Annotated in this window: 56 protein-coding genes, 2 tRNA genes and 1 riboswitch (1 of these 59 running past the window's edge); of the genes, 11 read left to right on the top strand and 47 right to left on the bottom strand. The window is 63.3% G+C overall.

The window, feature by feature from the left end; genetic code table 11:
• The 3 genes from J3485_RS02185 to J3485_RS02175 all read right to left on the bottom strand — a co-directional run.
• On the bottom strand, positions 1 to 700 hold the 5' end (the start) of the coding sequence (locus tag J3485_RS02185) for an AIDA repeat-containing protein (RefSeq protein ID WP_206950960.1). Its footprint begins 4,715 nt before the window's first position; the window shows 700 of its 5,415 coding nt (coding positions 1–700); its start codon is at positions 698 to 700; its stop codon lies off the left edge, out of view.
• A gap of 122 nt (positions 701 to 822) precedes the next feature.
• Entirely contained in the window at positions 823 to 2,067 is a 1,245-nt protein-coding gene (locus tag J3485_RS02180; RefSeq protein ID WP_206950959.1) for an autotransporter strand-loop-strand O-heptosyltransferase, read from the bottom strand.
• Positions 2,068 to 2,668: 601 nt separating this feature from the next.
• Positions 2,669 to 2,763 (bottom strand) — tRNA-Thr (locus tag J3485_RS02175).
• 136 nt (positions 2,764 to 2,899) lie between these two features.
• On the opposite strand from J3485_RS02175, the gene J3485_RS02170 reads away from it, so the two are divergent.
• The 3 genes from J3485_RS02170 to J3485_RS02160 are packed head-to-tail and all read left to right on the top strand — an operon-like array spanning position 2,900 to position 5,093.
• Positions 2,900 to 4,300, top strand: coding sequence for a tyrosine-type recombinase/integrase (locus J3485_RS02170; protein ID WP_206950958.1), 1,401 nt, complete (start codon positions 2,900 to 2,902; stop codon positions 4,298 to 4,300).
• Between the two features lie 45 nt (positions 4,301 to 4,345).
• Positions 4,346 to 4,747 (top strand): type II toxin-antitoxin system RelE/ParE family toxin, encoded by a 402-nt coding sequence (locus tag J3485_RS02165; protein ID WP_206950957.1) that lies wholly within the window; start codon positions 4,346 to 4,348, stop codon positions 4,745 to 4,747.
• Entirely contained in the window at positions 4,728 to 5,093 is a 366-nt protein-coding gene (locus tag J3485_RS02160; protein WP_206950956.1) for a helix-turn-helix domain-containing protein, read from the top strand. The genes J3485_RS02165 and J3485_RS02160 overlap by 20 nt, the downstream gene beginning before the upstream one ends.
• 129 nt (positions 5,094 to 5,222) lie before the next feature.
• Here the strand turns inward: J3485_RS02160 and J3485_RS02155 are convergent, their stop codons facing one another.
• The 3 genes from J3485_RS02155 to J3485_RS02145 are packed head-to-tail and all read right to left on the bottom strand — an operon-like array spanning position 5,223 to position 11,237.
• Entirely contained in the window at positions 5,223 to 8,354 is a 3,132-nt protein-coding gene (locus J3485_RS02155) for a type I restriction endonuclease subunit R (protein WP_206950955.1), read from the bottom strand.
• Positions 8,351 to 9,661 (bottom strand): restriction endonuclease subunit S, encoded by a 1,311-nt coding sequence (locus J3485_RS02150; protein ID WP_206950954.1) that lies wholly within the window; start codon positions 9,659 to 9,661, stop codon positions 8,351 to 8,353. The genes J3485_RS02155 and J3485_RS02150 overlap by 4 nt, the downstream gene beginning before the upstream one ends.
• On the bottom strand, positions 9,651 to 11,237 hold the full coding sequence (locus J3485_RS02145) for a class I SAM-dependent DNA methyltransferase (RefSeq protein ID WP_206950953.1): 1,587 nt from the start codon (positions 11,235 to 11,237) through the stop codon (positions 9,651 to 9,653). The genes J3485_RS02150 and J3485_RS02145 overlap by 11 nt, the downstream gene beginning before the upstream one ends.
• Before the next feature lie 246 nt (positions 11,238 to 11,483).
• On the opposite strand from J3485_RS02145, the gene J3485_RS28770 reads away from it, so the two are divergent.
• From J3485_RS28770 to J3485_RS02130, 4 genes are all read left to right on the top strand, one after another.
• Positions 11,484 to 11,990, top strand: coding sequence for a hypothetical protein (locus tag J3485_RS28770; protein ID WP_242538451.1), 507 nt, complete (start codon positions 11,484 to 11,486; stop codon positions 11,988 to 11,990).
• A 55-nt stretch (positions 11,991 to 12,045) separates the two neighbouring features.
• Complete coding sequence (locus tag J3485_RS28765) at positions 12,046 to 12,459, top strand: hypothetical protein (RefSeq protein ID WP_242538450.1); 414 nt, start codon at positions 12,046 to 12,048, stop codon at positions 12,457 to 12,459.
• A gap of 119 nt (positions 12,460 to 12,578) precedes the next feature.
• Complete coding sequence (locus J3485_RS02135) at positions 12,579 to 12,779, top strand: hypothetical protein (protein WP_060373689.1); 201 nt, start codon at positions 12,579 to 12,581, stop codon at positions 12,777 to 12,779.
• Entirely contained in the window at positions 12,776 to 13,903 is a 1,128-nt protein-coding gene (locus tag J3485_RS02130) for an AAA family ATPase (RefSeq protein ID WP_206950952.1), read from the top strand. Before J3485_RS02135 ends, J3485_RS02130 begins: the two co-directional genes overlap by 4 nt.
• Before the next feature lie 317 nt (positions 13,904 to 14,220).
• Here J3485_RS02130 and J3485_RS02125 read toward each other — a convergent pair whose 3' ends face one another.
• A complete protein-coding gene (locus tag J3485_RS02125; protein ID WP_206950951.1) occupies positions 14,221 to 15,015 on the bottom strand; it encodes a hypothetical protein in 795 nt (264 codons plus the stop codon).
• A 918-nt stretch (positions 15,016 to 15,933) separates the two neighbouring features.
• Here J3485_RS02125 and J3485_RS02120 point away from each other — a divergent pair.
• Positions 15,934 to 16,353 (top strand): DUF6573 family protein, encoded by a 420-nt coding sequence (locus J3485_RS02120; RefSeq protein ID WP_176041816.1) that lies wholly within the window; start codon positions 15,934 to 15,936, stop codon positions 16,351 to 16,353.
• 61 nt (positions 16,354 to 16,414) lie between these two features.
• Positions 16,415 to 16,555: a peptidase gene (locus J3485_RS02115; RefSeq protein ID WP_206950950.1), complete on the top strand. Its 141-nt coding sequence runs from the start codon at positions 16,415 to 16,417 to the stop codon at positions 16,553 to 16,555.
• Positions 16,556 to 16,664: 109 nt separating this feature from the next.
• Here J3485_RS02115 and J3485_RS02110 read toward each other — a convergent pair.
• The 7 genes from J3485_RS02110 to J3485_RS02080 form a co-directional block, all read right to left on the bottom strand.
• A tRNA-Thr gene (locus J3485_RS02110) sits at positions 16,665 to 16,740 on the bottom strand.
• 19 nt (positions 16,741 to 16,759) lie between these two features.
• A complete protein-coding gene (locus J3485_RS02105) occupies positions 16,760 to 17,272 on the bottom strand; it encodes a ClpXP protease specificity-enhancing factor (protein ID WP_206950949.1) in 513 nt (170 codons plus the stop codon).
• 65 nt (positions 17,273 to 17,337) lie between these two features.
• Complete coding sequence (locus J3485_RS02100; protein ID WP_006052302.1) at positions 17,338 to 17,949, bottom strand: glutathione S-transferase N-terminal domain-containing protein; 612 nt, start codon at positions 17,947 to 17,949, stop codon at positions 17,338 to 17,340.
• Between the two features lie 101 nt (positions 17,950 to 18,050).
• A complete protein-coding gene (locus J3485_RS02095; protein WP_206950948.1) occupies positions 18,051 to 18,818 on the bottom strand; it encodes a cytochrome c1 in 768 nt (255 codons plus the stop codon).
• A gap of 22 nt (positions 18,819 to 18,840) precedes the next feature.
• A complete protein-coding gene (locus J3485_RS02090; protein WP_206950947.1) occupies positions 18,841 to 20,223 on the bottom strand; it encodes a cytochrome b in 1,383 nt (460 codons plus the stop codon).
• Positions 20,224 to 20,844, bottom strand: a complete 621-nt coding sequence (gene petA, locus J3485_RS02085) for a ubiquinol-cytochrome c reductase iron-sulfur subunit (RefSeq protein WP_206950946.1) — start codon at positions 20,842 to 20,844, stop codon at positions 20,224 to 20,226.
• A 273-nt stretch (positions 20,845 to 21,117) separates the two neighbouring features.
• Positions 21,118 to 21,864 (bottom strand): Nif3-like dinuclear metal center hexameric protein, encoded by a 747-nt coding sequence (locus J3485_RS02080; RefSeq protein ID WP_206950945.1) that lies wholly within the window; start codon positions 21,862 to 21,864, stop codon positions 21,118 to 21,120.
• Positions 21,865 to 21,883: 19 nt separating this feature from the next.
• Between J3485_RS02080 and J3485_RS02075 the strand changes: the two genes are divergently transcribed.
• Positions 21,884 to 23,116 (top strand): Do family serine endopeptidase, encoded by a 1,233-nt coding sequence (locus J3485_RS02075; RefSeq protein ID WP_206950944.1) that lies wholly within the window; start codon positions 21,884 to 21,886, stop codon positions 23,114 to 23,116.
• Between the two features lie 63 nt (positions 23,117 to 23,179).
• Here the strand turns inward: J3485_RS02075 and tatC are convergent, their stop codons facing one another.
• The 29 genes from tatC to J3485_RS01930 form a co-directional block, all read right to left on the bottom strand.
• Positions 23,180 to 23,959: a twin-arginine translocase subunit TatC gene (gene tatC, locus J3485_RS02070; protein WP_206950943.1), complete on the bottom strand. Its 780-nt coding sequence runs from the start codon at positions 23,957 to 23,959 to the stop codon at positions 23,180 to 23,182.
• A 94-nt stretch (positions 23,960 to 24,053) separates the two neighbouring features.
• Entirely contained in the window at positions 24,054 to 24,587 is a 534-nt protein-coding gene (gene tatB, locus J3485_RS02065; RefSeq protein WP_206950942.1) for a Sec-independent protein translocase protein TatB, read from the bottom strand.
• A 101-nt stretch (positions 24,588 to 24,688) separates the two neighbouring features.
• Positions 24,689 to 24,940, bottom strand: a complete 252-nt coding sequence (gene tatA, locus J3485_RS02060; RefSeq protein WP_206950941.1) for a Sec-independent protein translocase subunit TatA — start codon at positions 24,938 to 24,940, stop codon at positions 24,689 to 24,691.
• Between the two features lie 117 nt (positions 24,941 to 25,057).
• Positions 25,058 to 25,420, bottom strand: a complete 363-nt coding sequence (locus tag J3485_RS02055) for a histidine triad nucleotide-binding protein (protein WP_206950940.1) — start codon at positions 25,418 to 25,420, stop codon at positions 25,058 to 25,060.
• Positions 25,421 to 25,453: 33 nt separating this feature from the next.
• Positions 25,454 to 25,831: a DUF4870 family protein gene (locus tag J3485_RS02050; protein WP_206950939.1), complete on the bottom strand. Its 378-nt coding sequence runs from the start codon at positions 25,829 to 25,831 to the stop codon at positions 25,454 to 25,456.
• Between the two features lie 47 nt (positions 25,832 to 25,878).
• Positions 25,879 to 26,283, bottom strand: coding sequence for a phosphoribosyl-ATP diphosphatase (locus J3485_RS02045; RefSeq protein WP_206950938.1), 405 nt, complete (start codon positions 26,281 to 26,283; stop codon positions 25,879 to 25,881).
• Positions 26,280 to 26,690, bottom strand: coding sequence for a phosphoribosyl-AMP cyclohydrolase (hisI, locus tag J3485_RS02040; protein ID WP_206950937.1), 411 nt, complete (start codon positions 26,688 to 26,690; stop codon positions 26,280 to 26,282). The genes J3485_RS02045 and hisI overlap by 4 nt, the downstream gene beginning before the upstream one ends.
• Positions 26,687 to 27,463, bottom strand: coding sequence for an imidazole glycerol phosphate synthase subunit HisF (gene hisF / locus J3485_RS02035; RefSeq protein ID WP_206950936.1), 777 nt, complete (start codon positions 27,461 to 27,463; stop codon positions 26,687 to 26,689). The genes hisI and hisF overlap by 4 nt, the downstream gene beginning before the upstream one ends.
• A 202-nt stretch (positions 27,464 to 27,665) precedes the next feature.
• Complete coding sequence (gene hisA / locus J3485_RS02030) at positions 27,666 to 28,418, bottom strand: 1-(5-phosphoribosyl)-5-[(5-phosphoribosylamino)methylideneamino]imidazole-4-carboxamide isomerase (protein WP_206950935.1); 753 nt, start codon at positions 28,416 to 28,418, stop codon at positions 27,666 to 27,668.
• Between the two features lie 168 nt (positions 28,419 to 28,586).
• Complete coding sequence (gene hisH / locus J3485_RS02025; protein WP_206950934.1) at positions 28,587 to 29,225, bottom strand: imidazole glycerol phosphate synthase subunit HisH; 639 nt, start codon at positions 29,223 to 29,225, stop codon at positions 28,587 to 28,589.
• Positions 29,226 to 29,241: 16 nt separating this feature from the next.
• A complete protein-coding gene (locus J3485_RS02020; RefSeq protein WP_206950933.1) occupies positions 29,242 to 29,862 on the bottom strand; it encodes a MarC family protein in 621 nt (206 codons plus the stop codon).
• 36 nt (positions 29,863 to 29,898) lie between these two features.
• Entirely contained in the window at positions 29,899 to 30,486 is a 588-nt protein-coding gene (gene hisB / locus J3485_RS02015) for an imidazoleglycerol-phosphate dehydratase HisB (protein WP_206950932.1), read from the bottom strand.
• A gap of 20 nt (positions 30,487 to 30,506) precedes the next feature.
• The gene (gene hisC, locus J3485_RS02010; protein ID WP_309477029.1) at positions 30,507 to 31,544 is read right to left on the bottom strand and encodes a histidinol-phosphate transaminase; all 1,038 of its coding nucleotides are present in this window, start codon (positions 31,542 to 31,544) and stop codon (positions 30,507 to 30,509) included.
• Positions 31,545 to 31,644: 100 nt separating this feature from the next.
• Positions 31,645 to 32,967 carry a histidinol dehydrogenase gene (hisD, locus tag J3485_RS02005; protein WP_206950930.1) on the bottom strand — a complete coding sequence of 441 codons (1,323 nt, stop codon included), beginning with the start codon at positions 32,965 to 32,967 and terminating at the stop codon, positions 31,645 to 31,647.
• A 67-nt stretch (positions 32,968 to 33,034) separates the two neighbouring features.
• The gene (gene hisG, locus J3485_RS02000; RefSeq protein WP_206950929.1) at positions 33,035 to 33,709 is read right to left on the bottom strand and encodes an ATP phosphoribosyltransferase; all 675 of its coding nucleotides are present in this window, start codon (positions 33,707 to 33,709) and stop codon (positions 33,035 to 33,037) included.
• Positions 33,706 to 34,989: a UDP-N-acetylglucosamine 1-carboxyvinyltransferase gene (gene murA / locus J3485_RS01995; protein ID WP_206955596.1), complete on the bottom strand. Its 1,284-nt coding sequence runs from the start codon at positions 34,987 to 34,989 to the stop codon at positions 33,706 to 33,708. Before murA ends, hisG begins: the two co-directional genes overlap by 4 nt.
• Positions 34,990 to 35,074: 85 nt before the next feature.
• Positions 35,075 to 35,314, bottom strand: a complete 240-nt coding sequence (locus tag J3485_RS01990; RefSeq protein WP_206950928.1) for a BolA family protein — start codon at positions 35,312 to 35,314, stop codon at positions 35,075 to 35,077.
• Between the two features lie 20 nt (positions 35,315 to 35,334).
• Positions 35,335 to 36,090, bottom strand: a complete 756-nt coding sequence (locus tag J3485_RS01985) for an ABC transporter permease (protein ID WP_206950927.1) — start codon at positions 36,088 to 36,090, stop codon at positions 35,335 to 35,337.
• Positions 36,087 to 37,013: an ABC transporter ATP-binding protein gene (locus J3485_RS01980; RefSeq protein WP_206950926.1), complete on the bottom strand. Its 927-nt coding sequence runs from the start codon at positions 37,011 to 37,013 to the stop codon at positions 36,087 to 36,089. The genes J3485_RS01985 and J3485_RS01980 overlap by 4 nt, the downstream gene beginning before the upstream one ends.
• A 205-nt stretch (positions 37,014 to 37,218) precedes the next feature.
• Complete coding sequence (locus J3485_RS01975) at positions 37,219 to 37,527, bottom strand: STAS domain-containing protein (RefSeq protein WP_206950925.1); 309 nt, start codon at positions 37,525 to 37,527, stop codon at positions 37,219 to 37,221.
• Positions 37,524 to 38,156, bottom strand: a complete 633-nt coding sequence (locus J3485_RS01970) for an MlaC/ttg2D family ABC transporter substrate-binding protein (protein WP_206950924.1) — start codon at positions 38,154 to 38,156, stop codon at positions 37,524 to 37,526. The genes J3485_RS01975 and J3485_RS01970 overlap by 4 nt, the downstream gene beginning before the upstream one ends.
• Before the next feature lie 124 nt (positions 38,157 to 38,280).
• On the bottom strand, positions 38,281 to 39,273 hold the full coding sequence (locus tag J3485_RS01965) for an MlaA family lipoprotein (protein ID WP_206950923.1): 993 nt from the start codon (positions 39,271 to 39,273) through the stop codon (positions 38,281 to 38,283).
• Between the two features lie 37 nt (positions 39,274 to 39,310).
• Entirely contained in the window at positions 39,311 to 39,874 is a 564-nt protein-coding gene (gene mlaD, locus J3485_RS01960) for an outer membrane lipid asymmetry maintenance protein MlaD (RefSeq protein ID WP_206950922.1), read from the bottom strand.
• A 60-nt stretch (positions 39,875 to 39,934) separates the two neighbouring features.
• Positions 39,935 to 40,702 carry a lipid asymmetry maintenance ABC transporter permease subunit MlaE gene (mlaE, locus tag J3485_RS01955; RefSeq protein WP_206950921.1) on the bottom strand — a complete coding sequence of 256 codons (768 nt, stop codon included), beginning with the start codon at positions 40,700 to 40,702 and terminating at the stop codon, positions 39,935 to 39,937.
• Positions 40,699 to 41,523: an ABC transporter ATP-binding protein gene (locus tag J3485_RS01950; protein WP_206950920.1), complete on the bottom strand. Its 825-nt coding sequence runs from the start codon at positions 41,521 to 41,523 to the stop codon at positions 40,699 to 40,701. Before J3485_RS01950 ends, mlaE begins: the two co-directional genes overlap by 4 nt.
• 132 nt (positions 41,524 to 41,655) lie before the next feature.
• A complete protein-coding gene (thiE, locus tag J3485_RS01945; RefSeq protein WP_206950919.1) occupies positions 41,656 to 42,756 on the bottom strand; it encodes a thiamine phosphate synthase in 1,101 nt (366 codons plus the stop codon).
• 88 nt (positions 42,757 to 42,844) lie between these two features.
• On the bottom strand, positions 42,845 to 43,669 hold the full coding sequence (locus J3485_RS01940; protein WP_206950918.1) for a thiazole synthase: 825 nt from the start codon (positions 43,667 to 43,669) through the stop codon (positions 42,845 to 42,847).
• A 65-nt stretch (positions 43,670 to 43,734) separates the two neighbouring features.
• Positions 43,735 to 43,932 (bottom strand): sulfur carrier protein ThiS, encoded by a 198-nt coding sequence (thiS, locus tag J3485_RS01935; protein ID WP_206950917.1) that lies wholly within the window; start codon positions 43,930 to 43,932, stop codon positions 43,735 to 43,737.
• A 102-nt stretch (positions 43,933 to 44,034) separates the two neighbouring features.
• Positions 44,035 to 45,231, bottom strand: a complete 1,197-nt coding sequence (locus J3485_RS01930; RefSeq protein WP_206950916.1) for an FAD-dependent oxidoreductase — start codon at positions 45,229 to 45,231, stop codon at positions 44,035 to 44,037.
• 142 nt (positions 45,232 to 45,373) lie between these two features.
• Positions 45,374 to 45,505, bottom strand: a riboswitch (TPP riboswitch).
• Between the two features lie 355 nt (positions 45,506 to 45,860).
• Here J3485_RS01930 and J3485_RS01925 point away from each other — a divergent pair.
• A complete protein-coding gene (locus tag J3485_RS01925; RefSeq protein WP_206950915.1) occupies positions 45,861 to 47,624 on the top strand; it encodes an ABC transporter ATP-binding protein/permease in 1,764 nt (587 codons plus the stop codon).
• Between the two features lie 110 nt (positions 47,625 to 47,734).
• Here the strand turns inward: J3485_RS01925 and thpR are convergent, their stop codons facing one another.
• From thpR to J3485_RS01905, 4 genes are all read right to left on the bottom strand, one after another.
• Complete coding sequence (gene thpR / locus J3485_RS01920; protein ID WP_206950914.1) at positions 47,735 to 48,334, bottom strand: RNA 2',3'-cyclic phosphodiesterase; 600 nt, start codon at positions 48,332 to 48,334, stop codon at positions 47,735 to 47,737.
• Positions 48,335 to 48,338: 4 nt separating this feature from the next.
• Positions 48,339 to 49,805 (bottom strand): glutamate synthase subunit beta, encoded by a 1,467-nt coding sequence (locus tag J3485_RS01915; protein WP_206950913.1) that lies wholly within the window; start codon positions 49,803 to 49,805, stop codon positions 48,339 to 48,341.
• Positions 49,806 to 49,968: 163 nt separating this feature from the next.
• The gene (locus tag J3485_RS01910; RefSeq protein WP_206950912.1) at positions 49,969 to 54,669 is read right to left on the bottom strand and encodes a glutamate synthase-related protein; all 4,701 of its coding nucleotides are present in this window, start codon (positions 54,667 to 54,669) and stop codon (positions 49,969 to 49,971) included.
• Between the two features lie 388 nt (positions 54,670 to 55,057).
• Complete coding sequence (locus tag J3485_RS01905) at positions 55,058 to 55,771, bottom strand: transposase (protein ID WP_206950911.1); 714 nt, start codon at positions 55,769 to 55,771, stop codon at positions 55,058 to 55,060.
• Positions 55,772 to 55,890 lie beyond the last annotated feature (119 nt).

The raw sequence follows: 55,890 nt of genomic DNA, 5'->3' as shown, positions 1-55,890 counted from the left end.
TCCACACGTACATCTGCGCGGCCGTGCCGCTGACCAGCGTGTCCTGCGCATAGCCGCCCGCGCCGCCCGAGGCAACGATCATCTTGCCGCCGGCTTCAATGGTCGCGTCGTAAGCGCTGCCGACGCCATAACCGCCACCGGAGCCACCGACGTACAGGCTGCCGGCAGAATTCGCGGTATAGGCCGTTCCATTGACCGTGGCCGAACCGGCGCTGTAGACCGTCGTACCGGACACGACTGCGCCGGACACGACGTTCTGAAGCCCCCCTAGCACGACAGTGTCGTATGCAATGCCGCCTTTGCTGACGACCTGCTTGGCCGCCGCGCCACCCGATGCGACGACGTAGGTATCCACCGCCACGCTGTTCGTACCGGACACCGTTTGCACCGCACTTCCACCCGACGTTGCGAGCACCACAGCGTCGATGGTCCCTGCGCTTTGAGCGATGGCCGCCGACGTATTCGCGTACGTGCTCGTCGTCAGCGTAACGGTCACTGCGCTCGTGGTTCCGCTGTTGAGCGTACAGCTTGCGGTTCCCGAGGTTGCAGCGGCGCAATTCGTCGCTTGCGCGTGCGCCATCATCGGCGCGCCCGGTAGCGCTGCGAGACCGAGCAACAGCCTGACAAGCCGCGCCAATCCCGCGCGCCTGAATCCAAAACGACGCACGCAATACTTGCGACGATAGGTTATCCGTTTCATCCGACAGTCCCCGATGATTGTGCGAGGCACTCGCGCATGGCGTGCCTCGCCTTATATCCAAATCTCTTCGTTGCCCGACGACCGTATCCGTCCGAGGGCGCGACACCGCTTCTGCTTTTCGATTACGTTCCGAAAGCGGGAATGCGCCGGATCACCTGCTCGACCTGCTCAGTCGTGATGAGTCGCGTGCATTCGAACTGCCGCGGCGTACCGGCGTGGCGCGGACACCATAGAAAATCCTTGTGGTCGAACGACACGCGCACGTCGTTCCAGCAGCTATTGCACGTGTGGTAGTTGATCACGCGATACGGCGTGTGGAATTCGTTGGTGGGATGCGTGAAGCCGCTGATCATCACGACGGGCGTACCCATCGACCACGCAAGCCACGACAGGCCGCTGCTCAGGCCAATGAAAAAATCGGCATGCTTGAGCCAGCGCGCGCGCTCGGCGAGCGGCTTGTCGCCGGTCTCATCCTCCGCGCCGTACGGAATGTGATTCCATACCGTGCCCATACCGTGGGTGGCCTTCTGATCGATGCAGATCACGCGGTAGCCGTGGTCCTTAAGAAACTGCACGAGCTCGCGCCAGCCGGTCGGGTTGTTCCAGTACTTGCATTGGGTCGTGCTTTGCGCCGCAATGCAGACATATTTTTCGGGGATCGGGCGTGACTCGTCGGGCAGCTCGATCTGCGGCGGGATTTCCGCGGGATCGACGCCGAGGATATAACCGGCCGTGCGATGCAGGCCCACGTGACGAAAGTCGCAGGGCTGATGAACGCTCGCTTCGTCGGTGAAGAAAAGGCCGATGTTGTAGGTGGCGTAGAACTGGCCGGGATCGACCTCTTCGGGCGTCACGAACGTGATGTCTGGGTGGTTGCCCTCGAATAGCGCGATCAGCGGCGCGCCCATCGAGCACGTCACCACGCAGCCCTGATGTTGCAAGGCAAATTTCGCCGCATAAGGAAACCACGCGATCAGATCGCCCAGCGTGCCCACTGGAAATTGGATCAGCACACGCTTGCCGTTCAAATCGAGCCGGTGACGCATGACCTCGACATCGCCGCTGCGCACCTCGATCTCGAACGGCACGTAATACTTCTTGCTGCTCGCGACACATCCGGCCGTGAGCGTCGTTTCGAAGAGCGTGTTGTGAGTCTCGGCATCACGCAGGCGCACGAACCAATTCCCATTTCCCTCAGGCAACACCACCCGGCATCCGTCGTTGAAGTCGAAACGGATGCCCTGCGGCCCCTGCTGCGTAGGTGTCGTTGCGGGCGCAACAAAGTTGCCCTTCTCCGCTCGCTGCGCTGAAGCAGTCGCGGCAGACCCGGAATGGCCGGGAGTGGAGGCCTGCGTTTTCTTTTTCAATTTGTCTCGGTACTCACGATCGACGGGCCGCGACGATCGAAATCGTCGTCCTTATCGGGACGCCGCGATCTTCATACGCGCTCGCCCGGCAACTGCAGGACCGTAGGATCCATTTTGCTTTGTTGTAAAACAACTAGGTTAATTACCTAACCAATTTTTTAGTCATTTGACAACAAAGGCAGAGACCGTCGGAGGATGACGCAGCCGGTGGTTGGGGCGCTGCGAGCGTGCTGGCATGACGTCGGAGGCACACGAGTCGTCAATGCTTCGTGGCGTTCGGCTGCATCGGCAGGAAAATGCCGCCTGCGTCCGTGGTCAGCTCAGCTTGTACGGCTTGTGTTGGGATTTGGCGTTGCGGATAGCGAGGACGAGGCGATGACGATAGAAGCGGAAGGTCAAGAGCGCGATGACAAGGAGAGGATGGCTTACGGCGCGGCGTTTGGGGTGCGGTTGACGGCGGGATCCACAGCGACCTCACAAAGGAAACAGCCCGATCAACGTAAGCCGATCGGGCTGTTTCGGTGAAGCTTTATTAAACCCGGCAGAATCAAGGACTCTAGCGGGGTTTTCGGACGACTTTGGAGGTCGTCGGAGAAGCATATGGTGCCGGCTGCAGGACTCGAACCCGCCACCTGATGATTACAAATCATCGAAATCTCACAATTACCGACGTTGACTCGGATACCGAAAACCGCCCCGAACCCAGTAAATACAAGGGATACACGAAAACACAACTCTCATCGACGTTGACACAAATTACCCTAGAACCACAAAATCCGGTTACATAGCGGTTACATGAATTTCCATGTAGCTCTTCCAAAGGGTAACACTGGTGGCCAAGGTCAATTTCACGGTGGGGCGGGTCAACGGGCATAGCTGCCCGGCAGGTAAGCTCCAGGCTTTTTTGTGGGACAGCAACGCATCGGGCCTCGGCCTTCGCTCCACCGGGGCGGGCGCGCAGTCCTACATCTTTCAGGGCAAGCTAAACGGGGCGACGATGCGAATCACAATTGGTTCGCCAAAGAATTGGGACATTGACGATGCGCGGGACGAAGCGCGCCGCCTGCAACGCTTGATTGATGCAGGTAAGGACCCCCGAGAGGATGCCGCCGACCAGCGCGCCGCCCTAGCCGCACGAAAGGCCGAAGCCGAACGCCAGGACGTAACCTTCGCGGATGCGTGGGCGGCTTATGTGACCGACCTGGAAACGAAGCCATCTCCGAAAACGAAACGCCCTCGCAGCACGCAGTACATTGAAGACCATCGCAAGCTAGCAGCGCCCGGTGGCGAGAAGAAGAAGCGAGGAAAAGGGATGACTAGCCAGGGGCCCCTGTACGCGCTGATGCCACTGAAACTATCCGACATGACCGGCGACGCGATTGCGGCATGGATGGAAGGCGAAGTTGCCGACCGGCCGACCAGCGTTGCCTACGCATATCGCATGCTCAAAGCGTTCGCTGGCTGGTGCCATGGTCAAGCAAAATTCAAAGCCCTGCTGCCAGACGACTGCTATTCATCCCAAAAAGTCACAGCTTTACTGCCCAGCGTGAAAACGCCGGAAGGCGACTGCCTTGAGCGCGAGCAACTGCCCGCGTGGTTCAAGGCGGTGCGCGCTCAGCCCAACCCCGTTGCTGCCGCTTATCTGCAAGGCGTTCTCATCACTGGCCCGCGCCGAGAAGAACTGGCCGAACTGCGTTGGGAATGCGTCGATTTGAAATGGAACAAGATAAAGCTGCGCGACAAAGTAGAAGGCTCCCGTACCATTCCGCTGACGCCCTACTTCCGCTCTTTGCTCCTTGAACTGAAGCGATTCAACGAGACACCTCCGAGCCCCAAGCAGTTGCGGAAGATGGAAGCGAAGGGCGTGACGTGGCGACCGTCGCCGTGGGTGTTTTTCAGCAACGCATCTGAGAGCGGACACATCGAAGAACCACGCTTCGCACATGAAGCTGCTATTGAAGCCGCAAGCCTGCCACATATGACCCTCCAAGGGCTACGTCGCTCGTTCGGCACGCTCGCCGAATGGCTAGAAGTGCCCGCTGGGGTCGTGGCCCAAATTCAGGGGCACAAGCCCAGTGCTCTGACAGAAAAGCACTACCGCCGCCGCCCGCTCGACTTACTGCGCAAGTGGCACGCGCGCATCGAGGCCTGGATGCTCAAAGAGGCTGGTATCGACTTCGAGCCGGAGCAGGCTTCGAATTCATTTTCAGCATATGACCCTGACTACATATGATGTTCAGACCATATGACATTGAATACATATTGATTTTGATACATAATGGCTAACATGAACTGGACGGTGCTGTTTCACGACGCATTCGACGCAGAGTTCCAAGCACTGCCAGAGGGTTTGCAGGACGAACTGCTAGCCCACGCGAGGTTGCTTGGTGAGTTTGGCCCGAATCTTGGCCGACCGACCGTTGATAGCCTCAAAGGCTCTCAACACACCAACATGAAGGAGCTGCGCTTCGGTTGGGACAACGGCGTCTGGCGGGTTGCCTTCGCTTTCGACCCCAAACGACAAGTGATTTTATTGGTAGGTGGCGACAAGGGCGGCGCTGACCAGAAGCGATTTTACAAGCGGCTGATTGCCGTGGCCGATGGACGGTTCAATGAGCATCTAGCCTCGCTCGCAGCAGAGAAAGGAACGGAGAGCAAGCATGGCAAAAAAACTCGATGATGTGATGGCAGCACTGCCCGCAGCACGTCGCGCGAAAATCGAGCGACGTGCGCAGGAACTCGCCTCCTTGAAGGACTTGCGACAGGCGGTCGAGAAAACCCAGGTCGATTTGGCCCAGGCTTTAGGCGTCGGGCAGGACACCATTTCCCGCCTCGAACAACGTAGCGACATGCTCCTTTCGACCCTACGGCGCTACATCGAAGGCATGGGTGGAAAACTGGAACTGGTGGCGCAGTTTCCGAATCGTCCGCCGGTGGTCATTGACCATCTAGCCGAAGAAAAAGCGCCAGCCCGTTCTGCCACTCGGGCGCGGCGCTCGCCTCGAGCAACCAGGGCAACAGCGTAATCGCGGCACACTCGCCGGACGAGGACGCGCATGTTGTCCCAACTTGGCCATGTTTTCAGCATGGCCAAGTTGGCCAACCTAGACACCGTGACAAGCTTCGCTACGGTCCATAACTGTCATGCGGGTATATCAGGCGGCTACCCAATCCGCCGATAGCATTTCCGCCTGGGACAGCACCGTATCCGTCGCTTCCTCTTGCCGGTCGGGCGGATACTTGTAGCGCTTGAGTAGCGTTTTGACCATCACGCGCAGCTTCGCGCGCACGGTTTCTCGCTTCGCCCAATCGACCGTGACCGAGCCGCGCAGCCTCGCGACCAGCTCGACCGCGATTTTCTTGAGCGTGTCGTCGCCGAGTTCGCGCACCGCCGCCTCGTTGGTTGCGAGCGCATCGTAAAAGGCCATCTCGTCGCTGTTCAGTCCCAGGCGCTCGCCGCGCTCGGCGGCTTCCTGGAACTGTTTGGCCATGGCGATAAGCTCTTCGATGACCTGCGAAGTCTGCACCGCTCGATTGTTGTAACGCGTCAGACTCTGCTGCAACAGTTCCGAGAACTTCGCACTCTGCACTATGTTGGTTTTGAAGCGCGACTTGATTTGGTCTTTCAGCAGACGCTCAAGGAGTTCTACCGCGAGGTTGCGCTGCTTCATGTGCCGCACGTCATCCAAGAAGGCGTCGGACAGCACTCCAATGTCCGGCCGCTTCAACCCTGCCGCCGAGAAGATGTCGATGACCTCGTCGCTGACCACCACGCTGCTGATGATTTGCCGCAGCGCGTGTTCCTTCTGCTCGTCGGTCAGCGTTTTGTTGACGTTCTCGCTCTTGGCGATGGCGGCCTTGACCGCCTGAAGAAAGGCCAGCTCGTCCCGGTACTGGAGCGCTGCATCGAGCGTGCAGCAGAGCGCGAACGCCTGGCCCGCAGCCAGGACAGCATCCGCGAAGCGTTTCTTACCGTCCTTCTGCCCGAGCACGTGGTCAGCTACGGCCGGCAACAGTTGCCATGCCTGGGTGCGGAACGCCGCGTAATCGACGCCGTGCAGCAAGTCGTGCAACACGTCCATCTTTTCCATCAACACGGCCAGCGCTTCGCGCGCGTCGATGGTCGGCCGGCCGCGTCCGTTGGCCTGCGTGTAAGTCGCCAGCGCCGCTTTCAGCTCGTTCGCAATGCCGATGTAATCGACCACCAAGCCACCCGGCTTGTCTTTGAAGACCCGGTTGACGCGCGCGATGGCCTGCATCAGGTTATGGCCCTTCATCGGCTTGTCGATGTACATGGTGTGCATGCACGGCGCATCAAAGCCCGTGAGCCACATATCGCGCACGATAACAAGCTTGAACGGGTCGGACGTGTCCTTGTACCGGAGTTCGAGTTTTTTACGAATGTCCTTCGGGTAGATGTGCGGCTTGAGCAACGCCTTGTCGGACGCCGAGCCTGTCATCACGACTTTGATAACGCCCTGCATCGGGTCGTCGCTATGCCACTCGGGACGCAGCGCAACGATAGCGTTATACAGATGCACGCAGATGTCGCGACTCATCGCGACCACCATCGCCTTGCCGTCCAGCGCGGCCAAGCGATTCTCGAAGTGGGCCACAATATCAGCAGCGATTATTTGGACACGCGGCGGCGCACCGACAATCTTCTCCAGAGCGGCCCATCGGCGCAGCGTGGCGACCTTCGATTCGTCGTTGGCCTCGTCTTCGGTCAGTTCGTCCACCTGGTCGTCGAGGTCGTCGGTGTCGGCCTCTTTCAGCTCCAGCGCAGCCAAGCGGCTTTCGTAGTAAATCGGCACTGTCGCGCCATCCTTCACGGCCTGCTCGATGTCGTACACATGGACGTAATCGCCGAACACGGCGCGCGTATCGCGGTCGTCGAGCGAAACCGGCGTGCCAGTGAACGCCACGAAGGTGGCACCGGGCAGCGCATCGCGCAGGTACTGCGCATAGCCGTAGCGCACAGCCGAACTGGCCGATGACGCGCCGTCCTTGCCAGCGTCCGTCAGGCGCGCATCGAAACCGTACTGGCTGCGGTGCGCTTCGTCGCAGATAACGACGATATTGTGCCGTTCGGAGAGCACCGGAAATGTGTCCTCGTCCTCGCCGGGCGTGAACTTCTGAATGGTCGTGAAAATGATGCCACCGGACGGGCGATTGGCGAGCAGGCGGCGCAGTTCGGTACGCGTATCAGCCTGCACCGGCGTTTCACGAAGCAACTCGCTGGCTCCGGCGAACACACCGAAAAGCTGGTTGTCCAGGTCGTTGCGGTCAGTGACGACCAAGAGAGTCGGGTTCTGCATCTCCGCACTGGCCATTAGTGCACCGGCCAGGCAGGTCATTTCGATGCTCTTACCCGCGCCCTGCGTATGCCAGACGACGCCGCCCTTGCGCGAACCGCCGGGGGCCGAGGCGTGCAGCACGCTATCGACCACAGCGCGTACCGCGTGAAACTGGTGGTACGCGGCAATCTTTTTGACGAGCGCGCCTTCGTCCTCGAACAGGATGAAGTGGTGCAGGTAGTCGAGCAGGTAGTCGCGGCGGAACAGACCGCGCGTGAGTGTTTCGAGTTCGCGCATCGCGCCAAGCGGGTCGGTTTCTCGGCCGTCGATGGTACGCCAAGCTAGGAAGCGTTCCTTGCTCGACGTGAGCGAACCCATGCGGGCCGTGGTGCCGTCCGAGATAACCTGTATCGCATTGGTGTGGAACAGCTCGGGAATGTCTTCCTGGTAAGCCTGAAGCTGATTCCATGCGCCCCAGATGTCTGCATTCTGGTCGCCGGGGTTCTTCAGTTCGACCACGACAATCGGTAGACCGTTGAGGAACAGCACGACATCGGGACGGCGGGTTTTCTTCGCGCCCTGGATGCTGAACTGGTTGACGGCCAGCCAGTCGTTCGCGGCCGCGTCAGAGAAATCGGCGAGGCGTACGCGGTCGCCGCGCGTCTCGCCATCCTTCTGGAACTCGACCGGCACGCCATCGACCAGCCAGCGGTAGAGCTGGCGATTGGCATTGACGAGGCCGGGGACGTTCGGGTTCAGCACATGGCGCAGCGCGTCGTCGCGAGCGCCGGGCGGGATATGAGGGTTGAGCTTCGCAACGGCGGTAGCCAGGCGATGACGCAGGACGACATCGCGGTACGTGTCGCGTTCGGTGCCGGGCGTCTTACTGTCGGGCGGGGAAATGTCGGGGCCGTGGGCGGTTTGCCAGCCGAGGTCGACCAGCCAGCCGAGCATGGCCTGTTCGACTGCATCCTCGCTGATGACGCTCATGCAAGTGCCTCGTTCAATTGCGCCTCGGCTTGGGAGAGGCGGAGTTTGCCAGAAATTAGGCCGGGCAATAGCGCATCACGTAATGCCGCGAGCGTTTTTGCCTGATTGTCGTTTGCTGCGATACGAGTTTGTATATTGCCAAACACCGTCTCAGTGGCGACGGCAATACGCTCATCTGGGGGGGCGGCAAGCGGGAATTGCATCAGGCGCGACAGGTCTATACGTTGTCGGCCACTCGTTCCCGTCATCGCCTGAATGGCAAACTGCCGAAATGGTTCGTACCTAGCCAGCAAATATGCGCAGTATTTCGGAAACTTCGGTCGTGAATGCAACACGATAAATTCTGTTGAACCCCAACCCACTTCGTTTTCCCCAAGAAAATCGACAAATGCTGATTTTCCATTTTCCAGACATGGGGTAATTTTCGCCAGCAGCGCATCCCCGTTTCTAAATTTGCAACCAGAGCCGAACGGTCGCGTATCAACATGCTCCAATGGACGATGACCGGTCGTTGAAGCATTTGCCATTTCCAAATATGTGGCGTCTCCCCCTTTTTTCAGCGAGCGAGATGGGTTCAACTCGAATGCCTCGCCCAGAGTAATGGCTTGCCATCCCTTTGGAATTTCACCCAACGCCGAATCCTCGACCGAATCAGGAAATAGCGCAGCCGTATTGGCGTCCATGCCTTCCGGCTCGCGGCCTTCGGCCTTTGCTCGAACCGGGTCAAAGTCGATGAACCAGCTTTTGAACAGGGTTTGGGCGATTGATTCCAGAGTGGCGTTCGTTTGGCGCAGGAGGTCGATGCGGTCATCAAGAACACCCAGCAATTCACCGATTCCCTGCTGAACCCCAACAGGTGGAGTTGGAATTCTGAGCGCTTCGAGAACAGGGATACGTACATTGCTTACCGTTGACCCAGTCCCCTCGTTCCAGCCGATTTCGTGCTGAACTTGTGGAGATTGCAGCGCATAGAGTAAATAGCGTCCATCGACCATCGTCGGGTTTGGTCGGAGCAACACTTGTCGCTGACCAACGCAGCACTCCAGCCCCCGAGGAATCATGCACACCTCTCCCATCGGAGCTTCTCTGGTAAATACGATGTCGCCTTCCCGAGGTTTTGCTCGACGTATCCGGTGCGCAAAATGCAAGGCATCCGTGAATGATGGGGACGATAAGTCTAGTCGACCACCCTTAATATTCTGGTTTCGAATGACAATGTAGCCTGCATCAGTCCATACTGGTGTGCTATGTGGACAGTCAACAATCAGGCTACACAACTCACGCAGAGGGCGGGCATTAGACTGCATATCCCAGCCCCTCCAGTTTTTCGCGAATCACCGCATCCAGTTCCGCCCCTTTCGCCATCTGCTCGGCAAGCTGCACGGTCAAACGTTCCATCTTCTCGCCGAACGCCTCGTCGTCATCTTCTATTTCTTCAGCACCAACGTAGCGGCCCGGCGTGAGCACGTAGCCATGCTCCGCAATCTCGGCCACCTGCACCGACCGGCAGAATCCCGACACATCGGAATACGGCTCGTCGGCCCCATCCTCGCCATCCGCACGCCAGCGATGCACTGTTGACGCGATACGCGCGATGTCCTCGTCATCGAACACGCGCAACACGCGCGATTCCATCCGCCCGAGCTTGCGCGCGTCGATGAATAGCACCTCGCCGCGCCGGTCGCGGCTCGGCTTGCCACCAGGAACCGGCGTCCCGCTCTTGTCCTTTGCGAGGAACCACAGGCACGCCGGAATCTGCGTATTGAAGAAAAGCTGCGGCGGCAATGCGACCATCACATCGACCACGCCGGCCTCGACCATCGCGCGGCGAATCTCGCCTTCGCCGCTCTGCGCGCTGGACATGCTGCCGTTGGCCAGCACCACGCCCGCCTGCCCGCGCGGACTCAGGTGATGCAGGATATGTTGCAACCACGCATAATTCGCGTTGCCGGCCGGCGGCACGCCATAGGTCCAGCGCCGGTCGTCGGCCAGCCGCTCACCGCCCCAATCGCTGATATTGAACGGCGGATTGGCAAGCACGTAGTCGGCACGTAGGTCGGGATGCTGGTCACGATGGAAGGTATCGGCCGGTTCCTTGCCGAGGTCAGCCGCGAAGCCGCGAATCGCCAGGTTCATCGCCACCAGCCGCCAGGTGGTCGGGTTCGCTTCCTGGCCGTAGATGCTGATGTCGTCCGCCTTGCCGCCGTGCGACTCGATAAACTTCTCGGACTGCACGAACATGCCGCCCGAACCACAGCAGGGGTCATACACGCGTCCCTCGTGCGGGGCCAGCACCTCGACCAGCACGCGCACCACTGAGGCCGGCGTGTAGAACTGTCCGCCTTTCTTGCCTTCGGCCGTCGCGAACTGGCCGAGGAAGTATTCGTACACCTCGCCGAGCAAGTCTTTCGCGTGATGGCCCTCGCCGAAACCGACCGTCGAAATCAAGTCCACCAGTTCGCCAAGCTTGCCCGGCTCGAGCTGCGTGCGACCGAAACGCTTGTCGAGGATGCCTTTGAGCCGCTTGTTATCGGCCTCGATAGCTTCCAGTGCCGAATCAATCCGCACGCCGATGTCCGGCTGCTTGGCTTGCGCGCGGATGGATTCCCAACGCGCGGACGCCGGCACCCAGAACACGTTGGCCATCGTGTAGTAATCGCGCTCTTCCAGCGCTTCAGCATGGTCGGTCGCGTCGGGCAGATACAGGTCGTCCTCCTGGTTGCCAAACGCCGCCGCGAGCTGCGCGCGGCGCTCATCGAACGCATCGGAGATGTATTTGAGGAAAATCAGGCCGAGCACGATGTGCTTGTATTCGGCGGCATCCATCGATGAGCGCAGCTTGTCGGCGGCGGCCCAGAGGGTTTTCTTCAGGTCTTGGTTCACTGGTAGGACGGAATATGGGAATCGTCCAGGATGATAGTCTCATCGCATTGGACTCGTCATGCTGATACTGCATCGAGGCGCATGGCCCGGACCTCTGTCATGCCCGATGGCGGCGAGGCTTCACGAAATGCGGGTAGCTGCCGATATAGGACTTCTTGGCCATGTCGGCCAACTTGTCCAAGCTGCCGAAGCTGGTCATGCTGGCCAAGTTCAAACGGATTATACAAAGCAGGATGAGAGGAAAACGTGCGTGACGCGGAAAACCGGTCGAAAGACAGCGGGCAATTCATCAGTTTGTGGGAGCTATTCGGGCAAATCGGCCAGGCGGAAACGGCCATAGTGTACGAGGCGGCTGGTTATCTAGTTTCGGCCCTAGAAGCCGACTTGACTGGCATCAACGACATCCGCTCCCGTGACGCATCGGGCGTCATACTTCCCTTGGACATGGACGCACGCTTGAAGCTGCTCAGTCAGCTTCGTCTCTTTGCTGACCAGCGAACACTGTTCAATGCGGACGGCACGCCGAACGACGATGCGCAGCCCCTGTTCGAGCGCATCGGCTTCTACACGGCGGACATCTATCCCTTTCTATTGCGCCACGATGTCGCCGTCGTGCGGCCGGACGAGACGGATTCGGACTGGCGGCGGTTTCCAGACGGGCGGTATGTGCCGGAATGGATACGCGCTTACCGACGGCCAAGCGTGGATTTCGCCCTACCGGGCCGCCACCATTCTTATCGCCGGCACGAGTGATGCCGGGCTTCAGTCGCCTGCATACGACGACGTGTTCTGGAAATGGAAGGCTGCCGTGACCGATGGCGTCGAGCGCACGGAGATTGCGGCGACGATTTCCGGCAAGCAGATGCTCTCGCATGCCGATATTCGCTCTTGGTGCGCGCGGCACGGCTACGCGTGGCCGCTCGAAGCGCCCGCCGCCGAACTTGTCGCGGTCGCTGCGGGCGAGACTAGCGCAGGAGGTGCTCGGGCATCGGAGCCGGGCATTACGCCCCGCCCCTTGCAGCAACAAGCCTTCCAGGAACAGGAAATTCTGAGGGTTCTAGCGGAACTCGGACATGACCCACTGAGCTTGCGTAAATCCCCCGCCGGGCAGCCAGGTGTGAAGGCCGAGGTTCGCAAAACCCTGAACTGGCAAGGCTCCACGACGTTCGACAAGGCGTGGGAGCGATTGAGGCGCAACAAGGAAATCGCCGACGCCCGGTAGTGTCCCCCGTGCCCGTCTCCCCCAAGTTGGGGGAACGGGGACGCTTGTGGGGGACGGTATAGGGGTAAATCTAATGCGTATCACCCTAACGAAACGCCAAACGGCGAAAGGTGATACAGATGAATCTCCAGCATACCCTCCGCCCGTTCCTCACGACCGAGGAACTCGCCTCGATGATGGCCGTGCGTCCGCAGTCCATCCGCAAGCGCTACATGGAAACCGGCAGCTATCACGGCGTGCGCCCGGTGAAACTCCCGAACCGCTTTCTCGCCTGGCCGAGTAATGCTCTGGAACAACTTATGGGCGGGGTGGCGGCATGAATCTCGTCACGTCCACCGCACAAACGCAAGCCGACGCAACTATCCTGCCGCTCGCCAAGCCGGTACCGACCAGCAAGCCCGAACCCGCGAGCGATGGCGTCATCGTCGTCAACGGTGCTTCGATGCACCCGCAACCCATGAACTGGCTCTGGGACGGCTATTTCGCCCGCGGCAAGATGACCCTGCTGGCCGGCGAGCCGGGCACCGGCAAAACGACGATTGCCATGTCCATCGGTGCCACGGTCACGCAAGGCGGCATCTGGCCTGACGGTACCGTGGCCGAGGCGGGCAATATCGTCATCTGGTCTGGCGAAGACGACCCGCGCGATACGCTGACGCCGCGCCTGATGGCCGCCGGTGCCGACATGAACCGCGTGTACTTCGTTACGGGCACGCGCATTGAAGGAAAAGTGAAGTGCTTCGACCCAGCTCGCGATATGCCCGCACTCAAGGAGACGTGCGAGAAAATCGGCAATGTCCGGTTGCTCATCATCGCCCCCATCGTGTCCGCCGTGTCGGGCGACAGCCACAAGAACACGGAAACCCGTCGCGCGCTGCAACCGCTCGTGGACCTGGCTGCCAATGTCGGCGCAGCGCTGCTCGGCATCACGCACTTCAACAAAGGTAAGGCGGGCAGCAACCCGGCGCAGTGGGTCAACGGTTCGGTCGCGTTCACGGCCGTGGCGCGCGTCGTGCTGATTGCGGCGAAGGTGAAGCGCGACAGCGACGAAGACATCCGCATATTCGCTCGCGCCAAGTCGAACATCGGGCCGGACGATGGCGGTTTCGAGTACCAAATCGAACAGTGCGAACCGGCCGCCGGCGTCCCGTCTTCATGCATCGCATGGGGTGATGAAGTCTCGGGTTCCGCACACGAACTACTCGGCAACCAGGAAAAAAACGAAGGGCGCGGCAGCAGTGCAGTCGATTCGGCTCGGGAGTTTTTGGCCGAACTGCTGAGCGCTGGCGACATCCCGGCCAAAGCCATCGAGGCCGACGCCGAACAGGCCGGTATCGCGCTGCGCACCCTGCGCCGTGCGTCGGATGCCCTGCGCGTGGAAAAGTACAAGGGCAAGGACAGCAAGTGGTACTGGAGCCTGCCGGAGTTGGCCAACAGGGAATAGCTGGCCAAGATGGCCAATATGCCGCGCGATTAATCATAAGCAACCGCCCAGTCGGCAATTGACCAACTGGACGGTTGTCGCGGCAACATCGCCGCCGTGGCCTCGATACGTCTGGCCCTCGCGTGTTTCTGAACCTCAGCACTGCAACTGCTGACCCCTGATGCTTGTTTACGTGCGATAGCCGGAAGCGCGAGCGCGCGCGCATCGCACGGCCTGCTTGAATGGCGGGCAGAAAAGGTCATCCACTACACGCACAGACCGGCTCGGCTGGCGTGGGTGGCCTGTACCCAGGCCGCCGGTTTGTGGCGGCCTGGTTTTTACTTGAACGCGATGTCCTCGAAACTGTATAGCGCATCGACGTGGGATGTGAGCCGGTTTATTGTGGCTTCGCTCCATCCGGCGGCTTTCAGTTCGCGCACCAGTCGCACGTGGAATGCTGGCGTGCAGATGAAGATGACCTTTGCCCAACGCAGCCCGCCGAGCAGCGCCGGCCCGTCTGTCCGGTGTGCATCGTCATGGACGGCTTTCAGGAAGGCATGGAGCTTCGCCCAGTCGCTGGCCCGGCGACGCGATTTCTCGACCTCAATCCACCAGGCCCGTCCATCCCCTTGCAGTAGCACGTCGGGCTTCTTGCCCGCGATGCCTTGCTCGCCGCCGAGCCACTTGTCCTGCGCGATTTCGCGCTCGGTCGAAACGCGGAATCCGGCCACGATGCCGGCAATCGCAATGTCGTTCGCGATGCTGCGGTGGCGGAACTGCGCCGAGCTGAAGCGCCTCACCAAATCCTTGCCCGATACGGCCGGCACGCCGAGCTGCGCGAGCCGACGTACACCCGCTTCGGCGAGCGCGTAAATCAGGCTGCCGTCTGGTGCACGCGCCCGCAGCACCTGGCGAGCCAAATACAGTCGGCGCAGCGTGCGTTGCGCCATCAGCCGGGCCGATGCGGTCGGCATCCGCGGCTGCATGTCCGGCTCGCCGGCCGGCTTTCGCAGCCAAGGCTGCCAAAGCAGCGCCCCAAGCGATTTCGTAGGCAACCAGCCGAAGCGATTGAGCGCGCGCAATACGCGCACCTCGTTCTGGCTAGCCACAATCCGGCCGTCCTGCGCTGTCACGGTATGTCTCTCCTTGGTTTCGACATTTCCGTATAGCGCGTGACCACCCATATGTGCCCCTGTATGCCCAGAGTCATACAGGGGGAACGAAGCCGCTTGCGCGGCAAGGCCACCATCCCCTTACGCGGCCTGTAGGCCGCACGGGGATTCGTCGGGCTGGACGCCCGCCGTGTCCTTAAAACCAGCGCCCCGCACTGCGTGCGGGCAAGGTAGTCATCCGTCCGCGCTGGATGCGCCGCCGGCTCCGGCCTGTGGGCCTACGGTCTACGCTGTGCTGCGACCTGACTACCTTGCCCGCACGCAGCGCAAGCGCTGCGCTTCGGGGCGGAGCTCCGCCCCCGGCCCTCTGCCGGTCGCTGGGGCGACCTCTGTCAGCTTGGGCTGTCAGCGATGACCGGCTCCCCCACGCAGACCGGCAACCGTCCTGGGGGCCGGTGCGCCAGTCTGTGCTGCGCGCTGAACGCGCTTGCCCCACGTCGCTACGCGACGCGGCCCCCTTCGCCGTCGCGCTGATGCGCGCCGGCTGCGCGCCACTGGCTTGCGAGTCACGCACGCTACGCGTGCATGGGTCGCGCTCGCACGTGGCCCACCGGCCCCGCTCTCCCGCGACGCCGGTTTCGTCGCAATGGCGGCCTGCCGCCGTCCTTCCCGCCGCTTAGCCCAAACGGATGACTGTACGCCAGGCGTGCCGCCATACAAGGTTGAACGCTGCGCGCACGTTCCTCACCCGTTTCCTTCGGACTGCGGCTTCCGGACGTGACCTTGCACGTCGCCCCTGTTGCCTGGTCGTCGCAGTACATCAGGGCGAAGCAGAGGGAAGAACGGCGGCAAACACAGCGCCACCCCATGCCGGCACCGGCAAGCGGTGTAAGGGGGCTCTGCATCAGGAACCCGGTCAGCTTCAAAGGAGCGAACACCATGCAGGACAACACACACAATCCAGACGACGTTTTCGGTAAGACGATTTCGAGCTATACCCGCGCGCAAGCGATTGCCGATGGCGTACTGGTCAACGTGAGCGGTCTGGCGCGAGAAGCCGGCTTTCGTATTCCGGTCGCGGTGACATCAGCGGTATGGGCGGATTGCGTTGCGTGGACCGACGCGGACAGCAAGAAGCAGGTTGCACAAGACGAAAACGGCCGGCTTTGGGACGTGCTCTGGATGGGCGCACTGGCAGCAAAGCGCGCACGTGGCGCGCAGCGTATCGCGTTTGAACTGCACCGCGTGCCGCGCGGCGGTCGTGCTACGCAGCCTCGACCTGTCGTGCTGAATCTGCATATCGGCCCAGGCGACAACGCCGAACCCGTTATCACGATTCTGATGACCGACGAGGACTGAGTTTCACCCGCCTCGTCGATGACAGCGGAGCGTCTTCCAACCGCTCAACAAGGAGGGCACTATGACTTACCCCATCAATCCGGCGACCGGCTTGCCGATGACCAGCGAGGATTACTCTGGCGTCGATGTCGGCGGCAACCCATACGGCACGCAACTCGACTCGCGCCAGCCTTGGTCAGCGCCCTTTGGGGATGTCATGTAACCGAAACGACGTTGACCGGGATTGAGGAAATCCGGTTACACAGCGGTTACATGAGCCGCAGAAATGAACAAGGGGTTACAAGAAAAATCTCGTAACCCCTTGATTTATATGGTGCCGGCTGCAGGACTCGAACCCGCCACCTGATGATTACAAATCAACTGCTCTACCAGATGAGCTAAGCCGGCGTGAGTCCGCGATTCTACTTCATTTCACGACCTTGAGGTGGCCTTTACCGCCGCCGCCCTTGCCGCCGTCATCATCGGTGCGCGGGGGCCGACCGGCATCGCTCGGTGCCGCCGGTGCATCGGCCCCGCTCTCGGGGGGCGATGAAGCCTCAGGCTCCGAAACGTCCGCATCCAACACCTCGCTGCTCGCCACGGGCCCGCTCTGCACGGCCCCCGTCGCGGGCTCGACGGGAAATGCCATTCCCTGCCCGTTCTCGCGCGCATAGATCGCCAGCACGTTCGCTATCTGCACTTCGATCTTATGCACCTTGCCCGAGAACCGCGCGCTGAACTCGATCCACTCGTTGCCCATCTGCAGTTGGCTCGTCGCCTCGAAGCTGATGTTCAGGACGATCTCGTCGTTGTGCACGAACTGACGCGGCACGCGCGTCTGGTTGTCCACGCGAACGGCGATGTGCGGCGTATAGCCGTTGTCCGTGCACCATTCGTACAACGCACGCAGCAGATAAGGCTTAGTCGAAATTTCTTGCATCAACTGTCCTCATACGGAGCACGGCGCACCGCCCGTCCTGCGCAGGCGGCGCGGCCGAACTCGACTTACCGGCGCATCACCTTTTCCGAGGGCGTCAGCGCCTCGATGTAAGCCGGCCGGCTGAAGATACGCTCGGCGTACTTCATCAGCGGCGCGGCATTCTTCGACAACTCGATACCGTAGTGGTCGAGACGCCACAGCAGCGGCGCGATCGCCACGTCGAGCATCGAAAACTCTTCGCCGAGCATGTACTTGTTCTTCAAGAAGATCGGCGCCAGTTGCGTCAACCGATCGCGAATCGCCAGGCGCGCCTTCTCATGGTTCTTTTCAGCGGCCTTGCCCTTCTCGTTCTCGAGCGTGCCGACGTGAACGAACAATTCCTTCTCGAAGTTGAGCAGGAACAAACGCGCACGCGCACGCTGCACCGGATCGGCGGGCATCAACTGCGGATGCGGGAAGCGCTCGTCGATGTATTCGTTGATGATGTTCGATTCGTACAGGATCAAGTCGCGCTCGACCAGAATCGGCACCTGCCCGTACGGATTCATCACCGCGATGTCTTCCGGCTTGTTGAACAGGTCGACGTCGCGAATCTCGAAGTCCATGCCCTTTTCGAACAACACCAGCCGGCAACGCTGGGAAAACGGGCAAGTTGTGCCGGAATACAAAACCATCATGTCTAAAGTTTCCTCAAAAAGCTGAAGGGCCAGCGCGCCGGAGCACCCGCTCGCCGAGCGAACGCTCCCTTGTGCCGGCCCCACACCGTGTCACGGCGTGTTTATTTGACGTCCTTCCAGTACGCTGCGTTGAGCCGCCAGGCGAAAAACGTCAGTATGCCCAGGAAGATCAGCACCCATACGCCAAGCTGTCTGCGGGTCTGCTGGGTCGGCTCGGACATCCAAGTCAAGTACGCGACCAGATCGGCCACGGCAGAATCATAATCTACCCGCGACATCGTCCCCGGTTTTACGACCTGGAAGCCGACGAACTCGTGCGTCTTCTCACCCGTCTCCAGGTCGGTCACGTCCTCGAATTTGGCCGTACGCTCGCCCTGCAATTGCCACAGCACATTCGGCATGCCGACGTTGTTGAACACCATGTTGTTCCAGCCTGTCGGCCGCGTGTCATCGCGGTAGAAGCTGCGCAAATAGGTGTACAGCCAGTCGCTGCCGCGCGCGCGCGCCTCCACCGACAAATCGGGTGGCGTCACGCCGAACCACGCTTTCGCATCGTCGGGACGCATCGCCACTGTCATCGGATTACCCACTTTGTCGGTGGTAAACAGCAGGTTCTGCTCGATCTCCTTCTGGGAAATGCCGATTTGCTCGAGCGCGCTGTACCGCATCAGGTTCGCGCTATGGCAATTCAAGCAGTAGTTTACAAACAATTGCGCCCCATGTTGCAACGAAGCGATGTCGTGCGTGTTATTGGGCGCACGATCGAGCGGTATTCCCTCGTCCGCATGGGCCGGCCCCATCGCCACCGCTACCGACAGCGCAACGCTCACCCCACCGATGCGCGCGAGCTTACTCAGCCAAGTCTTCATATCGTGTTGTCCTCGCTCGCGGTTAATGGGGCTTGTACCGAACACGCTCGGGCGGCTGCTTGAAGGTGCCGAGCCGAGTCCAAAACGGCATGCCCAGGAAGAACGCGAAGTAGATCAGCGCGCAGATCTGGGCGATCAGCGTCGCCGCCGGCGAAGGCGGCTTCGTCCCCAAAAACGCCAACGTCAGGAACGCCAGCACGAAGATCCCGTAAAACACCTTGTGGAAGAACGGCCGGTAGCGGATCGACTTCACGGGGCTGCGATCGAGCCACGGCAAGAAGAACAGTGAAATCACCGCCGAGCCCATCACCACGACGCCCCAGAACTTCGCCTCGGTGGACGCCATGAATACGATCAAGAGCGCCGCCAACACGGGCAAACCGATGCGCCACTTGCCGCGTGCCCGCGCAAGCGCCAGCAAGCCGAGCAGGCCGACTACGACCATCAGCACGATCTTGAACGGGTCGGTCGTCGCGCGCAGCATCGCGTAGAACGCGGTGAAGTACCAAACCGGCGCGATTTCAGGCGGCGTCTGCAGCGGGTTGGCCGGGATGAAGTTGTTCGATTCGAGGAAGTATCCGCCCATCTCCGGTGCGAAGAAGAGGATGGCCGCAAACACCATCAAGAACACGCACACGCCGAAGAAGTCGTGCACCGAATAGAACGGGTGGAACGGAATGCCGTCGAGCGGCTTGCCGTGCGGATCCTTCTTCGCCTTGATCTCGATCCCGTCCGGATTGTTCGACCCCACTTCGTGCAGTGCGACGATATGCACGAACACGAGCCCGATCAGCACGAGCGGAATGGCGATCACGTGGAACGCGAAGAAGCGGTTCAGCGTGATGTCGGACACCACGTAGTCGCCGCGAATCCAGAGCGACAGGTCGGGACCGACGAAGGGAATCGCCGAGAACAGGTTGACGATCACCTGCGCGCCCCAGAACGACATCTGCCCCCACGGGAGCAAGTAGCCGAAGAAGGCTTCGGCCATGAGGCACAGGAAGATCGCGCAGCCGAAGATCCACACGAGTTCGCGCGGCTTGCGATACGAGCCGTACATGAGCCCGCGGAACATGTGCAGATAGACGACGACGAAGAACATCGATGCGCCCGTCGAATGCATGTACCGGATCAGCCAGCCCCACGGCACCTCGCGCATGATGTACTCGACCGACGCGAACGCGAGCTGCGAATCGGGCTTGTAGTTCATCGTCAGGAAGATGCCCGTGACGATTTGATTCACGAGCACGAGCAGCGCGAGCGAGCCGAAGAAGTACCAGAAGTTGAAGTTCTTCGGCGCGTAATACTCCGATAGATGCGCCTTCCACGTCGACGTCATCGGGAAGCGCCGGTCGATCCAGCCGGCCAAGCCCGTCGTTTCCACCTGCTTTTCCGTTGTCGCCATTTACGCCTCTCCTTCTTCGTCTTTGCCGATCACGATCGTCGTCGGCGACAGAAACATGTAGGGGGGAATGTCGAGGTTCTGCGGCGCGGGCTTGTTCTTGAAGACGCGGCCGTCCAGATCGTAGGTGGAGCCGTGGCAAGGGCACAGGAAGCCGCCAGGCCAGTTGTCGGGGAGATTGGCCTGAGGGCCGGGTGTGAAGCGGGGTGTCGGCGTGCAGCCCAGGTGCGTGCACACCGCCACGACGATGAGGATGTTCTTGTGATCCGCGCGCGACCGGTATTCATTCTGGCAGTACTTCGGCATCGGCATCGAGAACGGGTTTTTCGAATTCGGATCGACCACTTCGCCGTCTGCCTCCTTGACCTCGGCGAGCATCTTGTCGGTGCGATTCAGAATCCAGACCGGCTTGCCGCGCCAGGCCACGGTCATCAACTGCCCCGGCTGCAATCCGGCAATATCGACTTCGATCGGCGCGCCGGCCGCCTTGGCCTTCGCCGATGGCTCTAAGGAGTCCACGAAAGGTACTACGGCGGCAACGCCTCCAACACCGCCCATTACGGTCGTCGCAATCAGCCAGGTACGGCGGCTGCCGTCGACGCGTTCCTCTTCTTTATCTCGCATCACACGCCCCACTTCTAAGTTGGATTTTTCCGTCACCGCTTTTTGCCACCGCCGCTAGTTTGCGCGAATGGAGTCGGCATTTACAAGAGCCGTCCGACAAAAACCGTGCGAAGCGTTGATTCTTAAGGGTTTCCCCGCATTCGAGAGGTACCTTTTCCTGTTAACTTCTCGTTAAGTATTTCCTTTATCGGCATGCTTATTGCGTTGCCAATGATACGCGTCATTCAAAACGCAAAAAAATCGCCGCTCAATTCGGAAAATTGCGGCACTGCGTCACACCGGATTATCAACATCGATAAATAAATGTTCCACGTCGAAGCGCTCCGACAGATGAGCGCCGAGCGCCTGCACGCCGTAACGCTCGGTCGCATGGTGCCCCGCAGCAACGAAAGCCACCCCGCTTTCGACCGCGATGTGCGTCGTTTGCTCGGAGATCTCACCCGTCAAGTAGACGTCCGCGCCGGCGTCGATGGCCGCTTCGAAGTAGCTCTGCGCCCCGCCCGTGCACCAGGCGATGCAGCGCAATTCGGCGTCGAGATCGCCGAGCACGAGCGGCGTGCGCGCAAGCGTCTGCTCGATCTGGGCGCCGAAGTGCGCGAGCGTGATCGGCATCGGCAGCGTGGTCATCCAGCCCAGCGAATCGGCGCCGAAACGGGCGTCGCCGATCAGGCCGAGCCGGGCCCCGAGCTGCGCATTGTTGCCCACCTCGGGGTGGTCGTCGAGCGGCAGGTGGTAGGCGAACAGGCTGATCTCGTTGTCGATCAGTTGCTTGAGCCGCCGGTACTTGCGGCCCGTGACCTGCGGCGCTTCGTTGCGCCAGAAGTAGCCGTGATGAACGAGGACGGCATCGGCGCCCCACTCGGTCGCCGCTTCCAGAAACGCGAGCGAGGCCGTGACGCCCGTCGCGATCTTGTCGATGCGGCGCCGGCCTTCCACTTGCAAGCCGTTGGGGCTGTAGTCCTTGAAACGACCGATGTCGAGCAAGTCGTTCAAGTACAATTCAAGTTCGATCCGATCCATAGAAACCTCGATTCTTCAAATGCTTAGACGCTTCTGGCTGCTCTTCGCCCAAGCGGTGACCGTGGTGCTCGCGCTGCTGTTCATCGTGGTGACGCTCAAGCCCCAATGGCTGCAGCATCAAGGGCTGTTCGGCAAACAGCTCGCCTCGCCGATCGTCGCGCTGCGCGAGGTTGCACCGGGGTCGGGCTCCGGGCCGGCCATGGCCTCGTATGCCGACGCAGCGCAAAAAGCGATGCCGGCCGTCGTCAACGTGTTTTCGGGCAAGGGCGGATCGACGCCGCCGAATCCGCACGCGAAAGACCCGCTGTTTCGCTACTTCTTCGGCAATCCCAAAAATCAAAATCAGCAGCAACAGCAGCAGCCCGAAGACGAGACCGCGACGAACCTCGGCTCGGGTGTGATCGTCAGCCCGGAAGGCTACATTCTAACGAACGAACATGTCGTGGACGGGGCAGACGAGATCGAGGTCGCCCTGGCCGACGGCCGCCGCACGACCGCCAAGGTGATCGGCGTCGATCCCGAAACGGATCTCGCCGTGCTCAAGATCAACATGACCAATCTGCCGACGATCACGCTCGGCCGGATGGATCAAGTGCGCGTCGGCGACGTCGTGCTCGCGATCGGCAACCCGTTCGGGGTCGGCCAAACGGTCACGATGGGCATCATCAGCGCGCTCGGGCGCAATCACCTCGGCATCAATACGTTCGAGAACTTCATTCAAACGGACGCACCGATCAACCCCGGCAACTCAGGCGGTGCGCTCGTCGACATCCACGGCAATCTGCTCGGAATCAACACGGCAATCTACTCGCGCTCGGGCGGCTCGCTCGGCATCGGCTTCGCGATCCCCGTCTCCACCGCGCGCAGCGTGCTCGAAAGCATCATCACGACGGGTTCGGTCACGCGCGGGTGGATTGGTGTCGAGCCGCAGGACGTCACACCGGCGATCGCCGAATCGTTCGGGCTCGAGCAGCGCGGCACGATCGTCGCGGGCGTCCTGCAGGGCGGCCCGGCCGACAAAGCCGGCATCAAGCCCGGCGACGTCCTGCTCGAGGTCAACGGCGAGGAAATCACCGATACGACACGGCTTCTGAACGTGATTGCGCAGATCAAGCCGGGCACTCAGGCCAAGGTGAAGCTGACGCGCAAGAAGAAGGAGATGGAGGTCGTCGTCACGATCGGCAAACGCCCGCCGCCACCGAAACAAACCGACAATAGCGACAACGACGACGGTGACTCGCAGGGAGAATGACGCATCGCGAGCCGACTCGCACGCATGCTCGCCAGCAGTGCGAGCTGCATGCGCCAATGCGCGCTAACCCGCCGCGCCCTCTTCCTCGACGACAGGCCGGTCCTTGCCGACGATCAAGCGCGCCGCGATGATCCCCGCTTCATAGAGGATGATGAGCGGCAGCGCGAGGATCAGTTGCGAAAAGACGTCGGGCGGCGTGACAACCGCCGCGACGATGAACGCGCCGACGACCACGTAAGGCCGGATGCTGCGCAGCTTCTTGAGCGTCAGCACGCCCATGCGCACGAGCAGCACGACGATGATCGGCACCTCGAACGTAACCCCGAACGCTAAGAACATCGACAACACGAAGCTCAGGTAATTGTCGATATCGGTCGACATCTGCACGTTGAGCGGCGCATTGTAGTGCGCCATGACGCGGAAGATCGTCGGAAACACGACGAAATACGCGAACGACATTCCAGACAGAAACAGCGCATAGCTGCTGCCGACGAGCGGCAGGACGAGCTTCTTCTCGTGCTGATAGAGCCCCGGCGCCACGAATGCCCAAATCTGGTAAAGCACGAACGGCAGCGCGATCACGAGCGCCACGAGCATCGTCACCTTGATGGGCACGAAAAACGACCCGGTGACGTCGGTCACGATCATCCGCCCGCCCTTCGGCAGGTTTTCCATCAGCGGACGCGCAAGCAGCCTAAAGATGTCCGTGGCCCAATAAACGAGCCCGAGAAAGACGATGATGACGGCCGAGCCCGCCTTGATGATGCGGTCGCGCAGCTCGACGAGATGCGAGATGAACGACTCTTCTGTGCCTTCGTCCTGCGTGTGCTGGGGGTCGCTCACACCGGCCCTCTTAAGAAGATCGACGCGCGGCGCGTCGAAAGATCGGAAATCGGAAGCCAGCCGTCGATGACGTGCATGGTGTCAAGGCATGGGGTCAAAGAAAGCGTCGCTGCTTGCGCAGGCTCGCAGGCGTATGCCGCGCCACGCGCGCGGCCCCCGATTGTACGTGCGGGCGCCGGCTTGTGGCGCGCTTGTACCAGACGGGCGCGGCCGAGCGCTTGGTGCGCCAACTGACGCGCTTGATCGCGGGCGGTGTGGTGGTGCGCCAGGACGATGCGCCGGCATCGCCCGTCGCATCCTCCAACGCCGCCCCGCCGCCAGCATTGCCGGGCGAGAGCGAGGTGCCGGCCCGGAACGCCTCGTTCAACTCGGTTTCGTGCTTGCGCAGATTGTCGTGGATGCTGTTTTCGACGTTGCGCGCGGCCGACTCGAACTCGCTCTTCATCTGACGCAGCGCGTCGAGTTCGATCTCGCGCGTCACCTCGGCCTTCACGTCGTTGATGTAGCGCTGCGCGCGCCCGAACAGCGCACCTGCCGTGCGCGCGACGCGCGGCAGACGCTCAGGCCCGAGCACGACGAGCGCGACCACGCCGATCAACGCCATCTTCGTCAGTCCGAGATCGAGCATGTGAGTGGCCTAGTCGTCCGTGGTCCGTTATACGTTTTGCCTTCGTGCGGTCGCGCCGGCTCGCTCGCGTGCCGAGGCCCGCAGGGCGGCGCGGCATGCGCTCAACGGTAGTCGTTCGAGCGCGTCTTTTCCTTCGCTTCGACGTCGATCGTGTTCGAGCGCGGCAACTCGCGCCGCTCGGGTTCGGCCGGCGTGGAAGCGGGCGGCGGTGCGTCGGCATCTTTGATGCCTTCCTTGAAGCCTTTCACCGCGCTGCCCAAATCACTGCCGATGCTGCGCAGGCGCTTCGTGCCGAAGACGAGTGCCACGATCAAAAGCACGATCAACCAGTGCCAAATGCTGAATGAACCCATGAGAACCTCCCGAGCTTGCCGCCGCGCGTTGCGACGGCAATGAATACCGGCCTTGCGACCGTAACCGGAGCGCGTACGCGCCCTGTCGACCGATGCGGCAGCAGGGTGTGCCGCCCGTTACCCCATCCGCTTCCACGGACGCGGACCGGCGAGTATGTGCGCATGCAAGTGATAGACCTCCTGCCCACCGCCCGGCCCCGTATTGATGACCGTGCGAAACCCCGTATCGCCGCCGGTGTACGCGCAACCGAGCTGCTCGGCCAACCGCGCCACCAGTATCAACATTTTACCAAGTAGCGGCGCATCGCTTTCGTTGCAATTGGACAAGGTTTCGACATGTTTTCGAGGAATCACGAGGACGTGCGTGTCCGCCGCCGGATGAATGTCCTTGAAGGCAACGAAATCTTCGTCCTCGTGAACCTTCGCGCTCGGGATCTCACCCGATGCGATTTTGCAAAATATGCAGTTGTCGTGACTCATGGTCTTCCTGGTGGCGAAGATGGCGCGACGCGGTCAAAACCACGCCCGCGGCTCCAACGGCTTGTTATCGTAGAGATACAGCCAGCCTTTCACGATACGGTACAGCATCCAAATCGACACGGCCGCCAGGATGGGGAAGCCGATGAAGGCGAACGCGAGCAAGCCGCCGACGATATAACCGATCAGCCCCCGCCAGAACGTGCGGATCAGCCATTCGATATGCGCTTCATACGGAGTGCCGGCGGCATCGTCCCGCTTCAAGTAGGCGATGATAACCGCGACGATGATCGAGATGCCGCCCGTAAACCAATGCAGCGCATAAAGCGCATAGAGAATATGCGTGAGCGTGCGCAAATCGCCGCCTGCCGTGGACGTCGGGTAGGAGACGGGCGTGTCCGGTCGTTGTTCCATCTTCACTCTCCTGTCCTCGCACTCGCATGCTCGACGCGCGCGCCGGCTCAGCCGCCGTTTTCCTCGCGTTCGCGCCGCTTCCTGAGCGCCTTTTCCTCGATGCCCGATAGGCCTTCGCGCCGCTCGAGTTCCGCGATGACGTCGGCGGGGCTCAGATCGTAGTGCGACAGCATGACCAGGCAGTGAAACCAAAGATCGGCCACTTCGCCGACAAGCGCGGCCGGCGCGCCGCCTTGGCGAACGTCCTTCGCGGCGAGCACGACCTCGGTCGCCTCTTCGCCGATCTTCTTCAAGATGGCGTCGTCGCCCTTGTGAAACAAGCGCGAGACGTACGAGGCCTCGGGATCGCCGCCCTTGCGGCTGTCGATGACCGCGGCCAGGCGCAGCAGCGTGTCCTCGGTCGTCGCGCCGGCAGCGCCCGCGGTTTGGGTGGATTGCGGAGATTGCGTCATCGGTAGATCTGTTCCGGGTCTTTCAGCACGGGGTCGACGGCGATCCAGTCGCCTTCATCCGCCGTGCCTTCGAATTTCTGGAAAAAACAGGCGTGGCGCCCTGTGTGGCAGGCAATGCCCGACACTTGCTCGACCTTGAGCAACACGACGTCCTCGTCGCAGTCGAGCCGCACCTCATGGACGTGCTGCACGTGGCCGGATTCCTCGCCCTTGAACCATAGGCGCTGGCGCGAACGCGAAAAATAGACGGCGCGGCCTGTCTCGATCGTCTTGGCGAGCGCCTCGCGGTTCATCCACGCGAACATCAGCACGTCGCCCGTCGTTGCTTCCTGCGCAATCACCGGCACGAGACCGTTCGCGTCCCATTGCACCTTGTCGAGCCAGGGTTTCTCTGCGGGGGCGTTCATGCCAGCCTCACGGGAATGCCGCGCTCGGCCATGAAGCGCTTCGCCGCGCCGACCGTGTGCTCGCCATAGTGGAAGATGCTCGCGGCCAGCACGGCATCGGCATGGCCTTCGACGATGCCGTCGGCTAGATCCTTCAGCGAACCGACACCGCCGGAAGCGATCACGGGTACCGGCACCGCATCGGACACCGCGCGCGTGAGCGCGAGATCGAACCCGCTTTTCGTGCCGTCGCGATCCATGCTCGTCAACAAGATTTCGCCGGCGCCGAAATCGGCCATCTGCTTGGCCCATTGCACCGCATCGCGCCCCGTTGCCTTGCGGCCGCCGTGCGTGAAAACTTCCCAGCGCGCCGGCTCGCCCTCGCCCGATACGCGTTTCGCATCGATCGCGACGACAATGCATTGCGAGCCGTATTTCTGCGCAGCCTCGCGTACGAGCTCGGGGCGCGCGACGGCCGACGAGTTCATGCTGACTTTGTCCGCCCCCGCGTTGAGCAATCGCCGCACGTCTTCGACCACGCGCACGCCGCCGCCCACCGTCAGCGGGATGAAGACCTGCGCCGCCACCGCTTCGATGATCGGCAGGATCAGGTCGCGCTGATCGGAGGTGGCCGTGATGTCGAGGAACGTCAGCTCGTCGGCGCCTTGCTCGTCGTACCGGCGCGCGATTTCGACCGGATCGCCGGCGTCGCGCAGCTCGACGAAATTGACGCCCTTGACGACGCGGCCGGCGGTCACGTCCAGGCAGGGAATGATGCGTTTAGCTAGAGCCATGATGGTGCAATTGCCGCTAAGTGAGCCGCCTGCGGCAATGCAGGCGGCATGATGCCGAGACGGGCGCGGGTGCCGCGGCTGTTCGGGCCGGCGCCGCTCGCGTTTGCGCGGGCGGACCGCAAAGCAGCCCCGAACGCCGGCTGCCGGGCTGCCGGGCTGCCGAGCCTGACTTGCCCGCGGACCCCGCGTACCCCGCGTACCTTTACGCGTCGTCCGATTCGCGCAGCGCGTCGGCGCGCGTTTGCGCGGCGCCGAAATCGAGATCGCCCGAATAGATCGCACGCCCGCAGATGACGCCTTCGACACCTTCGTTTTCGACTTCGCACAACGCGTCGATGTCGGCCAGATTCGAGAGCCCGCCGCTCGCGATCACCGGGATCTTCACGGCGCGGGCGAGGCGCACCGTTGCTTCGATGTTGATGCCCTGAAGCATGCCGTCGCGGCCAATATCGGTGTAGATGATCGACTCGCAGCCGTAGTCCTCGAACTTTTGGGCCAGATCGACGACTTCGTGGCCCGTGAGCTTGCTCCAGCCGTCCGTCGCCACCTTGCCGTCCTTGGCGTCGAGGCCGACGATGATGTGGCCGCCGAACGCCGTGCAGGCGTCCTGCAGGAAGCCCGGGTTCTTCACGGCGGCCGTGCCGATGATCACATACGACAGGCCATCGTCGAGATAACGCTCGATCGTCTCGAGATCGCGGATACCGCCGCCGAGTTGCACGGGGATCTCTCTGCCGACTTCGTCGATGATGGCTCGGATAGCTTCCTCGTTCCTCGGCTTGCCCGCGAAGGCGCCGTTCAGGTCGACCAGATGCAGCCGCCGTGCGCCGCGATCGACCCAATGTCGGGCCATCGCCGCGGGATCCTCGGAAAATATCGTCGCCTGGTCCATATCGCCTTGTTTAAGGCGCACACACTGACCGTCCTTGAGGTCGATGGCGGGAATCAGCAGCATAGCAATCGCGTGAAATCTGGGAGGTTGAGAATCGGTGGCCTCCGGCGCCGGGCACACAACCACCCCCGACGTCGAAAAGCCGTGTCGCTTAGTTTAGTACAACTCTTTCGGGACTCCGCCCGCTTGCCATCCGTATCGGACCGAAGCACGCAAACGGCCGCACCTCGTTCATGGGTTCCAATCGACGAAATTGCGGTACACGCGCAGCCCCGTGTCGGCGCTCTTCTCGGGGTGAAACTGCGTCGCGAAGAGGTTCTCGCGCGCCACCGCCGACGTGAACGTCGTGCCGTAATCGGTTTCGCCGGCCGTGTGCTCGGGGTTTTCGGGAACGACGTAATAGCTATGCACGAAATAGAAGAACGCGCCGTCGGGCACGCCGGCCCACAGCGGATGGGCGCGCGTTTGCCGCACGCGGTTCCAGCCCATCTGCGGCACCTTGAAGCGCGAACCGTCGTCCTGCAGGCGGCCGTCGAGCCGAAAGCGCGCCACCTTGCCCGGCATCAGGCCGAGACCCGGCGTCGAACCTTCTTCGCTCCAATCGAACAGCATTTGCTCGCCGACGCACACGCCCATCAGCGGCTTGGCGCGCGAGGCTTCGAGCACCGCCTCCTGCAGCCCCGATTCGCCGAGGCAGCGCATGCAGTCGGGCATCGCGCCCTGGCCCGGCAGCACGATACGCTCGGCCGCGCGAATTGCTTCGGGACGATCGACGATCGCCACGTCCGCTTCGGGTGCGGCCTTCCTCAGCGCTTGGTACACCGAGCGCAGGTTGCCCATCCCGTAATCCACAATCGCAATCTTTTTCATCTCAAGCAGCGCTTTTTCAGCGCAAGTTAGGCAGCAATGCCTTCAATCCGTCGACGATGAACTCCACCGCCAGCGCCGACAACATCAAGCCCATGAGCCGCGTGCCGATGTTGATGCCCGTCTGGCCGACCCAGCGAGCGATCGGCTCGGCAAGCCTGAGCGCCCCGAAACAGATGACCGCGATCACCGCGCCGATCCCCACGAGCCCAACCCGGTCGTACCAGTGAAAAGCGCCCGCCGAATAGACGATCACCGTGCTGATCGTGCCGGGGCCCGTCAGCAACGGGATCGCCAGCGGCACGACGGCGATGCTGTTCTTCGATTCGGCCTCGTCGCGCTCCTCGGGCGTCGCGCGCGTGTTGCCGATCTGCGCGTTCAGCATGTTGATGGCCATCAGCAGCATGATGATGCCGCCGCCGACTTCGAGCGAACCGACCGAAATCCCAAAAAAGCTGATGATCTGCTGGCCGAGCAATGTCGTCACGGCGATCACGCAAAACACCGAGATCGAGGCGATGCGGATCGTGCGGCGCCGCTCCGCGTCGGAATGCGCCGACGTGAGGCTCAAGAAGAACGGCACTGCGCCGACGGGATTGATCAGCGCCAGCAGTGAAATAAACGATTTGAGAAGATCCATCGCAAGCCGGCGCCCCGGTCGGTCCAGCCGCTTTATTTAGAGACTGCCCTTCGTGGACGGAATCTGCCCCGCCGCACGCTCGTCGAGTTCGACTGCCATGCGCAGCGCGCGGCCGAACGCCTTGAACACCGTTTCCAACTGATGGTGCGCGTTGATGCCGCGTAAGTTATCGATGTGCAGCGTGACGCCCGCGTGATTGACGAAGCCGCGGAAAAACTCGATCGACAAATCGACGTCGAACGTGCCGATCCGCGCACGCGTGAACGGCACGTGGAACTCGAGCCCCGGACGGCCGGAAAAATCGATGACGACGCGCGACAGCGCCTCGTCGAGCGGCACGTAGGCGTGACCGTAGCGGCGAATGCCTTTTTTGTCGCCGATCGCCTTGGCCACCGCCATGCCGAGCGTGATGCCGGTGTCTTCGACCGTGTGGTGGTCGTCGATATGCAAGTCGCCATGCGCCTCGACGTCCAGGTCGATCAGGCCGTGGCGGGCGATCTGATCGAGCATATGGTCGAGAAACGGCACGCCTGTGGCCAGCTTTTGCCGGCCCGTGCCGTCCAGATCGATCTTCACACGGATCTTCGTTTCGCTGGTATCGCGAAACACTTCCGCTACGCGCATGGAAAACCTCGAAGTGACTTTTATTTCAGCGCTAGCTGAAGCGCCGCCAGCATTTGTGCGTTTTCGTCGGGCGCACCGACCGTCAAACGCAGGCAATTAGCCAGCAATGGATGCATTTTACCCAGGTTTTTGACCAAAACCTTCGCCCCGAGCAGGACACCGAACGCCGCATCGGCATCGGGCACGCGCACGAGCAGGAAATTGCCCGCGCTCGGGAACACCGTCGCACCCGGCAAAGCCGCCACCGCGGCCGACAAGGTCGCGCGCTCTGCGCGCAATTGCGCGGCCTGCGCCTCGAGCACGTCGACGTGATCGAGCATGAATTCCGCGGCCGCCTGCGTCAGCACGTTCACGTTGTACGGCGGGCGCACTTTGTCGAACTCATCGAGCCAGGCCGGCGCGCCGGCGAGGTAGCCGAGCCGGATGCCGGCCAGCCCCAGCTTCGAAACGGTGCGCATGACGACGACGTTGTCGTAATCGAGCACACGCCCGATCCAGCTCTTTTGCGCGAACGGCTGATAAGCCTCGTCGATGACGACGAGGCTGCCCTGCGCCGCCGCGATGATGCGCTCGATGTCGGCGTCCGGGTACAGCGTGCCGGTCGGGTTGTTCGGATAGGCCAGATAGATGATGGCCGGCTTGTGCTCGGCAATCGCGGCGAGCATCGCGTCGACGTCGAGCGTTAAATCGGCGCGGTGCGGCACGCCGACGAACTCGAGCTGCGCGAACTTCGCCGACATCTGGTACATGACGAAGCCCGGCACGGGAGCGAGCAGCTTCGCGCCCGGCTTCGCACAGGCGACGGCAATCACGCTGATGATTTCGTCCGAGCCGTTGCCGAGCAGTACGTCGGCCCCGCTCGGCACGCCCATCACCTGCTTGAGCTTCTGAACGAGCACGGCCGGCCGCGGCTGCGGGTAGCGATTGAGCGCGATGCCGGCCAATACCTCGCCCAGCTGCGCGGCAAGCGGCGCGGGCAGCGCGAACGGATTCTCCATCGCGTCGAGCTTCACGAAGCCTGTCGCATCGGCAACGGCGTAGGTCGTCATCGACAGCACGTCGGCACGGATGACGTCCGCGGGTTTCGTCCCGGTGCGCGCCGGGACGCTCCCAAGCGTACCGGGGGCCCCCTCGGGGGGGAGCGAAGGTTGTGTCATCTCAGCCGCCTTGTTTCATTCGGTATTCGGCGCTGCGCGCGTGCGCCGGCAAGCCTTCGCCATAAGCAAGTTCGGCCGCGATCTCGCCGAGCGTTTGCGCGCCCTCGGCGCTCACCTCGATGACGCTCGAGCGCTTGAAGAAATCGTACACGCCGAGCGGCGACGAGAAACGCGCCGTGCGCGAAGTCGGCAGGACGTGATTGGGCCCGGCGCAATAGTCGCCAAGGCTCTCGCTCGTGTAGCGGCCCAAGAAGATCGCGCCCGCATGCCGGATCTCCTTCGCCCATTGATGCGGATCGAGCGCCGAAATTTCCAGGTGCTCGGGCGCGATTTGGTTGGCGATCGCGCAAGCCTCGGCCATGTCGCGTACCTTCACGAGCGCGCCGCGATCGACGAGCGAGCGCTCGATCACGTCGCGGCGCGGCATCGTCGGCAACAGTTCGACGATCGCCTCCTGCACGCGCGCGATGAACGCTTCGTCGGGGCACAGCAGGATCGATTGAGCGAGCTCGTCGTGCTCGGCCTGCGAGAACAGGTCCATCGCGACCCAGCGCGGATCGGTCGTGCCGTCGCAGATCACGAGAATTTCCGAGGGTCCGGCGATCATGTCGATGCCGACCGTGCCGAACACGCGCCGCTTGGCCGCCGCAACGTACGCGTTGCCGGGGCCGCAGATTTTGTCGACAGCCGGCAGCGTTTGCGTGCCGTACGCGAGCGCGCCGACCGCCTGCGCGCCGCCGATCGTGAACACGCGGTCTACGCCGCCGAGCAGCGCAGCGGCCAGCACGAGCGGATTGCGCACGCCATCGGGCGTCGGCACGACCATCACGATCTCGCGCACGCCGGCGACGCGCGCCGGAATGGCGTTCATCAGCACCGACGACGGATAGGCGGCCTTGCCGCCCGGCACGTAGATGCCGGCGCGATCGAGCGGCGTCACCTTTTGGCCGAGCACGGTGCCGTCGGCTTCCGTGTATTGCCAGCTATGGCTGCCGCACTCGATCTTCTGCTTCTCGTGGTAGGCGCGCACACGCGCCGCCGCCGCTTCGAGCGCCGCGCGCCGCTTCGGCTCGAGCCCTTCGAGCGCGGCTTCGAGCTCGCTCTGCGGCAGCTCGAGCGCCGCGACGCTCTCGGCCGACAATCGATCGAAGCGGTTCGTGTACTCGAGCACGGCCGCATCGCCGCGCGCTTTCACATCGGCCAGGATCTGGCCGACCGAGCGCTCGATCGCTTCGTCCTCGCTCGCCTCGAAGGCAAGCACGGCAGCGAGCGCTGCGCTGAAGCCGCCGGCGCTCGAATCGAGTTTGCGAATCGTAAGTGACATGCTGGTATCCGTTTCGGTAATGCGTGCCGGGCGAAACGCGCGGCACGCGCGGCGGGCCTGGCCCGCGTCAGGTACTTGACGCCGTGCGCCGCGAGGCCTGCTCGAATGCGTCGAGCAGCGGCGCCAGCGCCGCGCGCTTCAGTTTCAGCGCCGCTTGGTTCACCACGAGGCGCGAGGAGATCTGCATGATCTGCTCGACCTCGACGAGATCGTTCGCGCGCAGCGTGCCGCCCGAGCTGACGAGATCGACAATCGCATCGGCCAGGCCGACCAGCGGCGCAAGCTCCATCGAGCCGTACAGCTTGATCAGGTCGACGTGAACCCCTTTTGCCGCGAAATGCTCGCGCGCGGTCTGCACGTACTTCGTCGCCACGCGCAGCCGCGCCCCTTGGCGCACGGCGTTGGCATAGTCGAAACCGGCCTTCACCGCCACCGACATCCGGCAGCGCGCGATGTCCAGGTCGATCGGCTGATACAGCCCCGAGCCGCCGTGCTCGAGCAGCACGTCCTTGCCGGCGACGCCGAAATCGGCCGCGCCGTACTCGACGTAGGTCGGCACGTCGGTCGCCCGCACGATGATGACGCGCAAGTTCGGCGCACTCGTCGGAAGAATCAGCTTGCGCGAGGTTTCCGGATCCTCGGCAACCTCGACGCCGGCGGCCGCGAGCAGCGGCATCGTTTCCTCGAAGATGCGCCCCTTCGAGAGCGCAAGCGTCAAAGGCGTCGTATCGAGCGTACTCATGCGTGGTTCTCCGATGCGGCCGCGGGCCGGTCCGACACGCGGCGCACGCGAGCGCCGATCGCCGTCAACTTTTCTTCCATGCGGTCGTAGCCGCGATCGAGATGATAGATGCGATCGACGAGCGTTTCGCCCTCGGCCGTGAGCCCGGCGATGACGAGGCTCGCCGACGCGCGCAGGTCGGTCGCCATCACCGTCGCACCCGACAGACGCGACACGCCGGTCACGAGCGCCGTATTGCCGTCGATCGTGATGTGCGCACCCAGCCGATTGAGTTCCTGCACGTGCATGAAGCGATTCTCGAAGATCGTCTCGACGATTTGCGACGTACCGCCGGCGATCGCGTTCAGTGCCATGAACTGCGCCTGCATGTCGGTGGGGAACGCCGGGTACTCGGACGTGCGAAACGAGACGGCCGTCGGACGCTGCGCCATCCGCACGCGAATCCAATCGTCGCCCTCTTCGATCGTCACGCCGGCCTCGCGCAGCTTCATCGTCACGGCCTCGAGCGTGATCGGCCGCACACGGCGCAGCGTGACGTCGCCGCCGGCTGCCGCCACGGCGCACAAGAACGTGCCCGCTTCGATGCGGTCGGGAATCACCGTATGGTGTGCCCCATGCAGCGTGTCGACGCCTTGGATCACGAGGCGATCGGTGCCGATGCCCTCGATTTTCGCTCCCATGCTCACGAGCAATTGCGCGAGATCGCTGACTTCAGGCTCGCGCGCCGCGTTTTCGAGCACCGTTTCGCCATCGGCCAGCACGGCCGCCATCAGCAAGTTTTCGGTGCCCGTGACAGTGATCATATCCGTCATGATGCGCGCGCCTTTGAGCCGCTGCGCGCGCGCTTCGATATAGCCGTGCTCGATGCTGATCTCGGCGCCCATCGCCTGCAGGCCCTTGATGTGCTGATCGACCGGCCGTGCGCCGATCGCGCAGCCGCCAGGCAGCGACACTTTCGCATGCCCGAAACGCGCGACGAGCGGACCGAGCACGAGAATCGACGCGCGCATCGTCTTCACGAGCTCGTACGGCGCGACGGGATTGTCGACGGCCCCGGCGTCGAGCGTCAGGTGCGATCCCGTGCGATCCTCGCGCACGCCCATCTGCGCGAGCAGCTTGAGCGTCGTGCGCACGTCCTGCAGATCAGGCACGTTCTCGAGATGGATCGGATCGGCCGTGAGTAGGCTCGCGCAAAGAATCGGCAGTGCCGCGTTCTTCGCGCCCGAGATGCGGATTTCGCCGGCAAGCGGCCGGCCGCCTTCGATCACGAGCTTGTCCATGCTGATTTGCCCCGTTCGGGCCTCCGTGGCGGCGCCGCTACCGGCGTCGCGTGAATCTTGTGTAATGCGCACGCTCGTTACTCGATTAACCGTTCTGCCATTCCGACGGCGTGAGCGTCTTCATGCTCAGCGCGTGGATTTCCTGTCGCATGCGCTCGCCGAGCGCCGCATAGACGAGTTGATGTCGCTGGATCAGGCGCTTGCCTTCGAATGCGTCGGAGACGATCGTCGCAAAAAAATGCTGACCGTCGCCTTCGACCTCGAGATGCCGGCAGGCGAGGCCGGCTTCGATGTATTGCTTGACCTGATCGGGGGTCGGCAACATGGTGAACGCTCCTTTCCGATTCAATAACGCAGCTTGTAGCCCGACGCGAGCAGACGCATCGCGAGCACGGCGATCAGCGCGAAAAATCCGCCGACGACGGCCAAGCTCACGAACGGGTCGATATCGGACAAGCCGAAAAAACCGTAGCGAAAGCCGTCGATCATGTAGAAAAACGGGTTCAACCGCGATACGTGGCGCCAGAGCGTGGGCAGCGTATGCGTCGAATAGAACACGCCCGAGAGAAACGTGAGGGGCATGATCAAGAAATTTTGAAACGCCGCGAGCTGATCGAACTTCTCGGCCCAGATACCGGCGATGAGCCCGAGCGTGCCGAGAATCGCCGAGCCGAGGACGGCAAACGCCACGATGAAGAGCGGCGCGGTGAACGTCACGGGGATGAACCAAATCGTGACGACGAACACGCCGAGACCCACCGCGAGCCCGCGCACGACCGATGCGAGCACGTAGGCCCCGTACATCTCCCAATAGGTGAGCGGCGGCAGCAGCACGAACACGAGGTTGCCGGTGATTTTCGATTGGATCAGCGACGACGAGCTGTTCGCGAACGAATTTTGCAGCACGCTCATCATCACGAGGCCCGGCACCAGAAAGCTCGTGTACTCGACGCCCGGATAGACGTCGACGTGCCCGCGCAGCGCATGGCCGAAGATCGTCAGATAGAGCAGCGCCGTGACGACGGGCGCAAGCACCGTTTGGAACGAGACCTTCCAAAAGCGCAGGAGCTCTTTATAGAACAGGGTGCGAAAGCCGCTCATGCCAATCCCTCGACGAGTTCGGGCGCGTTCATCAGTTGAACGAAAACGTCTTCGAGGTCGGCCTTGCGTACGTCGATCTCGTCGAACGCGCAGCCCGCTGCCCGGCATTGAGCAAGGATGCGCTCGACGTCGTCGTAGCTCGACAGGCGCAGCAGATGCTGCCGAGCGTCCGCCGCGGACGGGTCGATTTCGAGCGGACGCAACTCCGTGGGCAGCACGCCTTCGGTAAAACGCACGAATAGTTGCATGCCGGCGAAGCGCTGCAGCAGTGCGCTCGTGCTGTCGAGCGCGACCACCTCGCCACGACGCAGCATGGCGATGCGGTCGCACAGCGATTCGGCTTCTTCGAGATAGTGCGTGGTCAGCACGATCGTGTGGCCTTCGCGGTTCAAGCGCGAGATGAATTTCCACAACGTTTGGCGCAACTCCACGTCGACGCCCGCCGTCGGCTCGTCGAGCACGATGACGGGCGGACGATGCACGAGCGCCTGCGCAACGAGCACGCGCCGCTTCATACCGCCCGAGAGCGCGCGCATGTTCGCATCGGCCTTCTCGGTCAGATCGAGATTGGCCATGACCTCGTCGATCCAATCGTCGTTCCGATGCAGCCCGTAATAGCCCGACTGAATCCGCAGCGTCTCGCGCACCGTGAAGAAGGGATCGAATACGAGTTCCTGCGGCACGACGCCGAGCGCGCGCCGGGCCTCGCGAAAATCGGCAACGACGTCATGCCCCCGTACCGCTACGCTGCCTTCGTCGGCGCGCGCGAGCCCCGCGAGAATGCTGATGAGGGTGGTCTTGCCCGCGCCGTTCGGGCCGAGCAGGCCGAAAAACTCGCCCTCCTCGACCGTCAAGCTGACGCCTTTGAGCGCTTGCAGCGCCTTGTAGCGCTTCTTGACGTTGCGGATTTCTATCGCTGACATGGGTGTGCGCGGCCTTTATCGGCGGCGCGCCTTTGTTTAGACGTGATTCGTGACGAACCGCGGGCACGGACGGGCTGTTGGCGCAAGCCGCGCCGGCGGCGAGCGCCGTGCCGATCGGCTGCCCGAAAAACGGTTGATTATAGGCTAAGTCAGGACTGCCCACCGGACGCCCACGCGTGCGTCGCGGTGGCGGGAGCGAGCCGCGTCAGAGCGGCGCGGCGGCGGGCGCCGAAACGCTCTGCGCAACGAATAGCGCATCGATGCCATAGACCTGGGCGAGACTTGCGAGACCATCGGGCACGTTGCGAACGCCGAGCGACTTGCCGCGCGCTTGCGCGGCGCGGCGCCAGGCGAGCAGCACGGCAAGCGCCGACGAATCGAATTGCGTGAGTTGGGCACAATCGACTGCCGTCGCGCCGGCCTCGATGCGGGCCAAGCCGGCCGCGAGCGCGGCCGTCGCGCTCGCATGTGTGAGCGTCGCGCCGGTGGCGAAACAGCTCGTATCGAGGCTCATGACGGTTGCTGGCCCGCGGCGAGTTGCTGGTTGCGCTGCGTCAGGAACTGCAGCAAGCCGCTTACGCCGCCTTGGCTGATCTTTTCGGCGAACTGCTGCTGGTACGCCTGAATCAGCCACGCGCCGGCGACGTTCAGATCGTAGACACGCCAGCCTTGCGGGGTCTTGTACAAACGGTAGTCGAGTTCGACCGGCTGACCGTTGTTCGTGATGATCGAGCGCACGACGACGTCGGTTGCCCCCGGATCGGCACGGAACGGCCTGAACTGCACGGTTTGGTCGCGCACTTGCGACAGCGCGCCTGCGTACGTGCGGATCAAGAGCATCTTGAACTGCTCGACCATTTGGTCCTGCTGCTGCGGGGAAGCCTGGCGCCAAGCGCGGCCCATCGCCAATTGCGTCGTGCGGCGGAAATCGGTGTACGGCAGGATCTTTTGGTTCACGACCTGCGTGATCTTGTTGATGTCGCCATTCTTGATGCTCGGGTCGGTCTTGATCTGATCGAGCACCTGAGTCGTGACCGTTTTGATCATGCCGTCGGGCGAATTCGTATCGACCGTCTGCGCGAAGCCTACGCGGCTGAACGCGAACAACGCGGAAAATAAAGCAAACCAGAAGAATTTTTTCATCGTCGATCCTTAAATTTCGCGGAACCGGAATTCGAGCTCACCATGCCATGCAAGTTCGCGACCGGTCCAATATCAGGCGGCAACAGTCGTTTCGAATCGTTACCGCGCCTATCTAAACGCACGCTCAAAACGGCAGGTGAATCGTCGGCAAACCACCGCGCGGCGGCGGCACGTACTGCTGCCCCGGAACCGTCTGACTTTCACTGTTCGGGCCGCCAAGCGGCGCGGGCACGGCGATGGGTGCCGATGCGGCGCTCGTCGCGGGCGCGGCGCTCGCCGGTGAAGCAGGTGCAGGTGCAGGTGCGGTCGTGGACGCCGGCGCCGGCGCGGAACTCGACGCCGCTGCCGGTGCCGAAGCCGCCTCGGCGGCCGGCGCCGAGCCGTCATCGTACTTCGGCAGCGATTCGTCGTAGTTCGGCAGGTTATCCGCCCCGTCGCCGTCCGAGATCAGGAAGCGGCGGCGCTGCAGATACGCGTTGCGCACGAACGAGTACTTGTCGATCGCGGCGGCCGACAGTACGTCGACCGTCGTCAGCAGATTGGCGCGCGTGTTCACGAGGTTCACCCCGTACAGCGCCCAGCTCACGCTCGAGGGCTGCACGTAGCTGAGCGGGTTGCCGTAGTAATCGACGACGAGACCCGCCGCATCGCGCACCGTGCTCGGGCCGAGCAGCGGCAGCACGAGGTACGGGCCCGCCGGGACGCCGTAATGGCCGAGCGTCACGCCGAAATCGGCCGAATGCCTGGGCAGCTTCGCGAGCGTCGCGACGTCGAACAGGCCGCCGACGCCGAACACCGTATTGATGACGACGCGCATGACGTCGCCCACGCCGTCGGCGATCTTCAATTCCAGCAGTTCGTTTGCCGCGACGTAGACATCGCCGATATTGGAGAAGAAATTCGTGACGCTCGAGCGCACGGGCTGCGGCACGGCCCACTTATAGCCCTTTGCGACGGGCTTGAGCGCGTACGTGTCGACGGTGTCGTTGAATTTGAAGACGGTTCGGTTCAGGCCCTCGAGCGGATCGCCCGGCGTCGGCGTTTGGACGGACGCGCAGCCGGCCAATGCTGCCGCGGCCAAAGCAAGCGTCACGTTCTTCGCGCGCGTGGTTCGCATTATTGTTCTCCGTTGACTCACTCTGTCTGTGATTCGATCAGCTTCCGGCGCTAGCCGCCGCCGGCGAGCTAGCCGCCGGGGCGCTCGGCGCCGAAGCCGCGGGCGTCGGCGCGAGGGCAGGCGCGGCCTTCGCGCTGCCCGCATCGGCGGCCTTGCTGTAAAGGAATTGGCTGATCAAGTTTTCCAGCACGATCGCCGATTGCGTCATCGAAATCGTGTCGCCGGCCTTGAGCATCGCCGTGTCGCCGCCCGGCTCCAGCCCGATGTATTGCTCACCGAGCAGCCCGGACGTCAGAATCTTCGCCGACGTATCCTTCGGAAACGGATACTGCTTGTCGATGTCGATCGTGACCACCGCCTGATAAGTATTCGTATCGAAGCCGATCGACGAGACACGCCCCACGACGACGCCCGCGCTCTTCACGGGCGCGCGCACCTTCAGCCCGCCGATGTTGTCGAACTTGAGCTCGACGGGATAGGTCGGCTGGAACGACAGCGAGCTCATGTTGCCGACCTTGAGCGCGAGAAAGAATACCGCGATCAAGCCCAGCAGCACGAACAAGCCGACCCAAAAGTCGAGAACAGTCTTTTTCATCGTCATTCCAACAAAGAAAGATTGGCTGAGCGCGGCGCGCACCGCCGGGCGCATCAGCTAAACGCGTCAACTGAACATCAGCGCCGTCAGCAGGAAATCGAGCCCGAGCACGGCGAGCGACGCGTAGACGACCGTGCGCGTCGTCGCCAGCGACACCCCTTCGGGCGTCGCCTTGGCTTCGTAGCCTTGGAACAGTGCGATGAACGTCACCGCGAAGCCGAACACGACGCTCTTGATGACGCCGTTGCCGACGTCGCGCCAGACGTCGACGCCGCCTTGCATTTGCGACCAGAACGCGCCGGCGTCGACGCCGATCAAGAGCACGCCGACGACATAGCCCCCGAGCACGCCCAACGCGCTGAAGATCGCCGCGAGGATCGGCATCGAGATGATCCCGGCCCACATGCGCGGCGCGAGTACGGTGGCAATCGGATCGACCGCCATCATTTCGAGCGCGGTCAGTTGCTCGCCGGCCTTCATGAGGCCGATTTCGGCCGTCAGCGACGTGCCCGCCCGCCCCGCGAACAGCAGCGCGGTCACGACGGGCCCGAGTTCGCGCACGAGCGAGAGCGCGACGAGCAGCCCCAGCGCCTGCTCGGAGCCGTAGCGGTTCAACGTGTAGTAGCCCTGCAAGCCGAGCACGAAGCCGACGAACAGCCCCGACACCGCGATGATGACGAACGAGTAATTGCCGACGAAGAAGATCTGCTTGACGACGAGGCGGGGCCGGCGCAGCAGCGCGAGCCCCTCCAGGACGATGCGCAGGAACATCCGCGTCGCGTAGCCCGTGCGCGTGACGCGGCCGATGACCCAATGTCCGAGTGCGCTGATCATGGCCGCCCCCCCAAGCCGAAATCCGCCGCGAGCGTCGCCTGCGTCGGGTAGTGGAAACGGAAAGGGCCGTCGGGCGCGCCGTCGATGAACTGCCGCACGGTCGGGTCTACGGATTCACGCAGTTGCGCGGGGGTGCCGTGCGCAAGAACCGTCCCGTTCGCGAGAAAGTAGACGTAATCGGCGATCGCAAACGATTCGGGCACGTCGTGCGTAACGAGGATCGACGTAGCACCGAGCGCCTGGTTCAGCGTGCGGATCAAATTCGCCGTGATGCCGAGCGAAATCGGGTCGAGACCGGCGAACGGCTCGTCGTACATCATCAACTCGGGATCGAGCGCGATCGCGCGCGCCAGCGCCACGCGCCGCGCCATGCCGCCCGAGATCTGCGACGGCGCGAGATCGCGTGCGCCGCGCAGCCCCACCGCATTCAATTTCATGAGAACGAGGTCGCGAATCAGCGCCTCCGGCAAATCGGTGTGCTCGCGTAGCGCGAAAGCAACGTTCTCGAACACCGACATGTCGGTGAACAGCGCCCCGAACTGAAACAGCATGCCCATCTTGCGGCGCAGCGCGTAAAGACCTTCGCGCGTTTGCTTGCCGACGTCGCGGCCTTGAAACAGCACCTCGCCGCGCCGCGCGCGCTCGAGGCCGCCGATCAAGCGCAGCACCGTCGTCTTGCCGCCGCCGGAGCCGCCCATGACGGCCACGACCTGGCCGCGCGCAAAGCGCATGTTCAGGTTCGAAAGGACGAGACGATCTTCGCCGTAGCCGAAGTCGACGTTGCGAAGCTCGAGAAGGGTCTCGGAGGATGAAGGCGGCACGAAGCGGGCTTTCCTTTTACGCGGAAGCGAAATTATAGGGCCTCAGCGATAACCCTGTGATGACGCGACCATTACCGCGCGCGCAACGGTGCGTTGCCGGCTACCTGCGTTCGGATGCAGCCCGCGAACGACCTAGATCATGAAAGCCTGCCGTAAGCGCTCGACAGCCTGCGCCGGATCGGGCGCCGCGGTGACCGCGCTCACGACCGCCGCGCTGCCCACGCCCGTCGCGAGCACGGCCGCAAGCCGGCTCAGGTCGATGCCGCCGATGGCGACGAGCGGCACGTGCGCGCCGAGGAGCCGCACGTAGCGTTCGAGCCGTACGAGCCCCTGCGGCGGCGTGACGAGCGTTTTCGTCCCAGTCGGAAATATGGCGCCGAACGCAAGGTAGCTCGGCCGGAAATGCAACGCCCGCAGCATCTCGTAGTAACCATGCGTCGATAGGCCGAGCCGCATCCCGGACGCCGCGATCGCGGCCAGATCGGCCGTTTCGAGGTCTTCCTGCCCCAGATGCACGCCGTATGCCCCGGCTTGCGCCGCCTCACGCCAATGGTCGTTGATGAACACGCGGGCCTGGTGGCGGCGGCCGCAGGCGACGGCGCGCGCGATTTCGTCGCGAAGCTGCTCGGGCGTCGCGTCTTTCACCCGCAGTTGCACGGTCGCAACGCCCAGCGCGAGCACGCGCTCGACCCATTGCGCGCTCGGGACGACCGGATAGAGCCCGAGCCGCGACGGGCAAGAAGGGAACGACTGCGCGGGGGCGGCGGGCAAGCCGGCGGCACGCGGAAAGCGCGACAGATCGATGGGCCAAGCCTCTTCGCCGCGCGTCTCGTCACCATCGCACCAAGCGAGCGCGAGCACGAGTGCGTCGTGAGGCTCGAAGCCGCAATCGAGAAACGCCGCCAGTGCCGCGAGCCAGTCCTCGGCGAGCACGCCTTCCAGCACGAAACGCTCGCCGCCGCCCGTCGTCAGCGCCGCGCCGGCCGTGCCGACTTCGATCACGCCCGCGCCGGCCGCGCGCCAGGCCACCATGTCGCGAGGCTCGGCCTGACGGCCGATCACGACAACGAGATCGCCCGCGCGCGCCGTATCGGGCGCGGTGAGGCAAATGCGCCATGCCGTAACCGCGGCCGGCCAATCGCCGAGCCGCACGCGGATACGTTCGGCCGCCTCGATCAGTTCATCGGCAGGCGGCCAGAACAAGTCGCGATCGGACAGTGCCAGTCTTTTCATGCCTCACTCCGTGCGGCGCGGGTCGCGGCTGCCCGGCTCGGCCGCGACCGAAGTCGATCCAAACCGTCGATCCGCACGCTTACCGCCCTCATGACCGATCCTGGTGCCAAAACGGCATACCGACGATGGGCGTGCTCGCCTGCGCGCTCTCGCGCTCGGCCATCGGCCCGGCCACGTACGCGTCGCGGCCCGCCTGCACCGCCAGCGCGAACGCACGCGCCATCGCGGCCGGGTGCGTCGCCTGCGACACCGCGGTGTTGAGCAACACCCCGTCGAAGCCCCATTCCATGACCTGACACGCGTGCGACGGCACACCGAGCCCCGCATCGACGATCAGCGGCACGTCCGGCAGCCGCTCGCGCAGCACGCGCAAGCCATACGGATTGACGACGCCCTTGCCGGTGCCGATCGGCGCACCCCACGGCATCAGTGCCTCGCAGCCCACATCGAGCAGCCTGCGCCCCACGACGAGATCCTCGGTGCAGTAGGGCAGCACCTTGAAACCGTCCTTGACGAGCCGCTCGGCCGCTTCGATCAAGCCGATCGGGTCGGGCTGCAGCGTGTAGTCGTCGCCGATCAGTTCGAGCTTGATCCAATCGGTCTCGAATACCTCGCGCGCCATATGGGCCGTCGTCACCGATTCGGCCACGCTCTGGCAGCCGGCCGTATTCGGCAGGAGCGGCACGCCGCGCGCCTTGAGCAAATCGAAGAAGCCTGCCTCGGCCGTCTGCGCGTTCATCTGCCGGCGCAGCGCGACCGTCACCATGCCGGGTCGCCCGGCGTCGATCGAATCGGCCAGCGATTGCAGCGACGGATACCGCGACGTGCCGAGCAACACGCGGCTCGCGAAAGTTTCGCCGTAAAGCGTCAACACGTCGGCGGAAAGGGAGACGGGTTCGGAAGCGGAATTCATCGGATGTCCTGATGTGCTCGAATGAGGTACTCGACTACGGAGAGACTCGAAAAGCCGGGCGACGCTCAACCGCCCGCCACGGGATGGACGACGTCGATCTTGTCGCCCGCCCGCAAGGCCCGCGCCGCATGCTGGCCGCGCGCGACGAATTCGCCGTTCAACGCGACGGCGAATGGCGGACGCGCGCCGAAAACCGACAGCGCGTCGGCGAGCGTCGCTTGCTCGGGCAGCGACAACGGAGTTTGGTTGACTTGAACATCCATGATCAGCGGTACGTTTCGCGTTTGACGATGTTGACTATGACTAAAAAACAGCGGCTCGAGCGTTAGGGGCGCAGGGGATTCGTTCCGACAGCGGGCATGCCGTCACACGCCGGCGACCGGCATGAGCGGCGCGCCCGATGGGAGCTTCACTTGCGACGCGGCGCAATGGAGCATCGTCGCCCAGGGCGACGCTTCACGCAGCGCGCCGAACGCGTCGGCATCTTTCACCTGTCCCGTCAGCAGCGCGGCGGCCAGATCGGCGGCCGCCCTCGACACCTCCGGCACGATCATATAGCCGTGCCGGTACAGTCCATTTACGCTCAGCGTTTGCGCGCCGTCCCACGTAATCGAGGGACGATGATCGGGCAGCGTGGGGCGGCACTGCGTATTGAGTTCGAGAATACGCGCCTCGCCGAAGCCGGGATGAACGGCGAACGCGGCGCTCAACAGTTCGAGGGCGGAGCGCACGCTGACGGGCGACATATCCTCGCCTTCGATCTCGGTGGCGCCCACGACATAGACGTCGTCCTCTTTCGGCGCCAAATAGATCGGATAGCGGGGGTGAAGCAGTCGCACGGGACGCGTGAGCCCGATGCCGGGCGCCTTCACGCGCGCCACTTCGCCGCGAATGCCGCGCAGCGACGGCAGCACCGGTTTCGCGCCGAGCCCGCGGCAATCGATCGTCACGCGCGCACGCGGCCGCGCAAGGTCGTCCACGCTCGTATTCCAATGCGTGACCACGCCGCGCTCGGCCAATCCGGCGGCAAGCGCACGCAACACCTGGCGGTTGTCGAGCTGGCCCTCGCGCGGCATCAGCCACCCCGTCGCGAAACGTCCCGCCAGCGCGGGCTCGGCGGCGGCCAACGCGTTGCCGTCGACGCGCGCGAACCCGCCGTCGGCGAGCAGCGCGGCCGGCGCGTTGGCTCGCACGCGGCGCTCGAACAGCGACGCCTCCGCGCGGTCCGCGTGGTGCCAAACGATCAGCGAGCCGTTGCGCTGAAAGAACACGGGCTCGGGCAGCGCCGCGATGATGCGCGGCCACTCGTCGAGCGACGCCGCGCCGAGTTCGACGATCAGCGGCTCGGCCACGGCCGCCTCCGCGAGCGGCGCCAGCATCGCGGCCGCAACCCATGCGGCGGAAGCGGAACCGGAGGCGTCGCCACGTTCATAGAGTGCGACCTGATGGCCGGCGCCGGCGAGCCGCCAAGCGACGAGCCGGCCGCAAAGGCCCCCGCCGAGCACGGCGAAATCGGGCAGCGACGGCGTTCCGGTTGAAACAACTGAAGATTGGGCGGTCATCGGATCGATCCTTTTCGTACGGCCAAGCGAGCGCACGTACACAAGGACGAAACCGGCCGGTGAGGCCGGCCGGGCGCGCGGCGTCGACAAGACGCGAGCGGAGCCCGGCGGGGAGGACGACCCGCGAAAGCGGCGTCCAACGCAAAGCGTTCCCGAAACTTCCCGCGCCGGTATTACCCGGATCGGGTGCGAAGGGTCTCTCTCAGCCTCGCGCTAGTACGGCAAACGTCGTACGAGCCACCTGCAACAGTGCGAAGCACCCCTGTTTCGTCGTCGGCCATTAGACCATAAAAGACCGAGCGCCCGCAAACGCGCGACGAGCGGCCGCACCGCAATGAGCGCGCCCTTTTTTTCTCCCATCGTCGCACGCGTGCGGAAGGGCGCCGCGTCGCTCTCTGGCACAATGTCCGATCACGGCACGCCGATCACGTCCCTTGCCAGTGCGGCACATGGCCTGCTTTCGAGCACGGTGCGGCGCTAAGCGATGGGCAATGAGCGCGGTTGGCCGTAAAGACTCGTTAAGGCTCGTTTAAGAGGCTCGCGCAACAATCCGCGGCGACAAGACATCGAGGCGCGCGCCCCTGTCGTCGAGTCGCGCACCTGATTCGGAAACACCGTTCGGAACCCCTATGACTGCGTCCCTCACCCCCGTCCCTGCGCGCGACGACTCGCCGTCCCCCACCCTTTCGGCCTCGGCCTGGGGCCTCATCAAGCCGTACTGGGTATCGGAGGACTGGAAAGCCGCCTGGGGCTTGCTGGTGACGATCATCGTCATCAATCTGGTCATCGTCGCGATCAACGTTTGGTTCAACCAGTGGTCCGCGAAGTTCAACAATGCACTGGTGTCGAAAGACGTTCCGCAATTCTGGCGTCAGCTCACGCTGTTCGTCATCGCGGCCTTCATCTTCATCACCCTGGCTGTTTATCGCGTCTACCTGCGTCAGATGCTCGAGTTCCGCTGGCGCCAGTGGCTGACCAACCGGTATCTGCGAGCATGGCTAGGCGAACGCGCGTTCTATCGCATCGAGCGCGATCGGCTGGCCGACAACCCCGACCAGCGGATCAGCGACGATCTTCAATCGTTCGCCTCGAACACGCTCGAGCTCTCGCTCGGCATCCTGTCGACGATCGTCACGCTGTTCTCGTTCATTACAATCCTTTGGACCATCGCCGGCCCGCTGACGCTCAAGCTCGCCGGCGCGAGCTGGACGATACCGGGCTATATGGTGTGGGTAGCCGCCATCTACGCGATCGCCGGGTCCTATGTGATTCATAAGGTGGCTCACCCGCTCGTTTCGATCACCTACCAGCAACAACGCGTTGAAGCAGACTTCCGCTTCGGGCTCATCCGCCTGCGCGAAAACTCCGAACAGATTGCGCTGTACGACGGCATGCGGACCGAAGAAGGCAGCGCGCTGAATGTTTTCGCGCGGATTCGCGATAATTGGTGGCGCGTCATGAAGTACACGCGCCGCCTGAATTTCGCATCGATCTTTTACGGACAGGCAGCCATCATCTTCCCTACGTTGGTCGCGTCTCCTCGATACTTCGCGGGCGCCTTCACCTTCGGCGTGCTGATGCAGATCGCGGACGCTTTCAGCACCGTCAGCAATTCGTTCTCCTGGTTCATCAACAATTACTCGTCGCTCGTCGAATGGCGTGCCACCGTCAATCGTCTGCGTGAATTCGGCCGCGTGATCCAAAGCCCGCATCTGCGCGAATCGGTGTCGCCCGCTACCGAGCACGGCGGCATCAATCTGCATTACGTCGATGCGAACACGCTCACGACGAACGACCTGCAACTCGCACTACCCAACGGCACGCCGCTTGCCTCGATCGCCAACGTCACCGTGAAGCCAGGCTCGCGCTGGCTCGTGCGCGGCCCGTCCGGCGCCGGCAAGAGCACGCTGCTGCGCGCGTTCGCCGGGCTCTGGCCGTTCGGCGACGGCGCCATCGACGCACCGGTGGGCGCCCGCACGATGTTCGTGCCGCAGCAGAGCTATTTGCCGATCGGCACGCTCAAGGCAGCGCTCACCTATCCGTCACCGGGCGATGCGTTCTCCGACGAAGCCTGCGCCGATGCACTGCGCGCCTGTCGCCTCGATGACTACGTGGAGCGTCTGACCGAATCGGCACATTGGACGCGCGTGCTGTCTCCGGGCGAGCAGCAACGCCTGGCCGCCGCGCGCGCGCTACTGCACAAGCCCGACTTCCTGTTCCTCGACGAAGCGACGAGTGCGCTCGATCCCGCGAACGAAGCGCACGTTTACCGCTTGCTCGTCGACCGGCTGCCGGGCACGGCGATCGTCAGCGTGGCCCACCGTGAATCGCTCGTTGCAATGCACGAGCATGTGCTCGACATCGCGCGCGCCGATGAGCGCGCCGTCGCGTAAAGACGCAAGGGCGTCCATGACGATGCTGTTTCGGCAGCGATAAGGTGAATGAATAACCGCTATGCGGTACAGGCAAGCGAGCGCCGCCGACAGACGAACCGTGCCGCGCATCAAACCGGCGGCACGCCTACCGAGGCGAGCGCACGGTAGCGCGCGCCGTGCCGCGCGAGCGTGCTCGAATAGAGCGTCAGCGTATCGAAACGGGGAATGACTTGGAGCCTCGCCGCGTCGGGCGGCGACCCGGCTGAGGAACGCACTCGGCCGACGGCCGCTTCGCGCGCGGGCCGCGCCGAACGAGCGAAGCGCGCCAGCGTAATGTGAGGCCGAAAAGGACGATGATCGTCGATCGGCAAGCCAAGCCCGGCGACGAGCTCGCGCACACGCATTTCGAGCGTGGCCAGCCCATCTTCCCCAGCAAACGGCACGACCACGAGCCGCGGATGCGCCGCGCTCGGCCAGTATTCGCTGCACTGAGCGCGTTGCGCCGGCAACGGCGCCACGACCGAGCCCAACCGCGCCGCAAGCTGCGCGCCCTGCTCGGGTGGAACGCTGCCGAGAAACGCCACCGTCATATGAAGCTGGTCGACGCCGATACGCCGTGCGGCCGTGCCGACGGGCATCGCCGCCAACGCATCGCGCGTGACCGCATCGGGCACGAGCGCGATGAAGCAGCGATGCCAATCGTCGTCGACGGCCTCGCGCGCAATCATACGATCAGCGCGGCAACTCCGAACTGCCCATCAAGTAGGCATCGACGGCGCGCGCGCATTGGCGGCCTTCGCGGATCGCCCAGACGACGAGCGATTGCCCGCGGCGCATGTCGCCCGCCGCGAACACCTTGTCGACGGACGTGTAGTAGGCGCGCTCGCCCTCGGTCGATGCCCGCACGTTGCCGCGCGCATCCTTGTCGACGCGCAAGGCGTCGAGCACGGGTGCGACCGGCTGCGTGAAGCCCATTGCGAGCAGCACGAGGTCGGCCTTGATTTCGAACTCGGAGCCCGGCACTTCCTGTATCTTGCCGTCCTTCCATTCGACGCGCGCGGCGATGAGCTTCTCGACTTTGCCGTTCTTGCCTTCGAAGCGCTTGGTCGCGACCGACCAGTCGCGGCTGCAGCCTTCCTCATGCGACGACGACGTGCGCAGCTTGATCGGCCAATACGGCCAGACCAGAGGCTTGTTCTCCTCTTCGGGCGGCTGCGGCAGCAACTCGAATTGCGTCACGCCCTTCGCGCCGTGCCGGTTCGACGTGCCGACGCAGTCCGAGCCCGTATCGCCGCCGCCGATCACGACGACGTGCTTGCCCTTCGCGAGCAGTTGATCGACCACTTTGTCGCCGGCGTTGACCTTGTTCTGCTGCGGCAAGAACTCCATCGCGAAATGGATACCGGCGAGCTCGCGCCCTGGCACCGGCAGATCGCGCGGCGTCTCGGCGCCGCCCGCGATCACGACCGCGTCGAACTGCTCCTTGAGCGCCTCGGGCGTGATCGTTTCCTTCGCCGTGTTGCCGATGTGCGCCGGCAGCGGCTCCTTGCCGATGAACACGTTCGTGCGGAACGTGACGCCCTCGGCCTCCATCTGGCGCATGCGCCGGTCGATCAGCCACTTCTCGAGCTTGAAGTCGGGGATGCCGTACCGCAGCAGGCCGCCGATCCGGTCGTTCTTCTCGAACACGGTCACCTCGTGGCCGGCGCGCGCGAGCTGCTGTGCAGCCGCCATGCCGGCGGGACCGGAACCCACGACGGCAATCTTCTTGCCCGTCTTCTTCTTGGGCGGCTGGGGCACGACCCAGCCTTGGCTCCAGGCCTTGTCGATGATCGCGTGCTCGATCGACTTGATGCCGACGGGGTCGGCGTTGATCCCGAGCGTGCACGCCGCCTCGCACGGCGCCGGGCAAATGCGGCCCGTGAACTCGGGGAAGTTGTTCGTCGAATGGAGCACGTCGATCGCGCGCTGCCAGTCCTGGTGATAAACGAGGTCGTTGAAGTCGGGAATGACGTTGTTGACGGGACAGCCGTTGTTGCAGAACGGGATGCCGCAGTCCATGCAACGCGCGCCTTGAATCTTCGCGTCGTCGTCGGTAAGCGCGAGCACGAATTCCTTGTAGTGCTTCACGCGGGCGAGCGGGGCCTCGTAGTGCTCGTGGCGGCGCTCAAACTCGAGAAAACCGGTTGCCTTGCCCATAAGGTGCTCTTCTTTCCAAAATCGTCGATATCGGGGTGGGCCGGCAAGTCGCGCGCGCATCCGAATCGAGCGCGCAGCCTGCTTCGCCGGCCGCGGGGTCATGTCAGGGCGCGCGTCTTACGAGCGCGGCGCCTGCGTGCGGCAGTCGCTTCACGCGCCAGCGTTAGGCGGCCATCGCCTCCTTGGCGGCCTTCTTGGCAGCCAACTCGCCGAGCGCGCGCTTGTACTCGGTCGGGAAGACCTTGACGAACTGCCGGCGCGACGCGTCCCAGTTCTCGAGCAGCGCCTTTGCGCGCGGCGAACCCGTGAACTGGAAGTGCCGCTCGACGAGGCCCTTGAGCACCGCTTCGTCGGTCAGGTCGAGGTGCCACAACCCGCGATCGACCGTGCGCTCTTGCTCGGCCTGCTGCAGCACGGGCTCGAGCGCCACCATCGCCTTGTTGCACTTGCTCGCGAACGTGCCGTCGGCATCGTAGATGAACGCCACGCCGCCCGACATGCCCGCCGCGAAGTTGCGGCCGGTCTCGCCGAGCACGACGACGGTGCCGCCCGTCATGTATTCGCAGCCGTGATCGCCCGTGCCCTCGACGACGGCACTCGCCCCCGAGTTGCGCACGCAGAAGCGCTCGCCCGCCACGCCGCGCAGATACGCTTCGCCTTCGAGCGCCCCGTACATCACCGTATTGCCGCAGATGATGTTTTCTTCCGACTTGCCGCGAAAGTCGTTCGTCGGGCGGATGATGATGCGCCCGCCCGAAAGCCCCTTGCCGACATAGTCGTTGCCGTCGCCGACGAGATCGAGCGTCACGCCGCGCGCGAGGAACGCACCGAAGCTCTGCCCCGCCGTGCCCTTCAACTGGATGTGGATCGAGTCGTCGGGCAGCCCGTCATGGCCGTGCTTCTTCGCGATCACGCCCGAGAGCATCGCGCCGACGCTGCGGTTGACGTTGCGCACGGGCTGAATGAACGAGACGTGCTCGGCGTTCTCGATCGCGGCGCGCGCCTTCTCGATGAGCGTGTGATCGAGCGCGCGCGACAGGCCGTGATCCTGCTCCTCGACGTGCTTGCGCGCGACTTCGTTCGCCACCTGCGGCTGATAGAAGACGTTCGTGAAGTCGAGTCCCTTCGCCTTCCAATGCTCGATGCCCTTCTTCATGTCGAGCAGGTCCGCGCGACCGATGAGGTCTTCGAACTTGCGAATACCGAGCTGCGCCATGATTTCGCGCACTTCCTCGGCTACGAAGAAGAAGTAGTTGACGACGTGCTCGGGCTGGCCCTGGAACCGCGCGCGCAGCACCGGATCTTGCGTTGCGACGCCGACGGGGCAGGTATTCAGATGACACTTGCGCATCATGATGCAGCCCTCGACGACGAGCGGAGCCGTCGCGAAGCCGAACTCGTCGGCGCCCAGCAGCGCGCCGATGACGACGTCGCGGCCCGTCTTCATCTGACCGTCGGCCTGCACGCGGATACGGCCGCGCAGGCGGTTCAGCACGAGCGTCTGCTGCGTCTCGGCAAGACCGAGTTCCCACGGCGTGCCGGCATGCTTGACCGACGACAAGGGCGATGCGCCCGTGCCGCCGTCATGGCCGGCGATCACGACGTGATCGGCCTTCGCCTTGGCAACGCCCGCGGCCACCGTGCCGACGCCCACTTCGGAGACGAGCTTCACCGAAATGCTCGAAACCGGATTGACGTTCTTCAGATCGTGGATGAGCTGCGCCAAGTCCTCGATCGAATAGATGTCGTGGTGCGGCGGCGGCGAAATCAGGCCGACGCCCGGCACCGAGTAGCGCAGCTTGCCGATGTATTCGGACACCTTGTGGCCCGGCAACTGACCGCCTTCGCCAGGCTTCGCGCCTTGCGCCATCTTGATCTGGATCTGGTCGGCCGAGGCCAGATACTCGGCCGTCACGCCGAAGCGGCCCGATGCCACCTGCTTGATCTTCGAGCGCAGCGAATCGCCGTCCTTGAGCGCAATGTCGCGCACCACTTCAGGACCGATCACGGAAGCGAGCGTGTCGCCGTTCTTGATCGGGATGCCGCGCAGCTCGTTGCGATAGCGGTTTTCGTCCTCGCCGCCCTCGCCCGTGTTCGACTTGCCGCCGATGCGGTTCATCGCGACCGCGAGCGTCGCGTGCGCTTCGGTGCTGATCGAGCCGAGCGACATCGCGCCCGTCGCGAAGCGCTTGACGATGTCCTTGGCCGATTCGACTTCGTCCAGAGCGATCGCCTTCGTCGGCTCGACCTTGAACTCGAACAGGCCGCGGAACGTCATGTGACGACGCGTCTGATCGTTGATCAAGTGCGCGTATTCCTTGTAGGTCTGGTACGAGTTGCTGCGCGTCGAATGCTGGAGCTTGGCGATCGCGTCGGGCGTCCACATATGGTCCTCGCCGCGCACGCGATAGGCGTACTCGCCGCCGGCGTCGAGCATGTTCGCGAGCACCGGGCTGTCGCCGAACGCTTCGCGGTGCAGGCGAATCGCTTCCTCGGCCACGTCGAAAAGGCCGATGCCGCCCACCTTCGAGGCCGTGCCCCTGAAGTACTTCTCGACGAGATCGCCGGCCAGCCCGACCGCTTCGAAGATCTGCGCACCCGTGTAGGACATGTAGGTCGAGATGCCCATCTTCGACATGACCTTCTGCAGGCCCTTGCCGACCGCCTTCGTGAAGTGGTAGACGGCCTTCTCGGGCGAGAGATCGCCCTTGAGCCCGTGCGCCATTTGCGCGAGCGTTTCCATCGCCAGATACGGGTGCACCGCTTCCGCACCGTAGCCTGCGAGCAGCGCGAAGTGGTGAACCTCGCGCGCCGAACCTGTTTCGACGACGAGGCCCGTGCTCGTGCGCAGCCCTTGCGAGACGAGGTGCGTGTGAATCGCGGCCGTGGCGAGCAGCGCGGGAATCGCGACGTTGTCACGGTCGGTGCGGCGATCGGAAACAATCAGCATGTTGTAGCCGGACTTGACCGCATCGACGGCCTCGGCGCACAGCGACGCGAGCCGCGCCTCGATCCCTTCCTTGCCCCAGGCGACGGGATAGCAGATGTTGAGCTCGTAGGAGCTGAACTTGCCGCCCGTGTACTGATCGATCGCGCGGATCTTCGCGATGTCCTTGAAGTCGAGCACCGGCTGCGACACTTCGAGCCGCATCGGCGGGTTGATGTTGTTCGTGTCGAGCAGGTTCGGCTTCGGGCCGACGAACGAGACGAGCGACATCACCATGTTCTCGCGGATCGGGTCGATCGGCGGATTCGTGACCTGTGCGAAAAGTTGCTTGAAGTAGTGGTAGAGCGTCTTGTTCTTGTTCGACATCACGGCGAGCGGCGAATCGTTGCCCATCGAGCCGATCGCCTCCTCGCCTTGCTGCGCCATCGGCGCCATCAAGAACTTCACGTCCTCTTGCGTATAGCCGAACGCCTGCTGGCGATCGAGCAGCGCCGCTGCCTCACGGCGCTCGGTCGCGACGTCCTCGGCCTTCGGCTCGATCTCGTCGAGCTTGATGCGCACGGCGTCGATCCAGCTCTTGTACGGCTTCGCGTTCGCGAGGTTGTCCTTCAGTTCCTTGTCGCCGATGATGCGGCCGTGTTCCATGTCGATGAGGAACATCTTGCCCGGCTGGAGGCGCCACTTCTTGACGATCTTCGATTCGGGAATCGGCAGCACGCCCGATTCCGACGCCATGATGACGAGATCGTCCTCGGTGATGATGTAGCGCGCCGGACGCAGCCCGTTACGGTCGAGCGTCGCGCCGATCTGACGGCCGTCGGTGAACGCGATCGCGGCGGGGCCGTCCCACGGCTCCATCATCGCGGCGTGGTACTCGTAGAACGCGCGACGGTTCTCGTCCATCAGCGTGTGCTGCTCCCACGCCTCGGGAATCATCATCATCATCGCGTGCACGAGCGGGTAGCCCGCCATCACGAGCAGCTCGAGACAGTTGTCGAACGATGCGGTATCGGATTGGCCCGGGTAGATCAACGGCCACAGCTTGGGCAGATCGTCGCCGAGCACGGCGCTCGCGATCGCGCCCGTGCGCGCGTTGAGCCAGTTGACGTTGCCCTTGACGGTGTTGATCTCGCCGTTGTGGGCGATCATCCGGTACGGGTGCGCGAGTTCCCACGCCGGGAACGTGTTCGTCGAAAAGCGCTGGTGCACGAGCGCAAGCGCCGAGACCACGCGCTCGTCCTGCAAGTCGCGGTAGTAGACGCCCACTTGCCCCGCCAGCAGCAGCCCCTTGTAGACGACCGTGCGCGCCGACATCGACGGCACGAAGTACTCCTTGCCGTGCTTGAGCTTGAGCGCCTGAATGCGGTGGCTCGCCGTCTTGCGGATCACGTAGAGCTTGCGCTCGAGCGCGTCGGTCACCATGATGTCGCGGCCGCGGCCGATGAAGATCTCGCGGATCACGGGCTCGGTCGCCTTCACGGCCGGGGAAATCGGCATCGCGTGGTCGACGGGCACGTCGCGCCAGCCGAGCACCACCTGCCCTTCCGCCTTCACCGTCCGCTCGAGTTCCTGCTCGCAGGCCAAACGCGACGCGTGCTCCTTCGGCAAAAAGATCATGCCGACGCCGTACTCGCCGGCCGGCGGCAACGTCACGCCCTGGCGCGCCATCTCTTCGCGATAGAACGCGTCGGGGATCTGAATCAAGATGCCCGCGCCGTCGCCCATCAGCGGATCGGCACCGACGGCGCCCCGGTGATCGAGATTCTCCAGAATCTTCAGACCTTGCTGAATGATGCCGTGGCTCTTCTGGCCCTTGATATGGGCGACAAAGCCGACGCCGCAGGCATCGTGCTCGTTCGTTGGGTCGTACAGACCTTGGGCGGCGGGGACCGAATGGATCGGTTGTTGGTCGTTCATAGGGGACACCGTCTATCAGAGGCCGTAGCGGCCGTTCGCATGAGGTTGAGTGCAGTATTCGGCGCGAATCGCAGCGCTAAAGGCGGTTCGCATCGAGTACTGCACTTGTCGCGTATGGCCGGGGGATGGGAGGCACCGCGTCGGCAGACCGAGCTTATGGCTCGGGCGTCCGCCGGAAATCGGAATATACGCGACGAATCAAAGGAATAGCAAACAAAATGTGATGATAAGACCCTATTAAACAGGGCGCATCGATTTTGTGCCTATTTATTGGGGTCGCATCAATATGGGGCAAACAAAAACGGCACCGCCGGGTGCCGTCGTTTGCGCCCCATGCAAGAGCGAAGCCGGGCGAACGCTTTCGTCCGACTTTATCGCGCATGCCGTGCTACTGTTGAGGCGTTTGAGGCGTCTCCCGCACTTTCTTGGGCCGGCCGCGCGGCAGCGGCGACACGCGCCGGTTCGCCGCCCGCGCGGCCCACTCGCGATACGAGTCGCCGCCGAGCACCCAGCCCTTGAGCGTGGCTTGCTGGAGTTCGTTGGCCTCGCGCTCGTCGAGCGGTTGCTCGCACAGTTCCTTGTAGGCGCGCTGCCTTTCGAACGGTGTGTTGCCGAGCGACCAATAGAGCGGATGGTCGGTCACGAGGCTATCGACGGTCAGCCCGATGTGATGCCGGTAGCTCGACCATCGATAGTCTTCCGCTGCGCCGACGAGTTGGGCCCGCAAGGGACACAACTCGATGACGCGGCTCGCGAGCAGGAAGTAGCGCTCGCCCTCGATGACCGTCGCGCGGTAGCGTCCCTCCCAGAGGGTGCCGCGCCGAGCATATCGGCGGTTGAAGTGCGCCACGTAGCGACGGCCTACGGCCTGCATGGCTTTGGGCAAGCTCGTCTCGTCATTGGGCGTGACGAGCAACTGCACCGCGCCCGGCATGAGGACGTAGGCATGAACCTCTAGGTGATGATCGCGCGAGGCGGCTTTCAAGCAATCGACGAATAGCTCGTAATCCTGCTCGTCGACGAAGGCGGGCTGCTGATCGAGTCCGCGCAGGATGACGTGCTGCGGCTGTTTTGGGACGTAGAGACGTGCGAGCCGTGCCATGCTGGATTCCGTTTAGTACGTTGGTGATTACCCCAAGGGACGATGCGTCGCTTCGAGCGTTTGCGAAGACGCACGCGGCTTCGAGAGAACACGCGCCCCGCTTAGGGAGAATGCTCTAG

The sequence above is a fragment of the Trinickia acidisoli genome (assembly GCF_017315725.1).
GTDB classification, from domain to species: Bacteria; Pseudomonadota; Gammaproteobacteria; order Burkholderiales; family Burkholderiaceae; genus Trinickia; species Trinickia acidisoli.
This window is presented reverse-complemented; position numbering and strand designations above follow the sequence as displayed.

What these genes read in the sequence shown, in the direction of transcription:
- J3485_RS02165 (WP_206950957.1), top strand. Translation starts at nt 4,346, where the DNA reads ATGGCTAACATGAACTGGACGGTGCTGTTTCACGACGCATTCGACGCA.
- J3485_RS02160 (WP_206950956.1), top strand. Translation starts at nt 4,728, where the DNA reads ATGGCAAAAAAACTCGATGATGTGATGGCAGCACTGCCCGCAGCACGT.
- J3485_RS02155 (WP_206950955.1), bottom strand. Translation starts at nt 8,354, where the DNA reads ATGAGCGTCATCAGCGAGGATGCAGTCGAACAGGCCATGCTCGGCTGG.
- J3485_RS02150 (WP_206950954.1), bottom strand. Translation starts at nt 9,661, where the DNA reads ATGCAGTCTAATGCCCGCCCTCTGCGTGAGTTGTGTAGCCTGATTGTT.
- J3485_RS02135 (WP_060373689.1), top strand. Translation starts at nt 12,579, where the DNA reads ATGAATCTCCAGCATACCCTCCGCCCGTTCCTCACGACCGAGGAACTC.
- J3485_RS02130 (WP_206950952.1), top strand. Translation starts at nt 12,776, where the DNA reads ATGAATCTCGTCACGTCCACCGCACAAACGCAAGCCGACGCAACTATC.
- J3485_RS02120 (WP_176041816.1), top strand. Translation starts at nt 15,934, where the DNA reads ATGCAGGACAACACACACAATCCAGACGACGTTTTCGGTAAGACGATT.
- J3485_RS02115 (WP_206950950.1), top strand. Translation starts at nt 16,415, where the DNA reads ATGACTTACCCCATCAATCCGGCGACCGGCTTGCCGATGACCAGCGAG.
- J3485_RS02105 (WP_206950949.1), bottom strand. Translation starts at nt 17,272, where the DNA reads ATGCAAGAAATTTCGACTAAGCCTTATCTGCTGCGTGCGTTGTACGAA.
- J3485_RS02100 (WP_006052302.1), bottom strand. Translation starts at nt 17,949, where the DNA reads ATGATGGTTTTGTATTCCGGCACAACTTGCCCGTTTTCCCAGCGTTGC.
- J3485_RS02095 (WP_206950948.1), bottom strand. Translation starts at nt 18,818, where the DNA reads ATGAAGACTTGGCTGAGTAAGCTCGCGCGCATCGGTGGGGTGAGCGTT.
- J3485_RS02090 (WP_206950947.1), bottom strand. Translation starts at nt 20,223, where the DNA reads ATGGCGACAACGGAAAAGCAGGTGGAAACGACGGGCTTGGCCGGCTGG.
- petA (WP_206950946.1), bottom strand. Translation starts at nt 20,844, where the DNA reads ATGCGAGATAAAGAAGAGGAACGCGTCGACGGCAGCCGCCGTACCTGG.
- J3485_RS02080 (WP_206950945.1), bottom strand. Translation starts at nt 21,864, where the DNA reads ATGGATCGGATCGAACTTGAATTGTACTTGAACGACTTGCTCGACATC.
- J3485_RS02075 (WP_206950944.1), top strand. Translation starts at nt 21,884, where the DNA reads ATGCTTAGACGCTTCTGGCTGCTCTTCGCCCAAGCGGTGACCGTGGTG.
- tatB (WP_206950942.1), bottom strand. Translation starts at nt 24,587, where the DNA reads ATGCTCGATCTCGGACTGACGAAGATGGCGTTGATCGGCGTGGTCGCG.
- tatA (WP_206950941.1), bottom strand. Translation starts at nt 24,940, where the DNA reads ATGGGTTCATTCAGCATTTGGCACTGGTTGATCGTGCTTTTGATCGTG.
- J3485_RS02055 (WP_206950940.1), bottom strand. Translation starts at nt 25,420, where the DNA reads ATGAGTCACGACAACTGCATATTTTGCAAAATCGCATCGGGTGAGATC.
- J3485_RS02050 (WP_206950939.1), bottom strand. Translation starts at nt 25,831, where the DNA reads ATGGAACAACGACCGGACACGCCCGTCTCCTACCCGACGTCCACGGCA.
- J3485_RS02045 (WP_206950938.1), bottom strand. Translation starts at nt 26,283, where the DNA reads ATGACGCAATCTCCGCAATCCACCCAAACCGCGGGCGCTGCCGGCGCG.
- hisI (WP_206950937.1), bottom strand. Translation starts at nt 26,690, where the DNA reads ATGAACGCCCCCGCAGAGAAACCCTGGCTCGACAAGGTGCAATGGGAC.
- hisF (WP_206950936.1), bottom strand. Translation starts at nt 27,463, where the DNA reads ATGGCTCTAGCTAAACGCATCATTCCCTGCCTGGACGTGACCGCCGGC.
- hisA (WP_206950935.1), bottom strand. Translation starts at nt 28,418, where the DNA reads ATGCTGCTGATTCCCGCCATCGACCTCAAGGACGGTCAGTGTGTGCGC.
- hisH (WP_206950934.1), bottom strand. Translation starts at nt 29,225, where the DNA reads ATGAAAAAGATTGCGATTGTGGATTACGGGATGGGCAACCTGCGCTCG.
- J3485_RS02020 (WP_206950933.1), bottom strand. Translation starts at nt 29,862, where the DNA reads ATGGATCTTCTCAAATCGTTTATTTCACTGCTGGCGCTGATCAATCCC.
- hisB (WP_206950932.1), bottom strand. Translation starts at nt 30,486, where the DNA reads ATGCGCGTAGCGGAAGTGTTTCGCGATACCAGCGAAACGAAGATCCGT.
- hisD (WP_206950930.1), bottom strand. Translation starts at nt 32,967, where the DNA reads ATGTCACTTACGATTCGCAAACTCGATTCGAGCGCCGGCGGCTTCAGC.
- hisG (WP_206950929.1), bottom strand. Translation starts at nt 33,709, where the DNA reads ATGAGTACGCTCGATACGACGCCTTTGACGCTTGCGCTCTCGAAGGGG.
- murA (WP_206955596.1), bottom strand. Translation starts at nt 34,989, where the DNA reads ATGGACAAGCTCGTGATCGAAGGCGGCCGGCCGCTTGCCGGCGAAATC.
- J3485_RS01990 (WP_206950928.1), bottom strand. Translation starts at nt 35,314, where the DNA reads ATGTTGCCGACCCCCGATCAGGTCAAGCAATACATCGAAGCCGGCCTC.
- J3485_RS01985 (WP_206950927.1), bottom strand. Translation starts at nt 36,090, where the DNA reads ATGAGCGGCTTTCGCACCCTGTTCTATAAAGAGCTCCTGCGCTTTTGG.
- J3485_RS01980 (WP_206950926.1), bottom strand. Translation starts at nt 37,013, where the DNA reads ATGTCAGCGATAGAAATCCGCAACGTCAAGAAGCGCTACAAGGCGCTG.
- J3485_RS01975 (WP_206950925.1), bottom strand. Translation starts at nt 37,527, where the DNA reads ATGAGCCTCGATACGAGCTGTTTCGCCACCGGCGCGACGCTCACACAT.
- J3485_RS01970 (WP_206950924.1), bottom strand. Translation starts at nt 38,156, where the DNA reads ATGAAAAAATTCTTCTGGTTTGCTTTATTTTCCGCGTTGTTCGCGTTC.
- J3485_RS01965 (WP_206950923.1), bottom strand. Translation starts at nt 39,273, where the DNA reads ATGCGAACCACGCGCGCGAAGAACGTGACGCTTGCTTTGGCCGCGGCA.
- mlaD (WP_206950922.1), bottom strand. Translation starts at nt 39,874, where the DNA reads ATGACGATGAAAAAGACTGTTCTCGACTTTTGGGTCGGCTTGTTCGTG.
- mlaE (WP_206950921.1), bottom strand. Translation starts at nt 40,702, where the DNA reads ATGATCAGCGCACTCGGACATTGGGTCATCGGCCGCGTCACGCGCACG.
- thiE (WP_206950919.1), bottom strand. Translation starts at nt 42,756, where the DNA reads ATGAAAAGACTGGCACTGTCCGATCGCGACTTGTTCTGGCCGCCTGCC.
- J3485_RS01940 (WP_206950918.1), bottom strand. Translation starts at nt 43,669, where the DNA reads ATGAATTCCGCTTCCGAACCCGTCTCCCTTTCCGCCGACGTGTTGACG.
- thiS (WP_206950917.1), bottom strand. Translation starts at nt 43,932, where the DNA reads ATGGATGTTCAAGTCAACCAAACTCCGTTGTCGCTGCCCGAGCAAGCG.
- J3485_RS01930 (WP_206950916.1), bottom strand. Translation starts at nt 45,231, where the DNA reads ATGACCGCCCAATCTTCAGTTGTTTCAACCGGAACGCCGTCGCTGCCC.
- J3485_RS01925 (WP_206950915.1), top strand. Translation starts at nt 45,861, where the DNA reads ATGACTGCGTCCCTCACCCCCGTCCCTGCGCGCGACGACTCGCCGTCC.
- thpR (WP_206950914.1), bottom strand. Translation starts at nt 48,334, where the DNA reads ATGATTGCGCGCGAGGCCGTCGACGACGATTGGCATCGCTGCTTCATC.
- J3485_RS01915 (WP_206950913.1), bottom strand. Translation starts at nt 49,805, where the DNA reads ATGGGCAAGGCAACCGGTTTTCTCGAGTTTGAGCGCCGCCACGAGCAC.
- J3485_RS01910 (WP_206950912.1), bottom strand. Translation starts at nt 54,669, where the DNA reads ATGAACGACCAACAACCGATCCATTCGGTCCCCGCCGCCCAAGGTCTG.
- J3485_RS01905 (WP_206950911.1), bottom strand. Translation starts at nt 55,771, where the DNA reads ATGGCACGGCTCGCACGTCTCTACGTCCCAAAACAGCCGCAGCACGTC.